The organism is Arenibacterium halophilum, from assembly GCF_005938225.1.
Classification (GTDB): Bacteria; Pseudomonadota; Alphaproteobacteria; order Rhodobacterales; family Rhodobacteraceae; genus Arenibacterium; species Arenibacterium halophilum.
On the sequence record NZ_VCPC01000006.1, the window covers coordinates 1 to 56,762 of the forward strand.

At 62.9% G+C, this 56,762-nt stretch carries 56 protein-coding genes; 39 read left to right on the forward strand and 17 right to left on the reverse strand.

Going from position 1 to position 56,762, the window contains the following annotated elements; translation table 11 throughout:
* The 6 genes from FGK64_RS20055 to FGK64_RS20080 all read right to left on the reverse strand — a co-directional run.
* Positions 1-379, reverse strand: a 379-nt coding sequence (locus tag FGK64_RS20055; protein ID WP_210236597.1) for a GntR family transcriptional regulator, incomplete at its 3' end; no start/stop codon positions are given.
* Between the two features lie 64 nt (positions 380-443).
* Positions 444-1,406 carry a flavin reductase family protein gene (locus FGK64_RS20060; RefSeq protein WP_171054166.1) on the reverse strand — a complete coding sequence of 321 codons (963 nt, stop codon included), beginning with the start codon at positions 1,404-1,406 and terminating at the stop codon, positions 444-446.
* Positions 1,407-1,455: 49 nt separating this feature from the next.
* On the reverse strand, positions 1,456-2,457 hold the full coding sequence (locus tag FGK64_RS20065) for an amidohydrolase family protein (RefSeq protein WP_138865657.1): 1,002 nt from the start codon (positions 2,455-2,457) through the stop codon (positions 1,456-1,458).
* A gap of 11 nt (positions 2,458-2,468) precedes the next feature.
* Complete coding sequence (locus tag FGK64_RS20070; RefSeq protein ID WP_138865658.1) at positions 2,469-4,082, reverse strand: GMC family oxidoreductase; 1,614 nt, start codon at positions 4,080-4,082, stop codon at positions 2,469-2,471.
* Between the two features lie 6 nt (positions 4,083-4,088).
* Positions 4,089-5,402 (reverse strand): NtaA/DmoA family FMN-dependent monooxygenase, encoded by a 1,314-nt coding sequence (locus tag FGK64_RS20075; RefSeq protein WP_138865659.1) that lies wholly within the window; start codon positions 5,400-5,402, stop codon positions 4,089-4,091.
* Between the two features lie 144 nt (positions 5,403-5,546).
* Positions 5,547-6,026, reverse strand: coding sequence for an Lrp/AsnC family transcriptional regulator (locus FGK64_RS20080; protein WP_138865660.1), 480 nt, complete (start codon positions 6,024-6,026; stop codon positions 5,547-5,549).
* Positions 6,027-6,147: 121 nt separating this feature from the next.
* On the opposite strand from FGK64_RS20080, the gene FGK64_RS20085 reads away from it, so the two are divergent.
* From FGK64_RS20085 to FGK64_RS20135, 11 genes are all read left to right on the forward strand, one after another.
* On the forward strand, positions 6,148-6,369 hold the full coding sequence (locus FGK64_RS20085; protein WP_138865661.1) for a hypothetical protein: 222 nt from the start codon (positions 6,148-6,150) through the stop codon (positions 6,367-6,369).
* A complete protein-coding gene (locus FGK64_RS20090) occupies positions 6,362-7,594 on the forward strand; it encodes a thiamine pyrophosphate-dependent enzyme (protein WP_138865662.1) in 1,233 nt (410 codons plus the stop codon). The genes FGK64_RS20085 and FGK64_RS20090 overlap by 8 nt, the downstream gene beginning before the upstream one ends.
* 1 nt (position 7,595) lies before the next feature.
* Positions 7,596-8,609 (forward strand): alpha-ketoacid dehydrogenase subunit beta, encoded by a 1,014-nt coding sequence (locus tag FGK64_RS20095; RefSeq protein WP_138865663.1) that lies wholly within the window; start codon positions 7,596-7,598, stop codon positions 8,607-8,609.
* Positions 8,610-8,613: 4 nt separating this feature from the next.
* Complete coding sequence (locus tag FGK64_RS20100) at positions 8,614-9,912, forward strand: dihydrolipoamide acetyltransferase family protein (protein ID WP_138865664.1); 1,299 nt, start codon at positions 8,614-8,616, stop codon at positions 9,910-9,912.
* Positions 9,905-11,293, forward strand: a complete 1,389-nt coding sequence (gene lpdA / locus FGK64_RS20105; protein ID WP_138865665.1) for a dihydrolipoyl dehydrogenase — start codon at positions 9,905-9,907, stop codon at positions 11,291-11,293. Before FGK64_RS20100 ends, lpdA begins: the two co-directional genes overlap by 8 nt.
* 121 nt (positions 11,294-11,414) lie before the next feature.
* A complete protein-coding gene (dctP, locus tag FGK64_RS20110) occupies positions 11,415-12,410 on the forward strand; it encodes a TRAP transporter substrate-binding protein DctP (protein ID WP_138865666.1) in 996 nt (331 codons plus the stop codon).
* A 24-nt stretch (positions 12,411-12,434) separates the two neighbouring features.
* A complete protein-coding gene (locus FGK64_RS20115) occupies positions 12,435-12,944 on the forward strand; it encodes a TRAP transporter small permease (RefSeq protein ID WP_138865667.1) in 510 nt (169 codons plus the stop codon).
* Positions 12,941-14,227: a TRAP transporter large permease gene (locus tag FGK64_RS20120; protein ID WP_138865668.1), complete on the forward strand. Its 1,287-nt coding sequence runs from the start codon at positions 12,941-12,943 to the stop codon at positions 14,225-14,227. The genes FGK64_RS20115 and FGK64_RS20120 overlap by 4 nt, the downstream gene beginning before the upstream one ends.
* A 187-nt stretch (positions 14,228-14,414) precedes the next feature.
* Positions 14,415-14,915 (forward strand): TRAP transporter small permease, encoded by a 501-nt coding sequence (locus FGK64_RS20125; protein WP_138865669.1) that lies wholly within the window; start codon positions 14,415-14,417, stop codon positions 14,913-14,915.
* A 12-nt stretch (positions 14,916-14,927) separates the two neighbouring features.
* Positions 14,928-15,938 (forward strand): TRAP transporter substrate-binding protein, encoded by a 1,011-nt coding sequence (locus tag FGK64_RS20130; RefSeq protein ID WP_246057841.1) that lies wholly within the window; start codon positions 14,928-14,930, stop codon positions 15,936-15,938.
* Positions 15,939-16,003: 65 nt separating this feature from the next.
* Positions 16,004-17,284 (forward strand): TRAP transporter large permease, encoded by a 1,281-nt coding sequence (locus FGK64_RS20135; protein ID WP_138865670.1) that lies wholly within the window; start codon positions 16,004-16,006, stop codon positions 17,282-17,284.
* A gap of 20 nt (positions 17,285-17,304) precedes the next feature.
* Here the strand turns inward: FGK64_RS20135 and FGK64_RS20140 are convergent, their stop codons facing one another.
* The 4 genes from FGK64_RS20140 to FGK64_RS20155 form a co-directional block, all read right to left on the reverse strand.
* Positions 17,305-18,288, reverse strand: a complete 984-nt coding sequence (locus tag FGK64_RS20140; RefSeq protein ID WP_138865671.1) for a ketopantoate reductase family protein — start codon at positions 18,286-18,288, stop codon at positions 17,305-17,307.
* A 203-nt stretch (positions 18,289-18,491) separates the two neighbouring features.
* Positions 18,492-18,875, reverse strand: a complete 384-nt coding sequence (locus FGK64_RS20145) for a type II toxin-antitoxin system death-on-curing family toxin (RefSeq protein ID WP_138865672.1) — start codon at positions 18,873-18,875, stop codon at positions 18,492-18,494.
* Positions 18,872-19,096, reverse strand: a complete 225-nt coding sequence (locus FGK64_RS20150; RefSeq protein ID WP_138865673.1) for an AbrB/MazE/SpoVT family DNA-binding domain-containing protein — start codon at positions 19,094-19,096, stop codon at positions 18,872-18,874. Before FGK64_RS20150 ends, FGK64_RS20145 begins: the two co-directional genes overlap by 4 nt.
* Positions 19,097-19,541: 445 nt before the next feature.
* Positions 19,542-20,702 carry a replication initiation protein gene (locus FGK64_RS20155; RefSeq protein ID WP_138865674.1) on the reverse strand — a complete coding sequence of 387 codons (1,161 nt, stop codon included), beginning with the start codon at positions 20,700-20,702 and terminating at the stop codon, positions 19,542-19,544.
* A gap of 517 nt (positions 20,703-21,219) precedes the next feature.
* Here FGK64_RS20155 and FGK64_RS20160 point away from each other — a divergent pair.
* Both FGK64_RS20160 and FGK64_RS20165 read left to right on the forward strand, forming a co-directional pair.
* Positions 21,220-22,611: an AAA family ATPase gene (locus FGK64_RS20160; RefSeq protein ID WP_138865675.1), complete on the forward strand. Its 1,392-nt coding sequence runs from the start codon at positions 21,220-21,222 to the stop codon at positions 22,609-22,611.
* On the forward strand, positions 22,604-23,701 hold the full coding sequence (locus FGK64_RS20165; RefSeq protein ID WP_138865676.1) for a ParB/RepB/Spo0J family partition protein: 1,098 nt from the start codon (positions 22,604-22,606) through the stop codon (positions 23,699-23,701). Before FGK64_RS20160 ends, FGK64_RS20165 begins: the two co-directional genes overlap by 8 nt.
* A 19-nt stretch (positions 23,702-23,720) precedes the next feature.
* Here the strand turns inward: FGK64_RS20165 and FGK64_RS20170 are convergent, their stop codons facing one another.
* On the reverse strand, positions 23,721-24,602 hold the full coding sequence (locus FGK64_RS20170) for a LysR family transcriptional regulator (protein ID WP_138865677.1): 882 nt from the start codon (positions 24,600-24,602) through the stop codon (positions 23,721-23,723).
* Between the two features lie 122 nt (positions 24,603-24,724).
* Here FGK64_RS20170 and FGK64_RS22765 point away from each other — a divergent pair, with 122 nt between their 5' ends.
* From FGK64_RS22765 to FGK64_RS20265, 19 genes are all read left to right on the forward strand, one after another.
* Positions 24,725-25,042: an SH3-like domain-containing protein gene (locus FGK64_RS22765; RefSeq protein WP_171054167.1), complete on the forward strand. Its 318-nt coding sequence runs from the start codon at positions 24,725-24,727 to the stop codon at positions 25,040-25,042.
* A complete protein-coding gene (locus tag FGK64_RS22770) occupies positions 25,035-25,340 on the forward strand; it encodes an SH3-like domain-containing protein (RefSeq protein WP_138865679.1) in 306 nt (101 codons plus the stop codon). Before FGK64_RS22765 ends, FGK64_RS22770 begins: the two co-directional genes overlap by 8 nt.
* The gene (locus FGK64_RS20185; RefSeq protein ID WP_138865680.1) at positions 25,337-25,978 is read left to right on the forward strand and encodes a nitrile hydratase subunit alpha; all 642 of its coding nucleotides are present in this window, start codon (positions 25,337-25,339) and stop codon (positions 25,976-25,978) included. The genes FGK64_RS22770 and FGK64_RS20185 overlap by 4 nt, the downstream gene beginning before the upstream one ends.
* A 12-nt stretch (positions 25,979-25,990) precedes the next feature.
* On the forward strand, positions 25,991-26,326 hold the full coding sequence (locus FGK64_RS20190; protein ID WP_138865681.1) for a cupin domain-containing protein: 336 nt from the start codon (positions 25,991-25,993) through the stop codon (positions 26,324-26,326).
* A 63-nt stretch (positions 26,327-26,389) separates the two neighbouring features.
* The gene (locus tag FGK64_RS20195) at positions 26,390-27,367 is read left to right on the forward strand and encodes a Bug family tripartite tricarboxylate transporter substrate binding protein (protein ID WP_138865682.1); all 978 of its coding nucleotides are present in this window, start codon (positions 26,390-26,392) and stop codon (positions 27,365-27,367) included.
* 93 nt (positions 27,368-27,460) lie between these two features.
* Positions 27,461-27,640, forward strand: coding sequence for a DUF4089 domain-containing protein (locus tag FGK64_RS20200; RefSeq protein WP_138865683.1), 180 nt, complete (start codon positions 27,461-27,463; stop codon positions 27,638-27,640).
* Complete coding sequence (locus FGK64_RS20205; protein WP_246057842.1) at positions 27,624-29,057, forward strand: AtzE family amidohydrolase; 1,434 nt, start codon at positions 27,624-27,626, stop codon at positions 29,055-29,057. Before FGK64_RS20200 ends, FGK64_RS20205 begins: the two co-directional genes overlap by 17 nt.
* On the forward strand, positions 29,057-29,437 hold the full coding sequence (gene hpxZ / locus FGK64_RS20210; RefSeq protein WP_138865684.1) for an oxalurate catabolism protein HpxZ: 381 nt from the start codon (positions 29,057-29,059) through the stop codon (positions 29,435-29,437). The genes FGK64_RS20205 and hpxZ overlap by 1 nt, the downstream gene beginning before the upstream one ends.
* Before the next feature lie 69 nt (positions 29,438-29,506).
* The gene (locus FGK64_RS20215) at positions 29,507-29,992 is read left to right on the forward strand and encodes a tripartite tricarboxylate transporter TctB family protein (protein ID WP_138865685.1); all 486 of its coding nucleotides are present in this window, start codon (positions 29,507-29,509) and stop codon (positions 29,990-29,992) included.
* Positions 29,993-30,004: 12 nt separating this feature from the next.
* A complete protein-coding gene (locus FGK64_RS20220; RefSeq protein WP_138865686.1) occupies positions 30,005-31,570 on the forward strand; it encodes a tripartite tricarboxylate transporter permease in 1,566 nt (521 codons plus the stop codon).
* A gap of 244 nt (positions 31,571-31,814) precedes the next feature.
* Positions 31,815-32,864, forward strand: a complete 1,050-nt coding sequence (locus tag FGK64_RS20225; RefSeq protein ID WP_138865687.1) for a DUF475 domain-containing protein — start codon at positions 31,815-31,817, stop codon at positions 32,862-32,864.
* A gap of 170 nt (positions 32,865-33,034) precedes the next feature.
* A complete protein-coding gene (locus FGK64_RS20230) occupies positions 33,035-33,841 on the forward strand; it encodes an IclR family transcriptional regulator (RefSeq protein WP_138865688.1) in 807 nt (268 codons plus the stop codon).
* A 3-nt stretch (positions 33,842-33,844) separates the two neighbouring features.
* Entirely contained in the window at positions 33,845-34,855 is a 1,011-nt protein-coding gene (locus tag FGK64_RS20235; protein ID WP_210236598.1) for a thiamine pyrophosphate-dependent dehydrogenase E1 component subunit alpha, read from the forward strand.
* A complete protein-coding gene (locus tag FGK64_RS20240) occupies positions 34,855-35,841 on the forward strand; it encodes an alpha-ketoacid dehydrogenase subunit beta (RefSeq protein WP_138865689.1) in 987 nt (328 codons plus the stop codon). The genes FGK64_RS20235 and FGK64_RS20240 overlap by 1 nt, the downstream gene beginning before the upstream one ends.
* A 54-nt stretch (positions 35,842-35,895) precedes the next feature.
* Positions 35,896-36,921, forward strand: a complete 1,026-nt coding sequence (locus FGK64_RS20245) for a DctP family TRAP transporter solute-binding subunit (protein ID WP_138865690.1) — start codon at positions 35,896-35,898, stop codon at positions 36,919-36,921.
* Positions 36,922-36,991: 70 nt separating this feature from the next.
* Positions 36,992-37,528 carry a TRAP transporter small permease gene (locus FGK64_RS20250; RefSeq protein WP_138865691.1) on the forward strand — a complete coding sequence of 179 codons (537 nt, stop codon included), beginning with the start codon at positions 36,992-36,994 and terminating at the stop codon, positions 37,526-37,528.
* Positions 37,525-38,826 carry a TRAP transporter large permease gene (locus FGK64_RS20255; protein WP_210236599.1) on the forward strand — a complete coding sequence of 434 codons (1,302 nt, stop codon included), beginning with the start codon at positions 37,525-37,527 and terminating at the stop codon, positions 38,824-38,826. Before FGK64_RS20250 ends, FGK64_RS20255 begins: the two co-directional genes overlap by 4 nt.
* A 13-nt stretch (positions 38,827-38,839) precedes the next feature.
* Positions 38,840-40,567, forward strand: coding sequence for a thiamine pyrophosphate-binding protein (locus FGK64_RS20260; protein ID WP_138865692.1), 1,728 nt, complete (start codon positions 38,840-38,842; stop codon positions 40,565-40,567).
* Between the two features lie 19 nt (positions 40,568-40,586).
* Complete coding sequence (locus FGK64_RS20265; RefSeq protein WP_210236600.1) at positions 40,587-41,330, forward strand: hypothetical protein; 744 nt, start codon at positions 40,587-40,589, stop codon at positions 41,328-41,330.
* 10 nt (positions 41,331-41,340) lie between these two features.
* Here the strand turns inward: FGK64_RS20265 and FGK64_RS20270 are convergent, their stop codons facing one another.
* The 3 genes from FGK64_RS20270 to FGK64_RS20280 all read right to left on the reverse strand — a co-directional run bounded on the left by FGK64_RS20270 (position 41,341) and on the right by FGK64_RS20280 (position 44,300).
* Positions 41,341-42,324, reverse strand: coding sequence for an NAD(P)-dependent oxidoreductase (locus FGK64_RS20270; RefSeq protein ID WP_171054168.1), 984 nt, complete (start codon positions 42,322-42,324; stop codon positions 41,341-41,343).
* An 80-nt stretch (positions 42,325-42,404) separates the two neighbouring features.
* Positions 42,405-43,373, reverse strand: coding sequence for a Bug family tripartite tricarboxylate transporter substrate binding protein (locus tag FGK64_RS20275; protein ID WP_171054169.1), 969 nt, complete (start codon positions 43,371-43,373; stop codon positions 42,405-42,407).
* Between the two features lie 144 nt (positions 43,374-43,517).
* Positions 43,518-44,300: a FadR/GntR family transcriptional regulator gene (locus tag FGK64_RS20280; protein ID WP_171054170.1), complete on the reverse strand. Its 783-nt coding sequence runs from the start codon at positions 44,298-44,300 to the stop codon at positions 43,518-43,520.
* Positions 44,301-44,708: 408 nt separating this feature from the next.
* Here FGK64_RS20280 and FGK64_RS20285 point away from each other — a divergent pair, with 408 nt between their 5' ends.
* The 7 genes from FGK64_RS20285 (at position 44,709) to FGK64_RS20315 (ending at position 52,402) form a co-directional block, all read left to right on the forward strand.
* Positions 44,709-45,848, forward strand: coding sequence for a mandelate racemase/muconate lactonizing enzyme family protein (locus FGK64_RS20285; protein WP_138865697.1), 1,140 nt, complete (start codon positions 44,709-44,711; stop codon positions 45,846-45,848).
* 38 nt (positions 45,849-45,886) lie between these two features.
* Positions 45,887-46,336 carry a tripartite tricarboxylate transporter TctB family protein gene (locus FGK64_RS20290; RefSeq protein WP_138865698.1) on the forward strand — a complete coding sequence of 150 codons (450 nt, stop codon included), beginning with the start codon at positions 45,887-45,889 and terminating at the stop codon, positions 46,334-46,336.
* Positions 46,336-47,838 (forward strand): tripartite tricarboxylate transporter permease, encoded by a 1,503-nt coding sequence (locus FGK64_RS20295; protein WP_138865699.1) that lies wholly within the window; start codon positions 46,336-46,338, stop codon positions 47,836-47,838. The genes FGK64_RS20290 and FGK64_RS20295 overlap by 1 nt, the downstream gene beginning before the upstream one ends.
* Positions 47,839-47,978: 140 nt before the next feature.
* Entirely contained in the window at positions 47,979-49,052 is a 1,074-nt protein-coding gene (locus tag FGK64_RS20300) for a tartrate dehydrogenase (RefSeq protein ID WP_138865700.1), read from the forward strand.
* A 38-nt stretch (positions 49,053-49,090) separates the two neighbouring features.
* Positions 49,091-50,053, forward strand: coding sequence for a 2-hydroxyacid dehydrogenase (locus FGK64_RS20305; protein WP_138865701.1), 963 nt, complete (start codon positions 49,091-49,093; stop codon positions 50,051-50,053).
* A 9-nt stretch (positions 50,054-50,062) separates the two neighbouring features.
* On the forward strand, positions 50,063-51,520 hold the full coding sequence (locus tag FGK64_RS20310) for an NAD-dependent succinate-semialdehyde dehydrogenase (protein WP_138865702.1): 1,458 nt from the start codon (positions 50,063-50,065) through the stop codon (positions 51,518-51,520).
* 9 nt (positions 51,521-51,529) lie between these two features.
* Positions 51,530-52,402 (forward strand): NAD(P)-dependent oxidoreductase, encoded by an 873-nt coding sequence (locus tag FGK64_RS20315; protein WP_138865703.1) that lies wholly within the window; start codon positions 51,530-51,532, stop codon positions 52,400-52,402.
* Positions 52,403-52,794: 392 nt separating this feature from the next.
* Here the strand turns inward: FGK64_RS20315 and FGK64_RS20320 are convergent, their stop codons facing one another.
* From FGK64_RS20320 to FGK64_RS20330, 3 genes are read right to left on the reverse strand one after another with little or no spacing between them, the layout of a single operon-like run.
* Positions 52,795-54,288, reverse strand: coding sequence for a M81 family metallopeptidase (locus tag FGK64_RS20320; RefSeq protein ID WP_138865704.1), 1,494 nt, complete (start codon positions 54,286-54,288; stop codon positions 52,795-52,797).
* 3 nt (positions 54,289-54,291) lie between these two features.
* A complete protein-coding gene (locus FGK64_RS20325) occupies positions 54,292-55,956 on the reverse strand; it encodes a class I adenylate-forming enzyme family protein (protein WP_138865705.1) in 1,665 nt (554 codons plus the stop codon).
* Between the two features lie 13 nt (positions 55,957-55,969).
* The gene (locus tag FGK64_RS20330) at positions 55,970-56,758 is read right to left on the reverse strand and encodes an enoyl-CoA hydratase/isomerase family protein (protein WP_138865706.1); all 789 of its coding nucleotides are present in this window, start codon (positions 56,756-56,758) and stop codon (positions 55,970-55,972) included.
* Between the last annotated feature and the right edge of the window lie 4 nt (positions 56,759-56,762).

Here is a 56,762-nt window from a genome sequence, read left to right on the forward strand (position 1 = left end):
GCATACCCGGAACAAGGGCCTGCATTGCCGTCCTCTGCTGGGGCGAGGCGCGCTCGGCCGCCCGCAGGATCAACCGCAGCTCGATCCCCCTGCGCATTTCCAGAAGCTGTATCTGGCTTTGCAGATCCACCTTCGTCACCACGATGCCACGGCGCGGCATGATGGACACAAGATATTCGCGTTCCAGCCGTTTCAGCGCCTCGCGCACAGGTGTCCGGCTAAGCCCAAGCTCGGCGCCAAGCGAATTCTCGGAAATCATGCTGCCCGGCGGGATTTCAAGCAGGACGATCCGATCGCGCAGCACGGTATAGGCCTGTGCGGCCAGCGGGTCCATCTCGGTTGCCACGGCGGGCTGATCGCTATCTTGGGTCAAGGTCATGAAAACTCGGGAAATGAGGCTTGGTGTACCATTGGTAGACAGCCTGACGCTCAGGGTCCATAGGCTACGCCATCGTTCTGCCCGAGGCGATGATAGACGTCAGGACCCTCTGAACCGTTTCAATGTCTTTCGCCGGGACATCCTTGAACAGCAGCCGTTCGCTTTCCAGCGTATGATCCACAAGATTATGAAGCCGCGCCATCCCGGCCGAGGTCAGCCGGATACGCCCTACGCCGTCTACACTGGCCAGATCGGCGGCCTCGAGCGCAGACAGGTTGACCAGCGCACTGTCGACATCGCCCAGAACTTCCGGCAGCAGATCCTCTAGCGTACGGTCGGGGAACATCTGGATCGCCTTCAGCAGCCGCGCCTGCATCAGCGACAGGCCAAGCCCGGCCGTCCGTCGCCCCTCTTCCAGCCGTTGCGCAACAACAGAGTAGGCCCGCACCAGCATGAGCGACAGCAACTGCTCGTTCAGCAGGGTCGGTCCGGGGGTGTCAGGCGTTGCAAACACCTTCGTGTCGGGATGATCGACCGGCACCGCATAACGCCCCTTCGAGAACATAAGCGGCTGCCGGTGCGCACGATCGCAAGCCAGCACTTCGCCGATCAGGATAAGGTGGTCGCCCCCGTCATACGCGGTGTGGCTCCGGCATTGAAAGCTGGCAACGACGCCGTCGATCAAGGGCGCCCCGCCGATCCCTTCGGCCCAGTCGACACCCTCGAACTTTCCGGGGCCAGACTTGGCAAACCGCTGCGACAGGTCAACCTGCGCCTCGGAGAGGATGTTGACCGCGAAGTGTTCGCACGTCTCGAAGGCTGCGAAACTGGTGCTTTCACGCCGGATCGACCAAAGAACCAGTGGCGGGTCCAGCGACACAGAGGCAAAGGAATTCGAGGTCATGCCATAAAGCTCACCCTCCACGCTGGTGGTGATAACGGTGACCCCGGTCCCGTATTCCCCAAGGCAGCGCCGGAACATGTCGGGAGAGAATTCGGCCTGCACGGTTTGATCCTGAGTGTTCATTCTGTGTCCTTTCGAAGCCACGCGCACCGGAGGCAACGGGCAGCCGGTTTCATGTGTCTTCCGGGTGCGGCATGTCGATGCCGTAGACCCGCGACGCGGTATCCCAATACAGTGCGCGCTTCTCTGCCGGCGTGAAGTCTGCCGTGATGGATTTGAGCGCATTCCAAAGCGGGACGTAGCCGCAGGAATGACCGTCTGCCGGAAAATTGCTCTCCATCATGCAGCGATCTACGCCAAATATCTCTATCCCGGTCTCAGCCCAGGGTTTCCACGCCGCGGCCAGATCGGCAGAGGTTGCCGGACCCTCGGCTTCGTTAAAGCCGAAGCCCCAGAAGGGCATGCCGAACCCGCCGACCTTGGCGATGATGTTGGGGCGCCTCGCCAGTTCGGCCAACGAGGTTTTCCAGGCGGCGAATGTCGCATCGCCGTAGCGCATCCCATAGGCAAACCCGAGGTGATCCAGAACGAACGTCGTGTCGGGGTTCTGATCGGCAATCCCGCCCAGTTCCTCCATCTGAGTGTGCAGGATCGCCGCGTCGAAACTCAGCCCCCGGTCGGCCAGGGCCCGTAACCCTCGGCCAAAATCGGGTGACTGCATCAGCCCGCCCGGCGGCGGCGCAAACATGAAGGCGCGATAGTCCGGCGTGTCGTCATACATAGTCACCTGCCGGATGCCGCGCAGACGGCCCTTCCCTGCCGCAATATGCGCGTCCAGCGTGTCACCGATACGGGGGTCCGTCATGTCGGCGTAAGAGATGATCGCGGCGTTGACCCGAACATGCTCTTCCTGCGCGGCACAGGCCTCGGCGATCTCGGCGGCGAAACGGGTCTCTCCGACAGGTTTCAGATGATCTGGCCCGGTCTCGTCGAAACCGAAATGACTTTCGATATAGACGGTCGCGCGGATATCGTGACCAAGGCGGATATCCTCGAGTATGTCATCCAGCAGATAGCGCGCGGCAGGCCGGTCGAACATATGGTGATGGCCGTCGATGATTGGCAGATCGGGCCCGATCACCGGTTCGTCCCTCAGGTCAAATCGCTTTTTCACGTCTCATATCCTCATGCATCTTCCAGGATCAGCGCCGCGGCTTTCTCGCCGATCATCATTGTTGGCGCGTGCAGCGCCGCATTGGGCAGCACCGGCATCACCGACGTGTCGGCAACCCGCAGGCCCGCCACACCGTTGACCCGAAGCCGCAGGTCAAGCGGCGCGGTTTCGCCGGGTCCGAAGGCGCAGGTTCCGCATTGGTGATAGGATGTCCCGGCCCCGGCCCGGATCGCCTCGATCAGACTGCCCCGGCTATCAACCGAAGGCCCCGGCGCGATTTCACGATCCACGTATTTGGCGATCTCGGGCCGACGCACGATTTCGCGGATCCGCTCGACCCCGGCCGCGAGGATCGGCAGATCGCGCGGGTCCGAGAAATATCCCGTCTCCACGACCGGCGGCGCCATCGGGTCCGCCGAGCCAAGCGACACGCGGCCCCGGCTGTAGGGTGTCCCCTGATAAATCGTGAATCCGAAGCCATGCCTTTGTGGAAGCAAGTCCCGGATCCGCGCACCACCCCCGGCGGGCAGGGCCGAAAGCATGACGACCTGCATGTCGGCCAGGTCAAGCGACGGATCACTCTTGAAGAACCCACCGGCCGAGGCAAAGCTTTCCGCCAAAGGTCCGGTCCTGCTCAGCAGATACCGCACCCCAGCTTTCGCCGCGCCAAGCGCCGTGACGTGCCGCCGCGCCGTCACCGGTTCAGAGCAGAGCCATTGCGGACGGTAGCAGGGGTGGTTCTGGAAATTCGCTCCCACAGAAGGGCTGTCCGCGACAACCGCGATCCCGTGCTGCCGCAGGCTGTCGGCAGGCCCGACACCCGACAGCATCAGCACTTTGGGGCTCATGACGGCGCCAGCACATAGAATGACTTCGCAGGTCGCGTGAAAGGTTACCCGCTGACCTTGGCTGACCGCTTCGACCCCCGTCGCCCGGCCGCCCTCGATCACCACACGGGTCACCTGTGTATTGGTCAGCAGGCTCAGGTTGTCCCGATCAAGCGCAGGATAAAGATAGGCGCGCGGTGCGCTCAGCCTCAGCCCGCGGTCAATGTTGACATCGTACCAGCCCAGACCTTCGGCGTGATCGGCATTCAGATCCTCGACGATCTCGATCCCATGCGCCCCGGCGGCCTCCAGAAAGGCATCGCAGATCGGCAGTCGCGGATCGGCACGGCGCAGCCTGACCGGGCCCTCAGTCCCGTGCATCTGGCTTGGCGCACGCCAGTTCGCCTCGGACTTGCGAAAATAGGGGTGCAGGTCGTCAAATCCCCATCCTTCGCATCCCATCTCGGCCCATCTGTCGTATTCGGCGCGGTGGCCACGGGTGTAGACCATGCCGTTCATGCTGCTCGATCCGCCCAGCACCCGCCCCTGAAGGATGGTCATCGACCTGCCGCCAAGGACCTCGATCCCCTGCGTCGCGAAGTTCCAGTTGTATCTCGGAACGGCGCCCGCCGCGAATCCCAGACCGGGCACCCGGAACAAGGGATTGCGATCACTGCCCCCGGCCTCCAGCACCAGAACCCGGTTTCCGGGGTCCTCCGACAGGCGCGCCGCAACGACGCTGCCTGCGGCCCCCGAGCCGACGACGATGTAATCCCAGCTTTCCATGTCGGCGCGCATGTCCGGTCAGGCGGTGATATTGTCGCGCAGTGTCGTGCCTTCGTAATCCGTCCGGACGATGCCCCGCTTCTGCAGGATCGGCACGACATGATCGACGAACTCGGTGATCATGCCGGGTTTGGTCGGTGCGCTCAGGTTGAAGCCCAGACCGCCGCTTTCGCGCCAGTAAGTTTCGATCTGATCGGCCACCTGTTCGGGCGAGCCAACGACTTGCGGCAGCCCGACGGACAGCCCCATCTGTATCGCCGCGTCGCGCACCGTGATCTTGCGCCCGTCTCCGGCCATCTGGCTCAGCGCCTCGGCCATGCCGCGCGAAGCCTGCGTCGGCACATCTTCCAGCGGCTGGTCGGGATCAAGCGTGCTGCAGTCCACGCCAAGCGGCGCGGAAAGACGGCTCAGACCGGCGTCCAGCGGGATACGCTCCTTCAGATCAGACAGACGCTGGTTTGCCTCTGCCTCTGTGCTCCCCAGCACGTACTGAAGACCGAAAAGGATACCGATCGGATCGCGGCCCGCCTCCACAGCAACCTTGTCGAACTTCTCGCGGAACCGCTTCATCGCCGCCAGATGCGGCTGTATGGCAAAGATCGCCTCGGCATGTTTGACCGCGAACTCCATGCCGCGCCCGGAACTGCCGGCCTGAAAGATCACCGGCCGCCCCTGTGGCGATGGCAATGTCGCCGGGACGGCCTCGCACTGGAAGTATTTCCCGTGATGGACAAGCCGCTTCACCCGGTCCGGCACCGCCATCACACCCGAAACCTTGTCCATCGGCAGCGCGCCCTCGCCATAGGCGTCCCAGAGGGCATAGCAGATTTCCATGAACTCGTCGGCCATGTCATAGCGCTCGTCATGCGGCACCAGCCCCTGCCCGATCGCCTTGTGTTCGGCCTGCATATGGCCGGTCACGATATTCCAGCCGATGCGCCCGCCGGACAGGTAATCCAACGTGCTCAGCCTCCGGTGCGCCAGGTAGGGCGGATTGCCGGTCACCGACAGGGTAACCCCTATGCCCAGGTGCTGCGTTGCCGCCGTCATGACCGCGGCCAGCGGGAACGGGTCATGGGTCGGCCAGACAACACCATGCTTCAGCGGCGTGTCCGAACTGCCCCTGTACTGGTCGGAAGCGGCCGGGGTGTCGGCGAAGAACGCCGCATCGAAACGGCCGCGCTCCAGCGTCCGGGCGATGTCCTGCCAGTAGGCAAAGCTCGCCATCCCGGCAAGATGACCATCATCCTCGTTCGCCCAGCTCAGCGCGGTATGCGTGATCGGCGAATGGAAAAACATATGCACCATGTGCATCTGGCTGGACCTGGTCATTTTTCTCTCCCCTCCGGCAGCGACCGGACGTCTTGTGGCGCACCGACGGACGGGCGCAGATTCACCACAAGACTGGTGCACTACTGGTATACCTTCAAGAGAAAAATGAAGCCAAGGGCATTCTCCGGTCGTATTGGGCGGTGTTCAACGGTCGGGAATGAACGCCTGAACGTCCTTCAACGTCCGCAGAACAAAGCTGGATCGCGTGTGGCGAAGCCCTTTCACGCGATAAAGTTTGTCGCGCAGAAACGCCTCATATCCCTTGGTCCCCTGCACGGCGACCTTGATGAGGTAATCGTATTCACCAGTGGTCAGGTGCACCTCCAGCACCTCGGGCATCCGCTGCATCGTGCGGCCGAATCCTTCGAGCACGTCGTCGTCATGTCGTTCAAGGATCACCTCGATCATCACGATCTCCGACGCACCAAGGCGCTCCTGATCCAGAATTGCGGCGTAGCCCTGAATATATCCCTGCTCTTCCAGACGCCGCACCCTTTGCCAGCACGGGCTGGCAGACAGTCCAACGCGGTCGCCAAGGGCCGCATTGGACAGACGCCCCTCTTCGGATAGGGCGAGAAGAATCTTTCTGTCGATATGATCAAGGTCCGCATCAGGCTTTGGCAAAACGATCTCCTTCGAATCCTCTGATTTACAAAAGATTTATCCAAAAATACCAGCGGAATACAACTTTTTGAAACATCTTTCTCTGCGCTGCCCCTTAGTCTTGGGGACAGGAGGATCAGAGATGCGCTTTTACTGCCAAGACCCGTTCTCGGCGGTCAGCCGGGTGATCGACACGGCCCGCCGACTCGACCTGCCGTTCGCGAACCTGACCTACGACCGGCTCGAAGACGGCCGCTTTATCCTCAGCGTGGCTCTGATCGACAACGGCGACCAACGGGCCCAACTGTTCAAAGCCCGTCTTGCCCTAATCTGCGATCTGGAACCCGAGGTCTGTCATGACTGAAGAACGCGCCCCGAGCCTTCACGTCCCTGCCCCGTCGATCCGGCCCGGCGACGATCCCGATTTCAGCCACGTCTCCATTCCCCGCGCCGGAGAGGTCGACCGACCCGACCCGGCCACCCCGCCGGAAGAGATGCGCGACCTCGCCTTCTCGATCATCCGCGTTTTGAACCGCAAGGGCGAGGCCGTCGGCCCATGGGCATCGGGCCTTGACTCCGAAACCCTGCTTCAGGGCCTGCGCGACATGATGAAACTGCGCATCTACGACGCGCGCATGATGACGGCGCAGCGGCAGGGCAAGACCAGCTTCTACATGCAGCATCTGGGCGAAGAGGCGATTTCCTGCGCCTTCCAGCGGGCCCTGCGCAAGGGCGACATGAATTTCCCGACCTATCGTCAGGCCGGGCTTTTGATCGCCTCGGGCTATCCGCTCGTGAAGATGATGAACCAGGTCTATTCCAACGATGGCGACCCGGTGCGCGGTCGTCAGCTCCCGGTTTTCTATTCGTCGAAAGAGCATGGCTTCTTCTCGATCTCCGGCAACCTCGCCACCCAGTATCCGCAGGCCGTGGGCTGGGCGATGGCGGCGGCGATCAAGGGCGACAAGCGCCTTGCAGCTGCGTGGATCGGGGACGGATCGACCGCCGAGTCGGACTTTCACGGCGCGCTGGTCTTTGCCTCGACATACAAACCCCCCGTGATCCTGAACATCGTGAACAACCAGTGGGCCATTTCAACCTTCCAGGGCATTGCACGGGGCGGCGCGGGCACCTTTGCCGCGCGTGGCCACGGCTTTGGCCTGCCCGCCCTGCGGGTCGACGGCAACGATTACTTGGCCGTGCACGCCGCCGCCACATGGGCCACCGAACGGGCCCGCGCCGACCTAGGCCCCACCATCATCGAATTCGTCACCTACCGCGCCGGGGGCCATTCGACCTCGGACGATCCCTCGGCCTACCGTCCGAAAGAGGAAGGTACGGCCTGGCCCCTGGGCGATCCGATCCTGCGACTCAAGACGCATCTGATTGCCCTTGGTGTCTGGAGCGAGGAGCGTCACACCCAGGCCGAAGCCGAGATCAAGGCCGAAGTCGTCGCCGCCCAGAAGGAAGCCGAGGCCATCGGCACCCTGCACAGCGGCCGCCGCCCCACCCCAAGGGATATGTTCGAGGATGTGTTTGCCGAGATGCCGCCGCACCTGATCCGCCAGCGACACGAAGTGGGGTACTGACATGCCGCGCATGACCATGATCGAAGCCATCCGCGATGCCCATGTCGTCGCGATGGAGGCCGACCCAGACGTGATCGTGATGGGCGAGGACGTGGGGTATTTCGGCGGCGTTTTCCGTTGCACCGCCGGGCTTCAGAAGCAATTCGGCGTCGCGCGATGCTTCGACACCCCGATCAGCGAACTGGGCATCGTCGGCACCGGCGTCGGCATGGCCGCCTACGGGCTGAAGCCAGTCATCGAAATCCAGTTCGCCGATTACATGTACCCCGGCTACGATCAGCTCGTCTCCGAAGCGGCCCGTCTGCGCTATCGTTCCGCAGGCGAGTTCACCTGTCCGATGGTTGTCCGAATGCCGACGGGCGGCGGCATCTTCGGTGCCCAGACCCACAGCCAGTCGCCCGAGGCGCTGTTCACCCATGTGGCCGGGCTGAAAACCGTCGTCCCCTCCACCCCGGCCGATGCAAAAGGCCTGCTGCTGGCCGCCATCGCCGATCCCGATCCGGTGATCTTCCTGGAACCCAAGCGGCTCTATAACGGACCCTACGACGGGCATCACGACCGCCCCTCGGTCCCGTGGTCCAAGCACCCGGATGGCGAGGTCGAAGCCGGTCACTATACCATCCCCCTGGGCAAGGCACGGATCGTCCGAGAGGGCACGGATGCGACTCTCGTGACCTATGGCACCATGGTCCATGTCGCCCTGGCGGCAGTTGAAGAGGCCGGAATCGATGTCGAGGTGATCGACCTGCGCACCCTGCTGCCCCTCGATCTTGAAACCATCACCGCTTCGGTCTGCAAGACGGGCCGCTGCGTAGTGCTGCACGAGGCGACGCTGACCTCGGGCTATGGCGCCGAACTGGCCGCGCTGATCCAGCAGGACTGCTTTTACAGCCTCGAAGCGCCGATCCTGCGCGTCGCGGGATGGGATACGCCTTACCCCCATGCGCAGGAGTGGGATTACTTCCCCGGCCCCGCCCGCGTGCGGCGGGCGCTTGAAACCGTGATGAAGGACTGACGCCATGGCCGAACAGACCTACCGATTGCCCGACATCGGCGAAGGCATCGCCGAGGCCGAACTGGCCGACTGGCTGGTCAAGGTCGGCGATGTCGTTCAGGAAGACGACCCGATCTGCGAGGTGACGACCGACAAGGCGACAGTGGAAATCCCGGCCTCGGCCACAGGTCGCGTGACGTGGCTGGGCGGCGCGCCCGGCGACACGATCGCCATCGGCGCCGACCTCATCCGGATTGAAACCGATGCCGACGCGCCCGTGCCAGAGGCAACTCCGGCCCCCGAGCCGGAACCAGACGCGAAGACGGCGCCGGCGCCCGAACCTTCCCCCACCGCCAGACCCGACCAAAAGGCAGACGGAAAGGCCGACCGCAAAACCAACGCCCGCCGCGCGCCGCCGGCCAAGGCGATGGCAACCGCAGCCGGTGGCAAGCCGCTTGCCGCGCCCTCGGTGCGGGGACGCGCCCGCGACGAAGGCATCGACCTGCGCCGGGTGCGCGGCACCGGGCCCGCCGGTCGGATCCTTCACGAAGATCTTGACGATTTCCTCGCCCATGGCCCCGCCAGCCTGCCGAGCACCGGCCTGATCGCCCGTACCGGTACACAGGACATCCCCGTGACCGGCGTGCGCCGCGCGATTTCCGAAAAGATGGCCGAGGCCAAGCGGCACATCCCGCACTTTTCGATCATCGAAGAGGTCGAGGTCGAAGCGCTGGAGAACCTGCGCAGCCAGCTCAACGCCCAGTTCGGAGACGAGCGCGGCAAGCTGACCCTTCTGCCGTTCCTGCTCCGCGCGCTGAGCGAGGTCATCCGCGACCACCCCGAGATCAACGCGCATTACGACGACACCAACGGCGTGATCACCCGGCACGATGCCTTGCATGCGGGGATCGCAACGCAGACCGATCAGGGCCTCATGGTCCCGGTTCTGCGCCATGCCGAGGCGATGACCCTCTGGGACAGCGCCGCCGAGATCCGGCGCCTCTCCGAGGCCGCGCGCAGCCGTCGCGCCGGACCGAAGGATTTGACCGGCTCCACCCTCACCATCACCTCGCTCGGCCCGCTCGGCGCGGTCGCGACAACCCCGATCATCAACCGTCCCGAAGTCGCCATCGTGGGCGTCAACAAGATGATGATCCGCCCGGTCTGGAACGGCACCGAATTCGTGCCGCGCCGGATGATGAACCTGTCCTGCAGCTTCGACCATCGGGTCGTCGACGGCTGGACCGCGGCCGAATTCGTGGCCGATCTGAAACGCCTGCTGGAAATCCCGGCCATGCTGTTCATGGAGTGGCGAAATGACTGATCTCCGAACCACTTTGCTTGTCATCGGGGGCGGCCCCGGCGGCTATGTCTGCGCATCCCGCGCGGCACGGCTGGGCGTTGACACGATGCTTGTCGAACGTGACCGCCTTGGCGGCACCTGCCTGAACGTGGGCTGCATCCCGTCGAAGGCATTGATCCATGCCGCAGATCTGTTTTCCAAGGCGCTCCGTCAGAGTACCGACGGAACCTGCGGCGTGCATGTGGCACAGCCCCGTCTGGACTTTGGCGAAACACGCAACTGGATGGACGGAGTCACCGCCAAGCTGCGCGCCGGGGTTGCGGGGCTGCTTGAAAAAAGCGGCGTCAAATCGGTCAGCGGCCACGCCCGGTTCCTTGATGGCAAGACCGTCGAGGTCACGGGCGACACAGGACGCATGACCATCCATGCCGAATATATCGTGATCGCCAGCGGCTCGCGCCCGGTGAACCTGCCCGGCCTGCCGACCGGCGGGCGCGTTCTCGATTCCACCGCTGCCCTTGCCCTGACAGAGCCACCTTCCACGCTTGGCGTGATCGGTGCGGGCTATATCGGGCTGGAACTGGGCACCGCCTTTGCCAAGCTCGGCACGAAGGTCACTCTGGTCGAAGCCGCCGAGGATATCCTTCCGCAATACGATTCCCGGCTGACCCGACCGGTCCGCCGCCGCCTGTCCGATCTCGGGATCACCCTGAAAACAGGCACGCGGGTCGAGGGTTGGGATGACGCGACCGGGACACTGACCATGTCGACCAGCGACGGGCAGGACACCGCGGACTTCGACAAGGTCCTCGTGACCATCGGGCGCACCGCCAACACCGACGGGCTTGGCCTGGAAGAACTGTCGCTCAGAATGGACGGCGGCCTGATCCATGTCGACGACCGTTGCACCACGTCGATGCGGGGCGTCCATGCGATTGGCGATGTCACGCCCGGCCCGATGCTGGCGCATCGCGCCATCGCCCAGGCCGAAGTCGTCGCCGATGTGGTCGCAGGACACACCGCACAGTGGGACCGCCGCTGCGTGCCAGAGGTCTGCTTCACCGACCCCGAAATCGTCAGCGTCGGCCTTTCGCCCGAGATGGCAGAGGCCGAAACCGCAATCGAGGTGTCCGAATTCCCGTTCCGCGCCAGTGGTCGCGCCATGACATTGGACGATACAGATGGCTTCGTGCGGCTGGTCTGCCGCGCGTCGGATCACGTGATCCTGGGCGTGCAGGCAACGGGACCCGGCATTTCGGAACTGGCGGGCAGCTTCGCCCAGTCGATCGAAGCCGGGCTTCGCGCAGAGGACATCTCGGCCACGATCCATCCCCACCCCACGCTCAGCGAAGCCTATCAAGAGGCAGCGCTTGGCCTGAGTTCGATAGCCAACCACGGATAAAGCGCACAAAAAGACCACCTCCCGCCTGAAATACTATTGAAATACCAGTTCAGGAAATGGTTAGATCGACTCGGAGTGAAAGGTCCGGGCTCCGGGTCCGGATCGACCAAGGGAGGATAAGATGAAACTCAAGTCTCTGATGCTGTCGGGTGCGGCCGCACTGACGATGCTGGCGTCGGCACCCGCTCAGGCCGACGCCGTCAAATTGCGTATGGGCTCTGCCACGGCAGACGCCGAAACCGACGTTTACAAGATCGCCTACCGCGAACTGTCCAAGGCTCTCGAGGACATGGCGCCCGGGCAGTTCGAAGTCTCCTTCTTCCCCAATCGCCAACTTGGCGACGAAAAGGAAATGGTGCAGGGCCTGCAGCTTGGCGTTCTCGACCTTGCAGCGATCACCAACTCGGTCGTGGCGAACACCGCCCCGCAATTCGTGGTGAACGATCTGCCCTTCCTCTATGCCAATCAGCAGATCGCGGCCAAGATCCTTGATGGCGACCTGGGCGACGAACTCCTCGCGTCTCTGGACGAAAAGGGCATCGTCGGGCTGGCCTTCTGCGAGGCAGGCTATCGGCACATGCTGAACAACATCCAGCCGGTGAATTCGCCCGAAGACGTGATCGACGCCAAGTATCGCGTAATGCAAAGCCCGATCTTCATCGGCATGTTCGAAAGCCTCAAGGGCAACCCGGTGCCGATGGCCTGGGGCGATACGATAACCGCCTTTCAGCAGGGCGCCATCGACGGGCTGGAAGTGCCGGCCTGGGTCGTCGCGGGCGCGAACCTCGACGAGGTGGCCAAATACATGAGCCTCACCCGCCATGTCTATTCCGCCGCCCCGCTGATGATGTCGAAGGCCAGCTTCAACAAGCTCTCGACCGAGCAGCAGGACGTTCTGCGCAAGGCCGCCAAACAGGCCTGCGCAGTCCAACGCGAACGCGGCGCCGAGCAGGAGGCCGAGATCGTCGAAAACCTCCGCGCCGGTGGCAAGATCGAGATCAACGAGGTCGCCGACGCGGGTCCGTTCCGCGACGCGATGCAGCCAGTCTACGAACAATACCGCGACAAGATCGGCTCCGACCGCCTTGACGCATGGCTGAACGCGGTCAAAGACTGACCTGGCCCGGAAGACAAGGCGACCATGATCCGATTTCTAAACCTGATCGACGGGGCAAGCCTCTGGCTTGCCCGTCTCTCTGCCGTGGCCGTGGTTCTCATGGCGGCGGGGTTCATCGTCGCGCTTCTGGCACAGGTCGTCTTCCGCTACGTCCTCAACATTCCGCTCTCGTGGTCCGAAGAACTGGCAACCTTTCTGTTCGTCTGGTCCACGCTGCTTGCCGCCAGTTATGGCGTGCGCCGCCAGGAACACCTTCGGCTCACCTTTCTTCAGGACGTGCTGCCCCCCACGGCGGGTCGTGCCCTGAATGGCCTGTGTCAGGCGCTGATCGCGGTCTTCGGGCTGTTCCTCATCAAGGAAGGATGGCGCCTGGCAGAGCTCGTCTGGACAAACACCTCCGCGGCGATTGGCTATCCGGTCGGCTATCTCTACATTTCCGTTCCCATCGCCGGCGGCATGATCGCGCTTCACGCGCTTGGGTGCATCGCCCGGCTGATTGCGGACAACGACACCACGCTCGGACCGACCCCATGACAACCGTCGACCTGATCCTTCTGGGCGGCACCGCGCTGCTGCTTGTTCTTGGCCTGCCCTATGCCTTCTCGATCGGCCTGGTCAGCATCGCCGCGCTCTTTGCCATCGGGGTCGATCCGATCGTCACCGTCCAGCAGATGGTCGCGGGCCTCAACGTCTATGCCTTGCTCGCCCTGCCCTGCTTCATCATCGCGGGCGACCTGATGCACACCGGGGGCCTGTCCACGCGCCTGGTCAACGTCGCAATGATCCTTGCCGGACGGTTCCGGGGTGGCATCGGCATGGTCGCGGTTCTCTCGGCCACCATGTTCGGGGCGATCTCGGGCTCGGCTCCGGCCACGACAGCGGCCATAGGCAAGCTGATGATCCCGCAGATGGTCGAGCGCGGATATTCCCGCAACTTCGCCGCGGCTCTTGCCGCCGCTTACGGTCCGATCGGCATTCTTATCCCGCCGTCGATCCCGATGGTCATCTGGGGCATCATCTCGAACACCTCCGTCCCGCGCATGTTCTTCGCCGGGATCCTGCCGGGCCTCGTGATGACCGTGGCGCTGATGGTTTATTGCAACATCCACGCCCGCACGACCAGCCTTGTCGTGGTGGAAAAACGCTCCGGCCTGCGCGATCTTTGCGTCGCGATCTGGGACGCCAAATGGGCGCTTCTTGCCCCGTTCATCATCCTTGGCGGTATCTATGGCGGCATCTTCACCCCGACCGAGGCGGGCGTCGTCGGCATCGCCTACGGCCTGATCGTCGGCATGTTCCTGTACGGAGAGCTCAAGCCCTCCATGCTCAAGCACATCATCCTGCGGTCAACCATGACATCGGCCAACATAGCCTTTGTCATCGCGCTGGCCACCGTCTTTGGTTGGATCGTTGCCTACGAACAGCTGGCGCAACGGGTGGCCGACACCATTCTCGGCTTCACCGACAACCGCTTCGTGGTGCTGCTGCTTCTCAACATCTTCCTGCTGGCCATCGGTATGCTGATGGACACCATCGCCATCATGATCGTCTTCGCCGGATTCCTGATCCAGCTTGGCGAGCAGCTTGGCGTCGACCCGGTGCATCTTGGCATCATGCTGATCGTGAACCTTGGCGTCGGGCTGGCAACGCCCCCTTTCGGATACACGCTCTTTACCGCTGCTGCGATCAGCCAGGTGCCGTTCGGCGGGATCGTTCGCAATCTGTGGGGCCTGCTCGCCATCGAACTGGCGGTGGTCGGGCTTGTAACGTACCTGCCCGAATTGTCGCTGACCATGCCCCGCCTCTTCATGGACTGACCTCTGGCACAGGCCCACGTTGCCCCGGCCCCAGCCTCAAAACATGCGCGCAACATGCACATTCGGTTGACCGGTATTATTTAGTATACTACTGGTACACTATAGGTATGGATGACAGTCCGGTTCACCGATCGACGCTTTGAGGAGGGCGCGGCGGACCCGAAAATCCAATCTTGGGGAGGAGACGATGAGGCCTGTGGAAACGGTGCTCCGCCGTGTCGAAGACGTGCTGCATATCCTGGGATGCGCGGCGCTGGTCGTGATCGCGGTTTTGATCAACCTCGATATCCTGCTTCGCGTCCTGCTCGGCCGGGCGCTCGAGATGCAGTTCGAACTTACCGAATTTTACCTGATGCCCGCACTGGCGACCCTGTCGCTGGCTTGGGTCTACAGGCAGGGCGGTCACCTCGCGCTCGAGGTTGACCTCAGCCGTATCTTCGGTTCGGCGCGCGACATCGTTCGTCGGCTGGTGCAGGCGCTTGCCGCCGCCTTCTTCCTCATCGTCTGCTACGTCTCGGGCAAGTACTGCCTGAACGCCTTCCTGAACGATGACGTCAACTTTGGCGTCTACGACTGGCCGCTCGGCTGGTCCTACCTGCCGGTGCCTCTCGGGACCGGCGTGCTGGCCCTGCGCCTGATGCACGACATGACAAGACGAGGCGCGGAAAAGCGCCCCGAACCGACATAGGAGGAGACCCCAATGAAGATGTTCAAGACCCTGTTGCCGCTCGCGGCGCTGACCACTGCACTGTCCTTCACCGCGGCCCAGGCCACCGATCTGCGCCTCGGCGACTTCCAGTCCACCACGCATATCATCTCGGTCAACGGAACCCAGAAGTGGATGCAAGAGGTCGAGGACGCCACAGGCGGAGAGGTGACATTTACCCACTTTCCATCGGAACAGGGCGCAAAGGCAAAAGCGTTGCTGGACGCCGTGGCGAATGGCATTCTCGACGCCGCCCTGATTCAGCCGATCTATACCAGCGACAAACTTCCGCTCTGGTCCATCGTCGGCTTGCCGGGCTTTTATACCACGGCAGGTCAGGGCACGACCGCCCTGCAGGACATGACCCGCAGCGGTCCGACCCGCGACGAGCTTCTCGCCGCTGGCGTCGTGCCGATCTTCGCCGTCGCCCTGCCCCCATATCAGGTCCTGTCGAAAGACGGTCGCATGTCCGATCCCTCCGCGTGGACCAACAAGCAGATCCGCACCAGCGGCGCCGCGCAGGCTCTGGTCGCGCAAAGCCTCGGCGGTGTCGGGGTCAGCATCCCCGGCCCCGAAGTCTATACCGGCGTCGAGCGCGGACGCCTCGACGCGGTGCTGTTCCCGCTGCCGTCCGTGCCGGGCTACAACCTTCAGGAAGTCTCGAAACACATCTCGACCAACGGCGCGTTCGGCGGATCGCTCCTGATGCTGGTCATGAACAAGGACGTCTTCGAAGGCCTGCCCGCAGACCAGCAGGAAAAGCTGCTGTCGGTCGGTGACAGCGTAGCAAAGCACGTTGGCGCCTATCAGGACGAAATCGGCGGAAAGCTGGCCAGGGAATGGGCGGACTCCGGCATTGATGTCTACACGCTGGAAGACAAAGAGCTGGCCGCGCTCAACGATGTGATGAAGGCCGTTCAACAGGACTGGCTGGACCGCATCGGCAGCCGCAATGCGGATGCCGCCCCGACGCTCGAGCGCTATCGCGGCCTGACGGCCAACTGATCCCGCACGCCCCCTTGGACCGGCCCGTTGCGGCCGGTCCCGACTTGTCCGGATAGGAGCGTCCGATGTCTCTTGCCATGCTGGTTCTCATTGTCGCCATCCTCATGATGCTCAGGATGCCGGTGGCCTTCGCCATGGGTATCGCCGGGGCGGCGGGCCTTGCGATCCAGCTTGGGCCGCGCCCCGCGCTGGCGGTTCTGGAACGGGTATTCCTCGACACGACGGCCTCGTTCATCCTCGTCGCGATTCCACTCTTTATCCTGATGGCAGAGCTTCTCACCGCCGGACAGGTGACCAAACGCGCCATCAACGCCTGTCAGGCATGGCTTGGCCATGTCCGGGGCGGCCTTGCCGTCGCCGCGGTTGGCGCCTCGGTGCTTCTGGCCGCGCTGATCGGCAGCAGCACCGCGTCGACCGCCGCCATGACCGCCTCGGCCTACCCCGAGATGCGGCGCCATCGCTACAGCGAACGGCTCGCGACGGCCGTCGTTTCGGTCGGCGGCACGCTTGCGGTCGTGGTGCCGCCCAGCATCGTTCTGGTGGTCTACGGTGTGCTGACCGAAACCTCGATCGGAAAGCTGTTCATCGCGGGCATCCTGCCCGGCCTGATGACCGCCACGGGCATGGCGATCGTGATCAAGGTCATCGCCCAGACCACCGATGCCGCCCCCGCCGGAGAGCCGTTCCGGCTCGGACACGCGGTACGAACCTCGCGCCACGTCCTGCCGATGGTGGTGCTGATCATTGCGGTCATCGGTGTGATCTACGGCGGCATCGCGTCCCCGTCCGAAGCCGCGGCTTTCGGAGTCATGGGGGCCGTCCTGATCGGCCTGTCGCAGCGATCGCTGGCCTTCCGCTCGCTCGGCCCCGCCGTCAGCATGGCCGTCCGATCCACGGTAATGATCGTGACGATCATCGCCTGTTCGCACATCTTCGCCAATTACCTGTCGTTCACCCGCGTGACGCAGAACCTGCTGGCGCTGATCGACAGCAGCGGGCTGTCGCACGGCACGATCATGGCGCTGATTATCGTCACCCTGCTCGTCATGGGCATGTTCATGGACCAGCTCGCCATCCTGTCGCTGGCGATGCCGCTGGCCTTTCCGGCGGCCATGGCCATGGGCTATGATCCGGTCTGGTTCGGCATCGTCGTCACCAAGACGGTCGAAATCGGCCTCATCACCCCGCCGCTCGGGCTGAATGCCTATGTCGCCGCCGGGCACTCCGGGGTCAGGCTGGGCGAGGTCTTTCGCGGCCTGATCCCCTTTATCATCATGGAACTGGTGGTCCTGACGATCCTGATCCTCTTCCCGACGATCACCCTCTGGCTGCCGAACCTGATGTAAACGGGCGCGGCGCCAGCGGGTCAGTCAAACATCACCCCGCAGGCGCGCATCTCGGCCTCGATCCGGTCCGCGCTCATGTCGCCCGGTTTGGCGCGCTCTCTTAGAAGACGGGCGGACAGATCGGTCAGATAAGCGTTCGCCGGGGCCGAAAGACCGTTCAACCGGGCCAGCAGCGCGATCTCGCCATTGATGTAATCCGTCTCGACCGAACCGCTGCCGCGCACGAAGCTCTGCGTGGTCGACCCGCCATCGTAATCGACGCCGTCGATTTCGTGAAAGACCATGTGCACCTTGCGGCGGGGGTCGTTCGCAACGTCGCGGAACGCGATCCCGCAGGAAGTCAGAATCTCCTGCCCTTCCTTCAATACGGGCGCGAAAAGGCGCCCGGCGTCCGCGTCCCGGCTCAGCGCGGCCTCAAGGATGTTGTGAAGGTTGAACAAAAGCTTGCCGTACTTCCACGTCATGATGTCATCCGAGGCAAAGGCGGCGATATTGGCCCGCGTCAGCGCCTCGACCATCCGTTCGTCATGCGCATTGATGCCGCCGCCATAGCACCCGATATCAAGCAGCCCGTGCTGCGGCATGGAAAAGGCGACAACATCATCGGGCTCTACCACGAACGTGGGCATTCGCAGCGCGACGCCATGCACCTCGGGAAACCGGCGAAGCGCGAAGCGTTCGTTCGACACGCCGTTCTGTCCGCAGAAAATCGGATGATCTGTCACCCCGGCCGCCCGCAGCCGTTCCAGTGCCGGAAGGGTATCCTGTGTTTTCATCGTCAGCAGGATTACGTCGTCCGACCGCAGCTCGATCTCGGTCGGATCGGCAACACAGGGGAAATGGGTGCGCCGCGCGCCTTCGGGCGTGCGGAACAGCAACCCCCTCTCGGCTATCGCGGCCTGACGCGCACCGCGCGCGATCCCGACAACCTCTTGGCCGGACAACGACAGTGCTGCCGCAATAGCTCCACCGATCGCGCCGGTGCCATAGATTATTGTACGCATGACAAGATTTCCTTTGACTGGGATACTAGCAGTATTCCTGCCAACGCCAAAGACATTCTGTGGTGGTGAGCGCAGCAATGCCCCACCTGTTTCAGCCGTGACACCCAAACGCCCGGGGCGATTCAAGGGGGATGACCGGGGTGCAATTGCACGCTTTGCAATTCGGCGCGTTCAAACCGGGATATGGCAGATGTGCCGCGAACTCACGCGGCCGTCAAAGCGCGCAGCCATGCCGCAAAATCATCCTCGGTGATCTGGCTGGAGGCCAGATCCTCCATCATGCGCACACCGATACCGGGATCAGGCCGGACAACGATGCCGTTGAGACGCAGAAAGGTGAACGCGGCAACAAAGGCAGTTCGCTTGTTTCCATCCACGAAGGCGTGCGCTTTTGCGATCCCAAAGGCATAAGCGGCAGCAAGCGCAAAGACATCGCGATCACCATAGGCCGCCTGGTTCACAGGCCTGGCACAGGCCGCCTCCAGCAAAGCAGGATCGCGCGTTCCCGGAGCACCGCCATGCCGCGAGATTTGCCGGTCATGAATCACGTGAAGGGCGGCCAGTGGCACCCAAACCCACGGCGTCATGCCAGGGCTTGCAGCAGATCGCGGTTCTCATCCATGACGGCTTCCGCCGCAGCCAATGCAGCCTGAAGTTCGGGATTTTCTGTCATCAGCTTCAGGCCACCATCATCGGTGCGGACAGCGTAAAGCGTGTCTCCCTCTTTCGCGTCAAGAAGCGCCAACATCTCCGTGCTGAGTGTCATCACGGACGAGTTGCCGACTTTGCGAATTTTGACTTCAATCATCATAGGATCCCAAGCGGCTATACATCCGTATATACACATGGGGCAGAATGGTCAAGTTTCACGTGCCATATTGCCAAATTGGGTGTTCCCAAAGCGCCCCTCGCCTGCACCTCCCGGCAAAAACGCAACATCTCGACGGGTTTCAAAAGAGGCAGAGGTGACCTGGGCCTACATAAGATGCATCCTGTCTCGCAAGCGTCCGGACAGTTTCCGGCATCTGGCGGGTCCGAAGCCCATATTGCCGCGGCGCTTTCCAGCATTGAAAATCGGACAAACCGCCGCCCTTGGCGCGCACCATTCATGTCCGATAAATTCGGTCTCGGTCGCGTCGAAACATGGCGCCAAAGGGACGCCCTGCCCTGCCACCGCGTTTAATTCGGTGACGGCGTCCATTCGGCCAGACGGTTTTCCCCGAATGAATGGCCCAAGGTTTCGTGACGAAACCTCAGCCCTCCATCCCCATATCTTCCCAGAAGGCGGCGATGCGTTCGGCGTTCAGGGGCGACGTCCAGCCGTGGCGCTCGAAATCCGCCCGCGCCACGGGGTCGTCGATCATGCCAAGAAACAACCTCTTGTCGGCATCACGCTGCGTAGGCGTGCGCGCCTTGGCAGCCGCCAGTATGCGCCCCAGCCGCGCCCCGCGTTCCGATGGCGGCGCGGTGGCGCTCTGCGCCTCGGCGCTGAAATCGCCCTCCAGCGCGGCGCTGAGATACCCCACCTTGCTGCGCACGCCTTCGCGAGTTTCCACATAATCCAGCTTGGCCGCCACCTGCCCTTCGCCGTGGGTCGACAACCACTGACGCGCCAGCCGGTCGCTGACCCCCGCATCGCGGAGACGGGCGTAAACCGGGCCATGCCGCGCGCCTTCACCGTCGTCAATATCAAGAATCGCCAGCTGCGGGTTCTCCTTGATCCGGAACCGGATTTCCGTAACCACCCTGCCCTTCTTGCGCGTTTCCGGCGTGACAAGAATGTTCGAGGTCTTGTTCACCTCGGCCACGGCCGGCTTGATGACCTTGGCGTTCAGATGCTTGAAGCTTTCGTAATAGGCCGAGCCATCGACCCCCATCAGCCGCCGGAACAGGTCCAGCGGCCACCATCCCGTCGATCCGGTGCGGATGAAGCGATAACAGTTTTCATACAGCGCCAGCGCATGGCCGCTGGTAAACCGGCGCTGAATGTTCAGGTTGATCAGCGCAAAGACTTTCGGATCGTGCAGTTTCTCCGCCAGCGCCGGAGAATAGGCATATTCGCAGATGCCGCCTTTCAGTTTGGCATAGCTCAGCAGGCTCGACACGCCCCATTCCTGCTGGCCCTTCTCGTCGAGCATGTCCCATTCGGCCAGCGTTTCGGCAAGACCGCGCAGAGACTGTTTCAGGCTGTCCATGTCGTTCGAGTTGTAACCGATCATCAGGCATAGCGTGCGGGCGTCGATCTCGTGCTTCACTTGGCTGGTCAGCGTATCATAGGCGTTCAGCAGCAGCACGTTCGACAGCTTGCGCTGAAGCAACGTCAGCTTGCCCGAAACGTGGATCGCCGCCACGTTCTTCTTTACCGCGCCCCTGCGCAGCGCTCCGGTCAACCGGTCGCGGGGAATCTCGTCCATAAGTCTGCCCGTTTCTTGTTGGGGCCAGTATGCCGCAAACAAGTACCTTCCGGCAACCGTCTCGCGGGTGCCTTATCGCCGATCAGGCCGATCCCGGATACGGGTACCTTTGGCGCAGCCCCCGATTTCAGGGACCCGGATACAGGATGAGGTCCGGCACCCATGACGGCGTGATTCCCGCAAATACACCCTTTTCAGGCTCTAACCGCATTTGGACACCCGTCTTACCGCGAATCGGGGCCTGTCCCCCTGCAACCGGGTTCCGCTCATCCCGGAAACGGGTGCCTTACGTCCTGTATATGGGCGCCAAAAGGCAAATTACTCATTGAATCAATTGATAATTTCAGAGCCAAAGACTCTAAAGAACCTCAAAGATCTTACAACCTTTGTTCTGTGCTGCCTCTAATTTTTCTTCAATAACAGAGCCTGATTGCAGCTTAGGATTCACATGCTCCCCGCGATGTGCGATAGTCTGCCGAAAAGTCGCATAACTACAGAACATCTTAGAGGATGCAGCATGTCCGCAGGCAAGGACGATCTTCCCCCCTATTTCAACATCGATCCGGCCAAGGCTGCAGCGAAGTTGTCGGACCCTATCGACACGGCGCGATTCGCAAAAGCGGCCAGTTTTGCGGCACGCGGGCGCGAGGATTTGGCAAAGCGTGGGTATGCTCCCGACGGGCGCAAGCGGCTGCGGATGTTCTCGACATGGGAGGTCTGCCGCTATCTGATCCCCGTGGCGCCCGGGCATTTCCGTCGCGTTTTGAAAAAGAACGAAGACCTGCCCCAAGGCGTGGGCGACGGCAATTCCAAGTGGTTCAGCCTTGAGGACGTGTTGCGCCTGCGTGACCACTTTGCGCAGGAAGGCGCCTCGGGGCGCGAATATCGCCCGTGGCGGCCCGAAGGCCTGCCCGCGAAAACCATCGCCGTGGCGAATTTCAAAGGCGGCGTCGGCAAGACCAGCACGGCGGCGCATCTGGCGATGTCGGCCGCGCTGGACGGCTACAAAGTGCTGGTGATCGACCTTGATAGCCAGGGCTCGATGACCTCGATCATGGGCGGCACGGTTCCCGACGAATGGTCGACCGCCTTCCCGCTGCTGGCGAAGGATTACGCGCTGGCGTTGCAAGAGGAAAACACCGTCCGCGAGGCTGCTGGCCGCCCTCCCCTGCCGCTCGACGAAACCCTGACTGAGGCGCTGGAGGTTTCGTCACGAAACCTCATCCAGAAAACGCACTGGCCCAATATCGACCTGCTGGGCGCGCAGCTGAACCTGTATTGGGCCGAATTCCAGGTGCCTGTCTGGCGGATGAACCTGCGCAGCTGGCCGCTGTGGGATGCGCTGACCAATGCGCTGACGAACGAGCGGGTGATTGATGATTACGACATCATCATCCTCGATACTCCGCCCGCGCTTGGCTACCTGACCATCAATGCGCTGTCGGCGGCGGATATCCTGCTGGTGCCGCTAGGGGCATCGTTTTTGGAATTCGATTCCACGGGGCGGTTTTTCGATATGCTTTATTCCACCTTCGCCAGCGTGGAAGAGGGCGAAAACGCGGCGCGGCGGCGCAACGGGCAGCCCGAGATCAAGTTTGAATGGGATGCTGTCCGCGCCATCGTCACCCGGTTCGACGCGGGGCAGCAGACCGATCTGGCCAACGTGATTCAGGCCTATTTCGGTGATTTCATGACCACCTATCGCCAAGAGGTCACGGCGATGGTCGGGCAGGCGGGCGAGCAGGTGAATGGCATCTACGAGGCTGATTACCGCGAATTCAACCGCGATACCTATGTGCGCGGGCGCGAGACGTTCGACAGGACATGGGCCGAGGTCAAGGAACTGGTGCTGGGCACATGGTGGCGTGATCAGCAGATGGCGCAGGCAGAGGAGAAAGCGGATGGCTAAACGCAGAAAGCTGGAGGCGCCAAGCGCCGAGGATCTGAGCCGGATCGAGGCAGAGTTTCGTGACGAAACCTCGGCGCCCAAGGGCAGGGGCGTGGCGCCGATTGCCTCGGTCATGGCGGAAACCGCGGGCGACACCCAGCTGGAAACCGCCGCCGAACGTGCCGCGCGCGCCAAGGCCGAAACCGAGGCGGGGCTGTACCGTGACGCGCAGGGCAAGGGGCTTCTGATCGTCGAAATCCCGACCGAGCAGATCGACGCCAACGCCATGGTCCGCGACCGCACCGTGATGGACGAAGACGACCAGGCCGAACTGCGCGCCTCGATCGGGGCAGGGGGGCTGCGCCTGCCCGTCGAGGTGTTTGAACTGGGGCAGGAGGGCGACCACCGCTATGGCCTGCTGTCGGGGTTCCGGCGGTTGAAGGCGGTGCGCGAACTGGCCCAGATGACACAAGGCGCGTCGTCCTTCGATACGATCAAGGCGATCATCCGACCCCGCACCGAGGCCGATCAGGCATTCGTGCAGATGGTCGAGGAAAACGAGGTGCGCGCCGACCTCAGCAATTACGAACGCGGGCGGATCGCAGTGATCTCGGCCAAGCAGGGCGCCTTTGCCGACACGCAGGATGCGGTGAACCGGCTGTTTGCCAGCGGCTCCAAGGCGAAGCGGTCAAAGATCCGGTCCTATGCGCTGATCTTCGAGGAATTGGGCGACATGCTGACCTTTCCCGAGGCCCTGACCGAAACCCGTGGCTTGCAGCTTTCTACGGCTCTGCGCGGCGGATTAGAGCCTGATCTAAGGCAGGCGCTGTCGGCCCACGCCCCGCAGGACGCCGAAGAGGAATGGGAGATGCTGGCGGCGGTTCTGGCGGCCTCGAAGCCCGCCCCGAAAGACAAGGCGCGCGGCGGTCGGCCCAAGACGAAACCCGTGGCAGGGTGGATCGACGATGTGACGATCCAGACCAGCACCGGCTATACCATCCGGCGCGGCGAGGATTCGCATGGCACGATCCTGAGGTTCGAAGGGCGGCGGCTGGACAGGGCGATGATGGAATCGCTGATGCTGGAAATTCAGCGACTGCTGGAGGCCTAGGTTTCGTCACGAAACCTGCCTAGGCGCATCCGGCCAGAAAGTTGCGCACCAGCGGGCCGCTGTCTCCGCGGCGATGGGCGACGGCCAGCCGGGCAAGGGGGGCGTGACCGGTGATGCCAAGGTAGGCCACCCCCGGCACCTGCAGAAACCGCATCGAGGCGGGTACGACCGACACGCCCATGCCGTTGGCGACAAGGTTGATGGCCGAGGTGATCTGCGACACCCTCTGCCCGATGCGGGGGGTAAACCCGGCGCTTCGACACGCCTGAAAGATCTCATCCAGCAGGATCGGCCCGGCGGCGTGGGACAGCAGGATGAACGGTTCGTCGCGCAGATCGGCCAGATCAACCGACCCCTGTATCCCGGCCGGGTGATCAGCGGGCAGCACGGCCAGCATCTGTTCTTCGGACAATACCCGTTCGCGCAGCGCCTCTCCGCCCGCCATACCGGGGCGCAGGAATACCAGGTCGTAGGTGCCCGCGTGAATGCCTTGCATCAGCTGCGGGGTATTCGCCTCGATCAGGGTCAGATCGACATCGGGGTACTGGCTGCGAAAGCTGCGGATCGCCTGCGCCACCACGGGGTTGAACCCGGCCGAGGTGGTATAGCCCAGCCGCAGAACGCCGACCTCGCCTCGCGCCGCGCGGCGTGCCTCGGTAATGGCATGGGCGACCTGATCGGGCACATGTCGCACCGCCTCTCGGAAGGCGGCACCGGCCTCGGTCAGCTCGGCGCCCTTGCGGGTGCGGCGGAACAGGGCGGCGCCGATCGACTCTTCCATATCGCGGATCTGACGCGACAGGGGTGGCTGCTGAATACCGACTCGTTCCGCCGCGCGGGTAAAGTTCTGTTCCTCTGCCACGGCGAGGAAATAGGCAATGTGGCGCAGATCGACTGTCATATGCAAAAGGTATGAAATTCGTGTTGTTCATATATTGGACATATGCTTGGTCGGCTGTCAACTTACCCGAAACGCATGGCGGTGCAGTCTGGCCCGCCGCGCAGAACGGACCGGAGACAGCGATGAGCACACGGCTGGTAAGCGACATTGGCGGAAAGCCAGCGGGCGACATCCCGCGCGAGGAACGGCGGCAGCTGTTCTGGGAAAAGCAGTTGATCGCCGTGGTCAACTTGCTGTCGTCCAAGCTGGACATCACGCTGGATGAATTCCGCCGCGCGGTCGAGGAGATGAGCGAAGAGGAATATGGCCGGTCGTACCTGTACGGGCGGCGGCTGGATGGCTGGCTGCGGCTGCTGTTCGAAAACGGCACCATTGACGCCGACGCCCACGCCGCCCGCACCGCGCAGATATTGGCGAGCGGCTCGCGCGACCATGTCTGAGGTGGCCTTTGCCGATGGCGCGCGGGTGCGCATCGTCGATCTGGGCAAGCCGGGGCATGTGCGCACGCCGCAGTATGTGCGCGGCAAGGTGGGCGTGATCGAACGCTTTGGCGGGACATATGAAAACCCCGAAGACCGCGCCTATGGCCGGGGCCGGGGCACGGCGGTGCAGCTGTTCCGCGTGCGGCTGCGGCAGCGGGACATCTGGCCGGATTATCCGGGCTGCGAGGCCGACACGCTGGAGATCGAGATTTACGAACACTGGCTGCGGCCGGAACCGACAGGAGAGGCGCAATGACGGCCGACCACTCGCATTCGCACGACCACACGCACCCGCACCCCGTCAACGAAGATGACGATATGGATTTGACCGAGCATGAGGCCAAATTCCTGGCGCTCAAGGCGATGCTGATCGAGCAGGGCATTCTGGATGCCGCCGAGATTCAGGCACGGGTCGAGGTGAACGAGCTGAAGACGCCGCATCAGGCCGCCCGCATGGTGGCCCGCGCCTGGGTCGACCCGGCCTACAAGGCGCGGATGATGGCCGATGCCAAACAGGCCGCGCTGGAGCTGGACATTCCGGTGACCGAGGCGGCGTTGGTGGCGCTGGAAAACACGCCTGATCTGCACAACGTGATCGTCTGCACGCTGTGTTCGTGCTACCCCCGCTCGCTTTTGGGCGAACCCCCGGCGTTCTACGTCAGCAAGGCCTATCGCTCGCGCACCGTGCGAGAGCCGCGCCGCGTGCTGCGCGAATTCGGCCTCACCCTCCCCGAAGAGACCGAGATTCGCGTGCACGACAGCAATGCCGACCTGCGATATGTCGTGCTCCCCCAACGCCCCGACGGCACCGAGGGCCTGAGCGAATCCGATCTGGCCGCGCTGGTGCCGCGCGATGCGCTGATCGGCTGCGCCTTTGCCAAGACCCCCAGCTGAAAGGACACTGTCATGGACAAGACCCACCTGGTGCCCCCGTCCGAGCGGACCTATGGGCTGGAGCATATCGCCATCGGAAGCGATGTGCGGGTATCGCTGCAATCCTTTGCCGAGGATCAGCATGTGCCCTGGCATTATCACAGCGAAATCACCGACACCTTCATCTGCATCGAGGGCAAGTTGCTGGTTCAGCAGGCCGATGAAGCGGACGTTGTGCTGGCCCCGGGCGAACGGTTCGACATTGCGCCGGGTGTGCACCACCGCGTCGCCTCGGCCGATGGAAACCCCTGCCGATCCATTCTGATACAGGGAGTCGGCCGGGCCGATTTCCTGCGCGTCGATCCCTGACGCATTGCCGACGGCACGCACCCCTCCCCGGTGCGGCCCAATAGACCCAACAGGAGAGAAGACATGAAACTGCGACATGGGCTGTTCGCGGCCATGGCCACCGCCATTACCGTGACCGCCACCCCTATCCTTGCCGAGACCTATCCCGATCATCCGGTCCGCTGGATCGTGCCCTTTGGCCCCGGTGGCTCCAGCAGCATTTTCGCGCGGCTGGTGGCCGACAAGCTGAGCGAGAACCTGGGCCAGCAATTCGTGATCGAGAATCGCGGCGGGGCAGGGGGCAACATCGGCGTGGCCGCCGCCGCCAATGCCGAGCCTGATGGCTATACGCTGGTGCTGGGCGTCACCAGCACCCACGGCATCAACGCGCATATCTATCCCGACATGCCGTTCGATCCGCTGGCCGATTTCGAACCGGTCGCCTTCCTGGCATGGACGCCGAACATCATGGTGGTGAACCCCGACAAGGTGAAGGCGACCACCGTGGCCGAGTTCATCGAAGAGGCCAAGGCCGCCGAGCGGCCGATGAACATGGCCTCGTCCGGGGTTGGCACCTCGATCCACCTGGCGGGCGAGATGTTCATGCTGGAAACCGGCGTGAAGATGACCCACATCCCATACAAGGGGTCGGCCCCGGCCATCACCGATCTGGTGGCCGGGCAGGTCGATATCGACTTTGACAACCTGCCGTCGTCCATCGAACAGGTGCGCGCGGGCAATCTGCGGGCGCTGGCGGTCACCTCGGCCACGCGGTCCTTTGCGCTGCCGGATGTGCCGACCTTGCAGGAAGCGGGGCTCGACGGGTTCGACGCCACCGGCTGGTGGACGCTGTCGGCGCCCAAGGGCACCCCGCCCGAGATCATCGCCAAGCTGAATGCCGAGGTGAACAAAATCCTGCAAACGCAAGAGATTCAGGACAGGTTCGCCACCTTCGGGGCCGAGACGCGGATCATGACTCCGGACGAAACCCGCGCCTTCATCACGAAGGAATACGAAAAGTGGGGCGCCGTGGTCAAAGCGGCCAACGTCACGCTTCAGTAACCCCAAAATCCGACTTCGAACCCCGGCACAGGGCTGCGGCGACACACCCGTCGCAACGGTGGCCCTGTGCCCAGCCCAAAGGAGGCCCGCCCCATGGACCAGACCCTGGACAGCTATATCGACGCGATGGCCGCGCTGTTCGGTCTGCCGATCGCGCCCGAGTGGAAGCCCGCGATCCGCACCAATCTTGACGTGACCCTGCGCATGGCGCGGCTGGTCGACGAATTTCCCCTTCCAGACGAGATCGAACAGGCCAATGTCTATGTCGCATGACCGGCTGACCTTTGATGACGGCGCATGGGCGCCGGCCCACCAGCTTGCCGAGGCGGTCGCCAATCGCCGCGTCAGCGCGCTGGCCGTGACCGAGGCGGCGCTGGCCCGGATCGCCGCGCGCAACGGCACGGTCAACGCCTTTACCGATGTGCTGGAGACCCGGGCGCGCGAGACGGCGCGCGGCGTGGATGCGGCGCTGTCGCGGGGCGAGGCAGTCGGCCCGCTGGCCGGTGTGCCCTTTGCGGTGAAGAACCTGTTTGACGTGCGCGGACTGGCCACGCGGGCGGGATCGAAGATCAACCGCGACCGCGCCCCGGCGGATCGCGATGCCGCGCTGATCGTGCGGATGGAGGCCCAGGGCGCGGTGCTGACCGGCGCGCTGAACATGGGCGAATACGCCTATGATTTCACGGGCGAGAACATCCACGACGGCCACAGCCGCAACCCCCACGATCTGACGCGCATGGCGGGCGGATCTTCGGGCGGGTCGGCGGCTGCGGTGGCGGGCGGGCTGGTGCCGCTGGCGCTTGGGTCCGACACCAACGGCTCGATCCGGTTGCCGGCGTCGTTCTGCGGGTTGTTCGGGCTGAAGCCGACCTATGGGCGGCTGTCACGGGCGCGGACCTATCCCTTTGTCGGCAGCCTTGACCACCTTGGCCCGCTGGCGCGCACCGTGGAAGATCTGGCGCTGTCCTATGACGCGATGCAGGGCGCGGATGCGGATGACCCGGTGTGCACCGGGCGTGTCGATCCGGCTTTTGCCGCTCTGGGGCAGGGGGTCGAGGGGCTGCGCCTTGCGGTGGCGGGCGGTTATTTCCAGGAGCACCTGATGCCCGAGGCCCGCGCCGCGCTGGATGCGGTTACCGGCGCGCTTGGGATCACCGAAACCGTCGATCTGCCCGAGGCGCGCCGCGCCCGTGCGGCGGCCTTCCTGATCTCGACCGCCGAAGGCGCCTCGCTGCACCTTGACCGGATGCGCGCCCGCCCCGGCGATTTCGACCCGGCCGTACGCGACAGGCTGTTTGCCGGAGCCATGGTGCCCGCCGCGCTGATGGACCGGGCGCAGAAATTCCGCCGCTGGTATCGCGCTCGCGTGCTGGAGGTGTTTGAAACCACGGATGTGATCATCGCCCCCGCCACGCCCTGCGTCGCGCCGGAGCTGGGCAAGACCACCTTCATGCTGGGCGGGGCCGAGCTGAACGTGCGGGCGCATATCGGCATCTTCACCCAGCCGATTTCCTTCATCGGCCTGCCGGTTGTGGCCGTGCCGGTGCCGGTGGGGCCGCTGCCCATCGGGGTGCAGGTCATCGCCGCGCCGTGGCGCGAGGATCTGGCGCTGCGCGTGGCCCATCACCTGCAACAGGCCGGAACGGTGCAGGCCGTGCAGCCGCCCTACCCCCTGAAAGGAGCCGCCTGATGGACATTGATCTGCCCGAGGTGGTGGCCGAGGTCGAAGCCGCCTTTGCCCGCTATGAACAGGCGCTTGTCACCAACGATACCGAAACTTTGGGCGCGCTGTTCCATGTCGATCCGCGCACCATACGCTACGGCATTGGCGAAAACCTGTATGGCCACGCCGAGATACAGGCCTATCGCAAGGCGCGGCCCGCGGTTGACCTGATGCGCCGTCTGGAGGGCACGGTCATCACCGCCTACGGACGCGACATGGCTGTCGCCTCGACCCTGTTCTACCGCGCCAGCGCAGCCGGAAAGGTGGGGCGGCAGATGCAGACATGGGTGCGCTTTGACCACGGCTGGCGGATCGTCGCGGCCTCGGTCAGCGTGATCGACGCCTGAGCCAACCGTAACCAGAACCAGATCGCCCGCCCTGCGGGGCCGGGCGACATACCACAGGGAATTTCAGCAATGACAGACACGGGAAACAGCCCGCCGGGGCGCCGGATCAGGGGCACGCAGGATTTCGTGGGCGGGATTGCCCTGATGGGCGTGGCAGCCTTTGCGCTCTGGGCCTCGGGTGACCTGGGCGGGATGCGCGGCTTTTCCTTCGGGGCGGGCACGGCGCCCTGGATCTTTGCCGGGCTGCTGTTCTGCCTTGGCCTTGCCATCGCGGTGACGGGGCTGTTGCACGATGGCCCGGCCCTGCGTCGGCTGCACTGGCGCGGGCCGATCTTCGTGGGGCTGGCGCTGTGTTCCTTTGCGCTGTGCATCCAGCCGCTGGGGATGCTGTTTTCGGCCATGACCAGTTTCCTGATTTCGGCGCTTGGCTCGCGCGAGACGCGCTGGGGCGAGGCGGTGATCGCCGGGGCCTGCCTGACCGGGGCCTGCGCGCTGCTGTTTCACTACGGGCTGGGGCTGCCGATGCCGATGCTGCCCGCCTTCCTGACCCGATAAGCCGAGGCCGACATGGGTGATATCCTTCAGAATCTGAGCCTTGGCTTTTCCATCGTCTTTCAGGTCCAGTGGTGGGCGCCCGACCTTCTGGGCGGGTTGGCCATTCCGCTGCCGGTCAACATCATGCTGTGCTTCGTCGGTGCGATCGTTGGTACGCTGGTCGGCGTCCTGCCGGGGATCGGGACGATCGCGACGGTGGCGATGCTGCTACCGATCACCTTCGGGCTGCCGCCGGTGGGGGCGCTGATCATGCTGGCGGGCATCTACTATGGCGCGCAATACGGCGGTTCGACCACCTCGATCCTTGTGAACATCCCCGGCGAGGCCGGATCGGTGGTGACGGCGCTGGACGGGTTCCAGATGGCGAAACAGGGCCGCGCGGGGCCTGCGCTGGCGACGGCGGCGCTGGGGTCGTTCTTTGCCGGTTGCGTGGCGACGGTGCTGATTGCGCTGATGGGTGTGCCGCTGTCGCGGCTGGCGCTGGCCTTTGGCCCGACCGAGTATTTCGCGCTGATGACGCTGGGATTGGTCTTTGCTGTGGTGCTGGCCAAGGGATCCGTGCTGAAGGCGATTGCCATGATCGTGTTCGGGCTGCTGCTGTCGATGGTCGGCACCGACCTTGTGACCGGGGCCACGCGGATGACCTTTGGCCTGCCCGAGCTGATGGACGGGATCGACTTTGCCATCGTCGCGATGGGGCTGTTCGGCTTTGCCGAGATCATCCGCAACCTTGATGCGGGCACCGAGGAAGAACGCGAGCTGGTGCAATCGAAGGTGACCGGGCTGATGCCCACGCGCGCCGACCTGAAGGCCGCCGCCGCGCCGGTGCTGCGCGGCACCTTCCTGGGCTCGCTGCTGGGTATCCTGCCGGGCGGCGGGGCGATCATTTCGTCCTTTGCGGCTTACAGCCTTGAAAAGAAACTGTCGAAAACGCCGGGCCGCTTCGGTCATGGTGCCATCGAAGGCGTGGCCGCCCCCGAAAGCGCCAATAACGCCGCCGCGCAGACCTCGTTCATTCCGCTGCTGACGCTGGGCATTCCGCCTAATCCGGTGATGGCGCTGATGATCGGCGCGATGGTCATTCACGGCATCAATCCCGGCCCGCAGGTCATTCAGACCCAGCCCGACCTGGTCTGGGGGATGATCGCCTCGATGTGGGTGGGCAACCTGATGCTGGTCATCATCAACCTGCCGCTGGTCGGGGTCTGGGTGCGGCTGCTGCGGGTGCCCTATCGGCTGATGTTTCCGTCGATCGTGGTGTTCTGCTGCATCGGCATCTACTCGGTCAACAACTCGGCGCTGGATGTGGTGTTCGCGGGGGCCTTCGGCTGGCTGGGCTATTGGCTGACCAAGCATGATTTCGAACCGGCGCCGATGCTGCTCGGGCTGGTTCTTGGCCCGTTGATGGAGGAAAACCTGCGCCGCGCGCTGCTGATTTCGCAAGGCGACGCGACGGTGTTCGTGACGCATCCGATTTCCGCCGTGATGCTGGCGATCTCGGGCGGGCTGCTGCTGCTGACGGTGCTTCCGGCGCTGCAAAAAAGGCGCGACGAGGTCTTTGTGGAATCCGAGTCGTAACCCATATTTCGCAACAGGGTGCGCCGGGTGGTTCGCGCCGCCCGCCCCCGGATAGGAGGCACAGCAACCCAAGGCCATTCGCAACCGGCACAGCCGGATGTAACCCATGGTGACCGGGCCCCTCTGGCAAGTGTCTGCGGTACGCTTGTGATGTCGGCGCTGACCAATTTTGAACCGCAGGGGCCGGAGGACGGGCGCTGCCCATCGGCGAAAGTGCCGATCCGGTTCCGAAAGGAACGCAGACATGACAACAGTTGCTACACCGGGCCGCGCGGCGCCCCGGTATTTCACTTGGGCCTTCATCGTGACCGGCGCGGGCCTGCTGCTGGGCGGGCTGGTCGGCTGGGCCTATACCGGCACATGGGCCGGGGTGCTTTCGTATTTCTTCATCTGCGCCGTGCTGGCGGTGCTTGAAATCTCGCTGAGCTTCGACAACGCCATCGTCAACGCCAACAAACTGAAAACCATGCGGCCCGAATGGCAGCGGCGGTTCCTGTCATGGGGCATCCTGATCGCCGTGTTCGGGATGCGGATCGTGTTTCCGCTGCTGATCGTGGTGGTTGCGGCGGGTATCGGCCCGGTCGAGGCACTGCGGCTGGCGGCCAGCGAGCCGGCCACCTACAGCCGGATCATGCAGGACGCGCATCTGCCGATCACGGCCTTTGGCGGCACCTTCCTGATGATGGTCGCGCTGAGCTATTTCTTTGACCCCGACAAGGACATCCACTGGATCGGCTGGATCGAGGCGCCGATGGCGCGCTATGCCGCCATCCGCGGGATCGAAATTGCCGTTGCGCTGGCCATCGCGGTGCTGTTTTCCATGCTGCTGCCCGAGGCAGAGGGGCAGGCGTTCATGAATGCCGCGATCATGGGGCTGCTGACCTTTCTTGCGGTCGAGGTGCTGGGCGGGCTGATCGATTCCCGCAGCGCCACCGCCACCGCGGCCAGTGGCGGGGTCGGGGCGTTTTTGTACCTTGAAGTGCTCGATGCGTCGTTCTCCTTTGACGGGGTGATCGGGGCCTTCGCGCTAAGCCAGAACATCTTTGTCATCGCCATCGGCTTGGGGATCGGCGCGATGTATGTGCGCTCGATGACGATCATGCTGGTCGAGAAGGGCACGCTGTCTGAGTACCGATACCTGGAACACGGGGCGTTCTACGCCATCCTTGCGCTGTCGGTGATCATGTATGCGCAGTCGCTGGTGCATATTCCCGAAGTGCTGACCGGCCTGTTGGGCGCAGGGCTGATCGGGGTGGCCTATGTGTCTTCGCTGCGCTGCCGCGCGGCGGAGTAGGGTGCATGGTGCGGCCCTTGCGTTCTCACGGATTGGCATGGGCCGCGATCCGAGGTGGGGGCCAAGCCCCTTTCTGAATTTGGTTAACAGATTTTGTTTCACTTTGCGGTCGAATCAGTGTCACCTAGCGGCACAACCGGGTTGGAGGACCCGTTGGTGGGAGGAGACCTGTGCCGGACACTGGCGTTGCATCCGTGCAAACCATCGGGCGTGCCTCGATGGTGCTGAAGGCCCTGTCGGAGAGCGATTCCGAGGGGATGCGCCTGTCTGACGTGGCGCTGGCCGTTGGCCTTGGCAAATCGACCATTTCCCGTCTGCTGCGCGCGCTGATTGATGTCGGCTATGTCGAGACTGACGAACTGGGCAAGCGCTATCGCCTTGGCTATTGCCTGTTCAACCTGGGCAACGCCGCGCGACGGTTTCACATCATCGACCTGGCCCGCCCCGCGCTGGCGCGGCTGGCGGCCGCAACCGATGACACGGTTTTCCTGTCGCTGCGCGATGGCGATCAGGCCCATTGCGTCGATCGCCAGACCGGCGCCTATCCGATCCGCACGCTGACCCTGTCGGTGGGCGACCGCCGCCCGCTGGGGGTGGGGGCCGGGTCGCTTGCGCTGCTGGCCTATGAACCGGAAGACGAAGCCGCGCGCATCATCGCCACCACGGGCGAGGCACGAGGGGCATTTACAGCCTACGACGATGCCGCGCTGCACCAGATGGTTACGGAAACGCGCGCGCGGGGCTTTGCCTTCAACGACGGGCATATTGTCAGCGCGATGAATGCGGTGGGCGTTCCGGTGCTGGATCAGGACGGTCGCGTTGTGGCCGCCCTGTCGCTCGCCGCGATCCGAGAACGGGTCGCCCCGCCCCGGCTGGACGATCTTGTCGCGCTACTGCGGGCCGAGGCGGAGCAGCTTGGCGGCATGATCGGGCGCCGCCGTGACGCTCGGGAATTGATACTGAATGAAAAGGAATAGAGCATGACGGAAGGCCCCGGCCCGCGCCGTGACAATTTCGACCGGGAACGTTTTCTTGACCTTCTGGCGCTGATGCACCGTATCCGCGCCTTCGAGGAAGAGGCCATTTCAGGCCAGAAGGAGGGGCTTGTGCTGGGCGCAATCCACCCCTCGATCGGGCAGGAGGCGGTGGCGGCAGGCGTGTGCGGCAATCTTGAAACCGCCGATCTGATGCTGTCGACCCATCGGGGCCACGGGCATACGCTGGCCAAGGGCGCCGATCCGCTGGCAATGATGCGCGAGTTGTACGGGCGTCAGGGCGGCACCTGCGGCGGCAAGGGCGGATCGATGCATATCGCCGATTTCGGCGTGGGGATGCTGGGCGCGAATGGCGTGGTCGGGGCGAATATCCCGATTGCCACGGGCGCGGCCCACGCGTTGAAGCTGCAAGGCTCGCGCCAGATCGTGACCTGCATCTTCGGCGACGGAGCGGTGAATCGCGGCCCCTTCATGGAGGGGCTGAACTGGGCGCGGGTGTTCGATCTGCCGGTGCTTTTCGTCTGCGAAGACAACAATTTTTCGGCCACCACCCGCACCCGCGACATGACCGGCGGGGCCGGGGCAGGGGCGCGGGCCGAAAGCCTTGGGATCGAGGCGACAGAGGTGGACGGCAACGATCTTGTAGCTGTCGATGCAGCGGCGCGCGCGGCCATCGACGCGGTGCGCGCGGGCAAGGGGCCACGGTTCCTGACCTGTCACACCTACCGCATGACCGGCCACACCTCGGTCGATCCGGCGGCCTATCGCCCGGCCACGGAAGTCGAGGAATGGCGCGGCAACGATCCGATTGCGCGGATCGAAGTGGCCCTGCGCATGGCAGGCGTGGAGGATGCGCAACTGGCCAGCCTGCACCGGGACGAGGCCGACGCGATGGCGCAGATCGCGCGCAGCGCACGCGAAACCGATTGGCCGGAGGCGGCGGGCGCCTTCACCGATGTGCAGGATATGGGTGACCCACGCGAGAGGGCGTTCTGATGGCGAAATCGACCTATCTGGAAGCGGGCCGCCGGGCCGTGATGGAAGAGATGCAGCGCGATGACGCTGTCTGGGCGCTTGGCGAGGATCTTGGGCGCGGCGGCGTGTTCGGCCAGTACAAGGGCCTGCAAGAGATGTTCGGCGCGGGCCGCATCGCCGATACCCCGATCTCCGAGGCCTGCATCATGGGCGCCGCCGTTGGCGCGGCGATGACGGGCACGCGCCCCATCGTGGAAATGCGGTTTTCCGATTTCGCGCTGTGCGCGGTGGACGAGCTGGTGAACCAGGCCGCCAAGGCGCGGTTCATGTTCGGCGGGCAGATGCGCGTGCCGCTGGTGGTGCGCGAACCCGTTGGCATGTGGCGGTCGTCCGCTGCGCAGCATTCGCAATCGCTGGAAAGCTGGTACACCCATATTCCCGGTCTGGTGGTGGTCGCGCCCGCGACGGCGGCCGACAACCTTGGGTTGCTGAAAGCCTCGATCCGCTGCGACGATCCGGTGGTTTACATGGAGCACAAGAACCTCTGGTCGATGGAGGGCGAGGTGCCCGAGGGCGAGCATGTCGTGCCGTTGGGCAAGGCCGCCATCGCGCGCGAGGGGCGCGATGTGACCATCGTGACATGGTCGGGGATGCGCCACGGCTGCATCACAGCCGCCGAGACGCTGGAGGGCGAAGGCATCGAGGCCGAGGTGATCGACCTGCGCACGCTCTGGCCCTGGGATCGCGAGACTGTCTTTGCCTCGGTGGAAAAGACCGGGCGGCTTCTGGTGGTGCACGAAGCCGTCGCCGTTTCGGGCTTTGGTGCCGAAATCGCGGCCAGTGTGGCCGAGGCGCTGCATTTCCGGCTGAAGGCGCCGGTGGCCCGGCTGGGTGCGCCGCGCATCCCCATCGCCTATGCCCCGACAATGGAAGACGAGGCCCGCGTGACCCCCGACAAGATCGTGGCGGCGCTGCGCAGGACGATGCAGCCCGAACCCGTTTCGTAAAAGCCCGGGGTGTCGGGAGGACGCCCCTTTTTGAAAATCATGGGAGGAGAAATCATGATGAATTTGAAGACGCTGATCGCCGCCGGTGCGGCGCTGACCACGCTGGGGTTTACCCCGGCTCTGGCACAGGACAATTACAAGGACGAATACCGCGTCTCGACCGTGGTGCCCGCGCCCTTTCCCTGGGGGCTGGCCGCTGAACGCTGGGCCGAACTGACGGCCGAGCGGACCGACGGGCGGATCAAGATGAAGGTCTACCCCGGCGTGCAGCTGGTGCAGGGCGACCAGACCCGCGAATTCACCGCGCTGCGTCAGGGCGTGATCGACATGGCCGTCGGCTCGACCATCAACTGGTCGCCGCAGATCAACGAATTGAACCTGTTTTCGCTGCCCTTCCTGATGCCCGACTACGCGGCGCTGGATGCGCTGACCCAGGGGTCGGTGGGCGAGAAGCTGTTCGATATCGTCGAATCCAAAGGCGCCATTCCGCTGGCCTGGGCCGAAAACGGGTTCCGCGAGGTGACCAACTCGAAGCGTCCGATCCGCACGCCTGCCGATATGCAGGGCCTGAAGCTGCGCGTGGTCGGCTCGCCCATCTATAACGACATGTTCACCGCAATGGGCGCCAACCCGACGCAGATGAGCTGGGCCGATGCGCAGCCCGCGCTGACCACCGGCGCCGTTGACGGGCAGGAAAACCCGCTGACCATCTATACCGTGCTCAAGATGCATGAGCTGGGCCAGACGAACGTGACCCAGTGGGGCTATGTCGCCGATCCGCTGATCTTTGCGGTGAACCCCGAAGTGTTCAACAGCTTCACACCCGAGGATCAGGAGATCCTGCGTCAGGCCGCGATTGATGCCGGCGCTTACGGGGTCGAGGTTGCGCGCAAGGGCCTGACTGAAGGTGACACATCGCTGATCGACGAGGTGAAGGGCTATGGCGTCGATGTGGTGACGCTGACCGACGAAGAGCGTCAGCAGTTCGTCGATGCGACCCGAGGCGTCTATGACGAATGGAAGGAAAAGATCGGTGCCGATCTGGTGACCGAGGCAGAACAGGCGATCGAAAACCGCTGAGACGCCACAGGGGTTCGCGCCGGCCGCGCGGACCCCATTCTTTTGATCTTCAAAGAACAAGGAGCGCACGATGGCGACCACGCCAGAAGGCGAATCCGCCGAATTGACCTCTGCCGACGGGGATACCGCCCACACCATCGTTTCGGTGCGCATTGAAGAGGCGCTGGGGGCGGCGGCGATGGCGGCGATCTGCCTGATCTCATTCGGCAATGTGATTGCGCGCTATGCCACCAATGTGTCCTTCGCCTTTACCGAGGAATATTCGGTGTTCCTGCTGGTCTTCATGACCTTCGTCGGGGCCTCGGCCGCCTTTGCCAGCAACCAGCACATCCGCATCACCTTCCTGCTGGACCGGCTGCCCGCCAGCCTGCGCTGGATCTGCGAGCTGATCACGCTGGCCGCGACGACGCTGATGTTTTCGCTGGTGCTGTATTATGGCGCGCGCGTCACCTATTCGGAATGGTACTGGGAGGAAACCACCCCCGGTCTGGGCAATCCGGCCTGGATCTACACGATCTGGATGCCGATCCTCTGCATTGCAATCCTGCTGCGCGTGCTGGGCCGTGGCTGGGCGGTTCTGATCCGGCGGCGGGGGGCGGCGCGATGATTACCGCCAACCTTCTGCTGCTTCTGGTGTTCATCGGGTTGATGGCCATCGGTACGCCCATCGCTGTCGCGCTTGGCATTGGCGGCGCGGTCGGGGTGTACCTTGGCCTTGACGCCACCGCGATGGGGATGATCGGGCCGAACACCTATGCCGCGATCGCCAAATACCCGCTGATCGCCATTCCGCTGTTCATCCTGACCGGCGCGGTCTTCGAACGCTCGGGCGTGGCGGCGCGGCTGGTCGAATTTGCGCAATCCCTTGTCGGGCCGCGTCGTGGCGGGCTGGCGCTTGTCGCGATCCTTGTCTGCATGATCATGGGCGGCATGTCGGGTTCCGGCCCGGCCGACGCGGCAGCGGTGGCCACCGTGATGCTGCCGTCGATGGTGAAGGCGGGCTATCCCAAACCCTTTACAGCCAGCGTCATCGCGGCTTCGGCCTCGACCGCGATCCTGATTCCGCCGTCGATCGCGATGATCGTCTATTCGGTCATCATCCCCGGCATGGATCTGCGCGCCCTTTTTGCCGCCGGGCTGATCCCCGGCATCCTTCTGGGCGCGGCCATCGCGGTGCCGACGCTGATCCTGAGCCGCAAGCACGATTTCGGCGCGCTGGAATCGCCCGACCGTCCGCCGTTCTGGACCAGTCTGCGCCGGGCCCTGCCGGGCCTGATGGCGCCCGTCATCATCCTGGGCGGATTGCGCTCGGGCCTGTTCACCCCGACCGAAACGGCGGTGGTGGCCGTGTTCTACGGGCTGTTCGTCGGCACCGTACTGTATCGCACGATGGGCTGGCGTGACGTGTACAACGTGCTGGCCGAAAGCGCCAAGATCTCGGGCGTGCTGATGCTGATCCTGTCGTTGGCAGGGCTGTTTGCCTGGGCCGGATCGACCATGGGGGCGTTCGATGCCACCACCCGCGCGCTGCTGTCGGTCAGCGACAACCAATGGGTCATCCTTGTGCTGCTGATGGTGCTGATGATCCTGGCGGGCATGGTGCTGGACGGGGTGTCGATCTACCTGATCGCGCTGCCGCTGCTGGTGCCCATCGTGCAAACCTTTGGCTGGTCCTACGTCTGGTTCGGCGTGGTGATGGCGATCAACATCGCGATGGGGCAGTTCACCCCGCCCGTCGCCGTCAACCTGATGGTCACCGCCAAGATCGCCAATGTGCCGCTGGAATCCACCTTCCGCTGGGTCGGCTGGCTGCTGCTGGCGATGGCCACGGCGCTGGGTCTGATCCTGGCGTTCCCCGAAATCGCGCTCTGGCTGCCCCGGCTGCTGGGCTATCGCATCACTTGAATGGACATGACACATGACTGACTCGAACGAAATGACCGGCGGCGAAGCACTGGTGCGGGCCCTGCTTGCGCATAAGGTTGGCCCGGTCTTCGGCATGGGTGGCTTTCAGCTGCTGCCGTTTTACGATGCCGCACGACGGCTGGGGCTGAACCACCACCTGATCAACGACGAACGCTGCGGCACCTTCGCCGCGGATGCCTACGCCAAGGTTTCGGGCCGGGTCGGGCTGGTCGATGCCACGCTGGGGCCGGGGGCGACGAACCTTGTGACCGGGCTGGTCGAGGCGCTGAACGCCGGGTCGCCCATTGTCGCCATCGTCGGTGACACGCACCGCGATCATTCGTGGAAGAACATGACGCAAGAGACCCATCAGGCCGAGATCCTGCGCCCCGCCTGCAAGGAGGTGATCCGGGTCGAATCGGTCCACCGTATCCCGGAACTGCTGCGCCGCGCCTTCATCGTGGCGACGACAGGGCGGCCCGGCCCGGTGGTGCTGATCGTGCCCGAGGATGTTGCCCACGGCACATACGGGTTCGAGGAAGAGGATTTTCTGTGCGATTCCCGGTACGAGGCCGCCCCCGCGCTGCGCTGCCGCCCCGAAACAGAGGCGCTGGCCGAGGCGGCGGCGCTGCTGGCGGCTGCCGAACGCCCGCTGATCCTGGCCGGGGGCGGTGTGCATATTTCGCAGGCGGCGGCAGATTTGCAGGCCTTTGCCGAGGCGGCGCAGATCCCCGTGGCCCACACGATGAGCGGCAAGGGCGCCATTGCCTGCACCAGCCCGCTTTCGGCGGGGCTGTTCGGGCGCTATGACCGGATCGCGAACGGGCTGATCGAGGACAGCGACTGCCTTCTGGTGGTTGGCTGCAAGCTGGGTGAGATCGCGACCAAACGCTATACCGTGCCGACGCCGGGCAAGCGGGTGATCCACCTTGACAGCGTGGCCGAGGAAATCGGCCGCACCTATGCGCCGGAACTGCCGCTATGGGGCGATGCGCGCGAAGGCATCCGCGACCTGCACGCGGCCCTGAAGGACAAACCGATGCCGGATGGGCGCGCCGCGTGGTGCGACAGCGTGGTCGCCAAGATGGACGACTGGCGCAAGATGGCCAGCGAACGTCTGACCAGCGAAGAGGTGCCGGTGTCGATGGGCCGGATGATCGGCGAGTTGAACAACAACCTGCCCGACGATGCGATCCTGATTGCCGATGGCGGATTTGCCGCGCATTGGGGCGGGCTGCTGTACGACAGCAAACAGGCGGGCAGGGGGTTCGTTCCCGACCGTGGCTTTGCCTCGATCGGCTATGGCTTGCCGGGGGCGATTGGCGCCTGCCTTGCCGCGCCCGAGCGGGCGGTGTTTGCGATCACCGGCGACGGCGGGTTCAACATGGTGCTGGGCGAGATCGAAACCGCGCGGCGGATGAAACTGGCCCCTGTCATCATGGTCGTGAACAATGCGGCCTCGGGCTATGTGAAGGCGTTGCAGCACCTGATGTACGGCGAAGGCAGCTATCAATCCAGCGACTTGGCCGAGACGAATTATGCGACCGTGGCCGAGGCGATGGGCTGCCTTGGGATTCGTGTGGAAACGCCGGATGCCCTGGGCGACGCGATCCGGCGGGGGTTGGCCGAAACCGACCGCCCCACCGTGCTGGACGTGGTGGTGACGCGCGATCCGGGCAAGATGCTGCCCGCCGCCGACAGCCGTGCCGTGAAGGTCAAGAAGGGCGACCGCGTTGCATAAGCCTTTGCTGGCGGACAGCGTGACAAAGTTGGACGGCGCGCAGGGGCGCGTCGTTGTCACCGGGTCGCACGGCGGCGTTTATGCTGCCTGCCTTGCCTTCCGGTCTGGGTGCCGCGCGGCGGTGTTTCACGATGCCGGGGTCGGATTGGACGATGCGGGCATCGGCGGCCTGGGCTGGCTCGACGCACCGGGCATGGCGGCGGTTGCCGTGGATCACCGCAGCGCGCCCATCGGTGATGCGGCCGAGATGCTGGCGCGGGGGATAGTCTCGCATATCAACGCGGCGGCACGGGCTGCGGGGGCGCAACCGGGCATGAGTTGCGCCGAAGCGGTCCGGCATCTGGAAGGTGCTGCAATGGCCACAGGCGATGCGCCCGAGATCCGCGAGGCCCGCGAGGACGTCGCCCAAGGCGCGCGGCGGCTGGTTCTGGTGGATTCCGCCAGCCTTGTGCGGGCCGAGGACGCCGGCCAGATCGTCGTCACCGGCTCGCACGGGGCGGTCTTTGGCGGCAATCCCGCGAATGCGTTGAAGGCGGATGCCTATCTGGCGCTGTTCAACGATGCCGGGGGCGCCGCGACATCACGCCTGTCCGCGCTACAGGACCGGGGCGTGGCCGCTGCGACGGTCGCGGCCATGTCGGCGCGGATCGGCGATGCACGATCAACCTGGGAAGACGGGGTGATTTCAGCCTGCAACGATCTGGCGTCCACACTTGGCGGCAGGCCGGGCATGACGGCGCGCGAGCTGGTGGCGCGCGCGTAGTCGCGTTTCTTCAGGTCGCGTAAGTCGCCCAGCGTTTTGCAATCTCGGGCCAGGCCTGTGCATTGCACAGGTGCCTGGGCTGCTCGGCGGACAGGATTCGCAGGGCATCATCGACAGCGACCTGACTCATCCGGCGCATGCTGTCGGCGGTGACACCGGCGACATGGGGCGAAAGCACGGTGTTTGGCGCGCTGCGGAGAGGAGACTCGGGCGGCAGCGGCTGGGTGGTGAAAACATCCAGACAGGCGCCGCCGATCACACCATCGCGCAGAGCGTCGGCCAGCGCCGCTTCATCCACAACGGGGCCGCGCGCGATATTTACCAGAATGCTGTCGGGCTGCATCTTGGCCAGCGCCTCGCGCGAGATCAGAGAGCGCGTTTCAGGTGTCAGCGGACAGGCGAGCACAAGAATATCCGCGGTCGACAGCACGTCGTCCAGCGGACATAACCGGACCCATTCGGGCCCATCCGACTGTGAGCGCTTGGTCGCAACCACGGTCATGCCAAACCCGAAATGGGCGATCCGCGCGACCGCGCGGCCGATGCTGCCAAATCCGATCAAACCGAGTGTTGCGCCGTGAAGGTCGCGGCGGTCAAGCGCCCGTGCCCGGCAGCCGTCCCAAGCTCCGGCGCGCACTTGGGTGTCGTTGCGAAGGATATCGCGGCGCAGGCCAAGCACCATGCCAAAGACCTGTTCGGCCACGCTCTGCTCGTTGGTTCCGGGTGTATTTGTCACCGCAATCCCGTTGGCGGAGGCGGTTTCGACAGGTATGAAATCCAGCCCGACACCGTGGCGGATCAGCGCGCGCAGCCGGTTTGCGCCCACGACATCCTCGGCCGGGATCTTGCGGCGCACGATCACGATGTCCGCCATCGACATTTCCTCGGCCAGCGGACCGACACCTTCGGCCCCGAGCAGCCGCACCTGTGCAACAGCTTCGAGGCGACGGGCCTCGGTTGGATCAATCGGATCGGTCAGCAGGATCACGGGCATTGGCAGGGTCCGTTGGTGAAGGGAATTAAGCATAAAGATGCCCCGCAAATCGCTTTGCGGGGCATCGTTCAGGCGGTCGATCAGTCGACGGCCATGTTCGCCGATTCAGCGACGGGGATCCATTTGTCCATCTGGCCGGACACGAAGGCCTCGGCATCCTCGGGCGAGCCACCAATTTCGGTGATGCCCTGATTGGCGAAAACCTCTTTCGTCTTGGGCTTGGTCAGGAAGTCGTTCAGCGCCTCGTTCAGCTTGGCGATGACATCATCGGGGGTGCCTTTGGGCGCCATCACTCCCCACCATGTTGTCACCTCGTAGCCTTCGACGGTGTCCGACACCGGCGGCACGCCGGGCATCAGCGGTGATTCCTCGGTCAGAGTCACGCCAAGAGCCTTGAGGTTGCCGGCCTCGATCAGTTCCTTCACGTTGGTATAGTTGTCGAACATCACGTCGACGCGGCCTGCAACCAGATCGGTCCGCGCCGGGGCGCTGCCGCCGTAGGGGATATGCACGAGGTCGAGCCCGGCGAGCGATTTGAACAGTTCGCCAGACAGGTGGTTGGACGACCCGTTCCCGGCAGAGGCATAGTTGATGTCGCCGGGGTTCGCCTTGGCGTATTCGACGAGTTCGGCAACCGTGTTGGATTCGAATTCGGGATGGGCAACCAGAACGTTGAAGGCATCCCCCAGCACGATGACATGGGCAAAATCTTCGCGCGAGTCATAGGGCAGTTCCGGGAACAGGCCGGGGTTCACGCCAAAGGCAAAGGGCGAGATGCCGATGGTATAGCCATCGGGATCGGCCTTGGCGACGATATCGGTGCCAACAACGGTGCCGCCGCCCGGACGGTTATCGACCACGGTCGTCTGATCCCAGCGTTCCGAGAAATCTTCGGCGATCATGCGCGCGACCTGATCGTTGAAGCCACCGGGCGGGTAAGCAACGGCGATGGTAATGGTTTTTTCGGGATAGGCTGTCTGAGCTGTGGCAGCAAAGCCGGTCGCGGTGACAGCGACCATGGCCAGAGCTGCCAATGAGATCGTTTTCATGAAATTCTCCTCCAGTTGTTGGCACGGGATGCTGCGGTGTCGCATCCATGACGCTCCTCAATCGTAATGCTGTAATAGTATGTAACAGCATTTTCAGTCAAAGACTATTTTGAGACGGCGCTGCTGAAGGGGGGTGGCCCTGGGTTAATCCGCAGTCTTGGATCGGCGGACAACTTCCTGCCCCCGGGCGGTGACCCTGAGACGTGACCTCTCGAGATGCTCGACCATTGCGGCGCGCGCTGCGGAGGGATCTTGCGCTTTGATCGCAAGGTAAATGCGTTCATGTTCGGCAAAAATCGCGGTGTGCCGTTCGGCCTGGCCCAGCTGCGACAGGTGCCGTGCGATGGTCACGCCAAGGTCGATGTCATAGCTGATCACATCAAGGGCGCGCACGTAGTGGTCGTTTCGGGCGCCCTGCGCGATGGCCCGGTGAAACGCAATATCCACCCGCGATCGGGCGCTGCCCACAGAAAGCTGCCGGAAATCTTCAAGGGCTGAGGCGATGGTGGCAAGGTTGTCATCGCTGCGCCGGATCGCCGCGTAATAGGCCGCTTCGGGTTCGACGCTCAGGCGGAATTCCAGGGCGCCAAGGATGCTGCTGAGCTGTTCTTCCGGGCCGGCAACGGCTGGCGTGTCGATGGCGCTTATCGACACGAAAGAGCCTGAACCCTTGCGGGACTGGATCAAACCCTTCTCTCGCAGCCGTTCCAATGCGCGCCGTACCACGGGCCGCGAGACTTCAAACCGGCTGCACAGATCGCCCTCCGACGGCAGGCGAACGCCCCGCTCCAACTCGCCCATCAGGATCAGCTTTTCCAACGCTTCATAGACCTCATCCCCAAGGCTGCGGTTGCGGACGGGTTGAAGACCCTCGCGAACGGCATTGGGGGTTTTGGTTGCGCGCCGTGACGGCCGGCTGTCGCTCACAGGGTCATCCTTTCCACAAACTGCTGCCCGAGCATACATGCGGAACGGGGCGTGCGGAATCCGAAACTCGGCGGGGCGAAGCTGTTCGTTGGTGCGCGGGCAGAGATGCGCGCGTGGTCGATTGTTGTTTGCGCCGGGCGCGCGCGCTTTGAATGGATTTGCGGCTTCTGCTGTGTAAACCTGCGCATTGCATCGCTCCGCCGCGTTTTGCCAAGAGCCGTTCGGTTCGATGGCAAGATGGTGAAGGTTGCGCCACAGCGGCCTGAGTGCGCCAACTTCCGGTGGGTGACGTATTCGGGCAAGAAGTGTCTGGCGCTGAATAGTTGTAATGTCATATTACAGATTATAGAGTGAAAAGATGATTCGGGTCCACGGCCTGATGTTGCCCGCGCCCAAGGAGAGCACTGCATGAAAATTCAAGACGTTGCCATTTTCCCCATCTCTTACCGTATGCCGGAAAACACGAGTTTCCGAATGGGTGTGGGCCGTATGGTCAAACGCGATGCCGTGCTGGTTCGGATCAGAACGGATGACGGCCTGACCGGGTGGGGCGAGGCGCATCACGGGCGCTCGCCCGGGGCGATTGCCAAGCTGATCGAAACCACGTTGGCGCCGATGATCATCGGGATGGATGCGTATGATACCACGGGTGTCTGGCAGCGGCTCTACAAGGGCCATTTGGCGACGCACGGGTTTGGGGCAGGCACCTGCATCGCGATGAGCGGCATCGACCTGGCGCTGTGGGACATTCGCGGCAAGGCGGCGAACCTGCCGCTGTTCAAGCTGCTGGGCGGCGGGTCGCGCCGGATCGAGGCCTATGCGGGCGGGCTGACCCTTGGCTATCAGGAACCGGAGGCGCTGATCGACGAGGCGCGCGGCTATATCGAGGCAGGCTTTGGCGCGCTGAAGCTGCGGTTGGGGGACACGCCCGCCCGCGATGGTGCGCGGGTCGAAGCGGTGCGGGACGCATTGGGCGACGACATCGAGATCATGACGGATGTGAACGCCGCCTATGGCATCAACGACATTCGTCGGCTGATGCCCACGCTTGATCGCTGCCGCGTGGCCTGGCTGGAAGAGCCGTTCCCGCCCTACGCCGATCAATCCTATGCCACCGCGGCGACGCTGGGCACGACACCGATCGCCACCGGCGAAAACCATTACACCCGGTTTGAATTCCAGCGTCTGCTGGAGCAGGGCGCGGTCACGGTCTTGCAGCCCGATCTGTCCAAAAGCGGCGGGATGACCGAACTGCTGCGCATTGCCGCGATGGCCTCGGCCCGGGGTCTGAGCATCCATCCGCACAGCTCGATGACGGCGCTCAACATGGTGGCCTCTCTGCATCTGCTGGCCGCGATCGACAATCCCGGATATTTCGAGGCCGATGCCACCAGCGTGAACCCCTTCCGCACCGAGCTGACTCAGGGCGCGCTGGACATTGGACAAGACGGCCGCATTGCACCGCCCGAACAGCCGGGACTGGGCGTGGAGGTAGACGAGGCATTTCTGTTGCGACATCCGCTTGTCGAAGGTCCATGCTACGTCTGAACTGACCGCCGCGCGCGCAATCCTGGGGAGGAGTTACGATGCTGAAAATGTTGACCGACAAAGAGATGCTGTCGGGCTTGCTGTTCGTGCTGATCGGCGGCGCCTTTGCCTTGGGGGCGGCGGATTACGATATGGGTACGACACGCCGAATGGGGCCCGGGTATTTTCCGATCGTTCTGGGCTGTGTTCTGTGCCTGATGGGATTGGCGCTGAGCGGCAAGGCCTTTCTGCGGCAACGTCCGCAGCCCATTTCGCGGATTTACCTCCGACCGCTGCTGTCCCTTAGCGCGTCCATTCTGGCGTTTGCCGCGCTGATCGATAACGTTGGCCTGATCGCGGCCTGCCTTGCCTGCGTGTTGATTTCCGGGCTGGCCAGCGCCGAAACGCGCTGGCGGGAAACGATCCTGATTGCCATTGCCATGACGGCGTTTTCGGCGCTGGTGTTCCAGCAGTTCCTTGGGCTGCCCTTCCGGCTTTGGGTGCAGTAATGGACCTGCTTGCCAATCTTTCGCTTGGCTTTGGCGAGGCGCTGACGCTTAGCAACATCATGTACTGCGTTATCGGCGTCGTGCTGGGCACCTTCGTGGGGGTACTGCCGGGTCTGGGCTCGGTCACGGCGATCTCGATGCTGTTGCCGTTCACCTTCGGGCTGGACCCGCTGGGCGCGCTGATCATGCTGTCGGGCATCTTTTACGGCGGGCTGTATGGCGGGTCGACCGCGTCGATCCTGTTGAACCTGCCCGGCACACCGGCCTCGGCTGTGGTTGCGCTTGACGGGTATCCGATGGCGGTGCAGGGCAGGGCGGGTGTGCCGTTGTTCATGACGGCTGTCGCATCGTTCTTTGGCGGCTGTTTCGGTTTGATGCTGGTGTTGCTGGCCGCGCCCGCCATCGTTCAGATCGCGCTGGAATTTGGCCCGGCCGAGTATTTCAGCATGATGCTGCTGGGCCTTCTTGCCGCCGCTGCGGCGGCGACGGATTCGCCTTTGCGCTCTTACGGGATGGTGATCGTCGGGCTGCTGCTGGGGCTGGTGGGCACCGACATCGTGTCCGGCATGATGCGATTTACCTTTGGTATTCCGATCATGGCCGAAGGTGTCAGCTTTATCGTTGTTGCCATGGCCCTGTTCGGGCTGTCCGAAATTATCCGCAACCTCGAATTCCACGCCAAGCCAAAGATCATCAAGCCGTTAGGCGGCTGGCGAGACATGCTGCCGACCCGGGACGAGTTTCACAGATCCATCGGTGCGGCGTTGCGCGGCACGGGACTTGGGTCATTTCTTGGGGCGCTTCCCGGTGCGGGGCCGACGATTGCGTCCTTCATGGCCTATACGGTGGAAACGCGGGTGTCCAAAACGCCCGAACGCTTTGGCCGAGGCGCGATGGAAGGTGTCGTTGCCCCCGAGGCGGCAAACAACGCCGCCGCGCAAACCGGCTATATCCCGACGCTGACGCTGGGCATTCCCGGCGATGCGGTTGGCGCACTTATTCTGGGCACGTTGATCATGCACGGCATTGCGCCGGGACCACGGGTGATTTCCACTCACCCCGAGCTGTTCTGGGGACTGATTGCCAGCATGTGGGTCGGGAACTTCCTGCTGCTGTGGGTCAATATTCCGTTCATCGGCCTGTGGGTGCGCATCCTGTCTATTCCCTATCGGCAGCTGTACCCCGCGATCATGGTGTTCCTGTGCATCGGTGTTTACAGCGTTGCCAATTCTCCCTTCCAACTGGTGCTTCTGGCCGGGCTCGGCGCGCTTGGCTACCTGTTCCTGAAGCTTGATTGTCCGGCCTCGCCGCTGCTGCTGGGCCTTATCCTTGGCCCCATGATGGAAGAGAACCTGCGGCGCGCCCTTCTGCTTGGCCGCGGCAACCCGCTGGTTTTCTTCGAGACCCCGATAAGTGCCTGCCTTCTCATCGTCTGCGCGTTGCTTGTCACGCTGTCGGTCGTCTCGTCGATCCGGCGCAAGAGGAAAGGCCGCCTGGCGTAGATTTCACTCTCACCCAACTCGCCGCCTAGCCAATGAAATGAACGGACCAGGTCCGGGCATGCTGCCCGGTCACGCAACACGTATGCCCAGAGAACAGACCAGATGATCGCCCATCCTTCAACCAGGAGACCTGCGCAACAATGACCAATCGCACCTACAAAATCGCATCCATTCCGGGCGACGGGATCGGAAAGGAAGTTCTTCCCGCTGGTCAGGAAATTGTGCAGGCCCTGCAGGACCGCTTTGGTTTCAAGGTCGAATGGACGGAATTCGACTGGAGCTGCGAGAAGTATCTTGAAACCGGGCAGATGATGCCGAGCGATGGCATCGCTCAGCTGAAAGACTTCGACTCGATCTATCTGGGCGCCGTTGGCTGGCCGACGGTTCCTGACCATGTGTCCCTGTGGGGGCTGCTTCTGCCGATCCGGCGGGAATTGCACCAATACGCCAATGTGCGCCGTATCCGTCTGCTGGATGGCATTCAGTCTCCGCTGGCCGGGCGCGGTCCGAAAGACATCGATTTTGTCGTCGTGCGCGAAAACGTCGAAGGCGAATATTCGGAAATTGGCGGCCGCCTCAACCGCGGCACCGAAGATGAGTTGGCTGTGCAAGAGGCTGTCTTTACCCGCAAGGGCACCGACCGGATCATGCGCTATGCCTTCGAGCTGGCCAAAACGCGCAAGCGCAACAAGGTGACTTCGGCGACCAAGTCCAATGGCATCATGCATTCGATGCCGTTCTGGGATGAACGGTTTGCCGAGATGGCTTCAAGATACCCCGAGGCGGAAACCGACCAGTTTCATATCGATATCCTGACGGCGCATTTTGTGCTGCACCCGGATTGGTTCGAGGTTGTCGTGGCCAGCAACCTGTTTGGCGACATCCTGTCCGACCTCGGGCCGGCAATCGCGGGATCCATCGGCATTGCGCCATCGGCCAATATCAATCCCGAAGGCGAATTCCCGTCGATGTTCGAGCCGGTCCACGGGTCTGCCCCCGATATTGCCGGAAAAGGGGTTGCCAACCCTGTCGCGGCCATTTGGACAGCTGCCGAAATGCTTGACCACCTGGGCGAATCCGAAGCCGCGCAATGCATCATTTCCGCAATTGAAAAATCGTTCCGGGACGATGCAACGAAAACGCGGGACCTGGGCGGCACCGGATCAACCCGGGATGTCACGCAGGCGATCAAGACATTCTGTGCAGACGCATGAACATACGCGACATCGATACCCTTCAAAAGGAGGCGGGCATGCCAAAGCTGACAGCGTTTCAGGCACGACGATTCACGCCAAAGGTCGAAGCGGCAATACAGGATCTCTACAGCGCGCGCATAAATATGGACGATCGCATTCTGACAGCCGAAGAATTGTCACAGGCTGCAAAAGGCGCTGAAGTCATTTTTGTATCTGCAACCGAAGTTGTGGATCGGCATGTGATAGAGACTCTTGCGCCTACGCTGCAGGTTATTGCGACCTTATCCGTTGGCTATGATCACATCGACATAGACGCCGCTAAATCGAACGGGATCTCCGTACTTCACACGCCAGACGTGTTGTCCGAAGCCTGCGCGGAAACCGCTCTCTTGTTGCTTCTGAATGCGTGTCGGCGCGGGTTTGAGGCGGATCACATGGTCCGCAGCGGGAACTGGCCCGGCTGGGGGCCGACGCAAATGCTGGGCCACGGATTGAACGGTCGGCGCCTTGGCATCTATGGAATGGGTCGCATTGGCCGCGAAGTTGCGAAACGCTGCAAAGGCTTCGATCTCGAGATACATTACCACAATCGGTCACGTTTGACGCCCGACCTTGAAGATGGTGCCGTGTATCACGACACGATAGACGGGCTGATGTCTTCGATTGATTTTCTGGTTATTTGTGTGCCCGGAGGGTCATCCGCCGACCGGTCGATCAATTCCGCGCGCATTGCAAAGCTTCCCAAGCATGGGGTTGTCGTCAATATTTCTCGCGGTTTGATTGTTGACGATGACGCGCTGATTGCAGCGCTCCAACGACGCGAGATATTCGCGGCCGGACTCGACGTTTTTGCAGGTGAACCTGAAATCGACCCGCGTTATCGAACGCTTAGCAACATCTTCATGTCTCCGCACATGGGCAGCGCCACACATGAAACCCGCGATCTGATGGGCATGATGCTGCTCGATGGTCTTGCCGCGATTCAAAATGGCACACGCCCCTCCAATCAACTTGTCTAAGGATATGTCATGCAATCTCTTTCTGATCCCACGCTGTTTCACCAAGCATGTCTGATAGGGGCCGATTGGGTCGAGGCGAAGAATAGCGCCGTAATCACGGTCACCACGCCTGAAACGGGAAATACGCTTGGCCATGTTCCAAAAATGGGAAGAGTTGAGGTGGCGCAGGCAATTGACGTCGCGGAAGATGCGTTTCGCGGCTGGTCGGCAACCGACCCAAAAACACGGTCAAAGCTTATTCGCCGATGGTATGATCTGGTCGAGGCAAATGCATCGGATCTTGGCCGCATCTTGTCTGCGGAACAGGGCAAGCCCTGGGCAGAAGGTATCGGAGAGATCCATTACGCGGCGACATTTCTGGATTGGTTCTCGGAGGAAGCCAAACGGTTTTACGGCGAAGTCATTCCTCATACGGCCAATAATCGCCGGTTCATGGTGCTGAAACAACCAGTTGGCGTTGCAGCCTTGATCACGCCGTGGAATTTCCCGGCTGCCATGATCACCCGGAAAGCCGGGGCCGCCTTGGCCGCAGGCTGTACGGTTGTGATAAAACCGGCGAGCGCCACGCCGTTCACGGCATTGGCTTTGGCCGATATTGCGCTGCGGGCGGGCATTCCCCCGGGCGTCGTCAACGTGGTCACCGGAGCTGCTGGCGAAGTCGGCGCCGAGCTGACTGAAAACACCAAGGTGCGAAAACTGTCTTTTACCGGCTCAACCGAAGTCGGGCGCATCCTGCTTGCGCAATGCGCGGCGACGGTCAAAAACGTGTCGATGGAACTGGGCGGCAATGCGCCCGTGATTGTTTTTGACGATGCCGACCTTGAGGCCGCCGTTCAGGGCACCATGGCATCGAAATTCAGAAACGCTGGTCAAACCTGTGTTTGCGCAAACCGTATCTATGTTCAGGATGGAATATATGATGCCTTTGCGGAACAACTGACCGCTCGTGTCAAAGCGTTGCGTGTTGGGCCGACGTTTGATGAAGGCGTTGAAATCGGTCCGTTGATTGATGACGCAGCCGTCGAAAAGGTCCAAGAACATATCGACGATGCGGTTTCGAAGGGCGGCACCATTCTGACGGGCGGTGGGTTGGATTCACGAGGCGGCACCTATTTCACACCGACGGTGATTTCAAACACGCCGCGTGACGCCAAGGTTCTGGTTGAAGAAACTTTTGGCCCACTGGCCGCACTTGTCCGGTTCAGTGAAGAAAACGAAGCGATCCAAATGGCCAATGATACGGAATTCGGATTGGCTTCCTATGTTTTCACAAATGATCTGAACCGAAGCTGGCGCGTTATCGAGGCTTTGGAATACGGGATCGTTGGTCTGAACGAAGGCGCGACGTCAACGGAAGTCGGCCCGTTTGGGGGCGTCAAGCAGTCGGGTATTGGGCGTGAGGGATCCCGCTATGGCATCGAAGACTATCTCGAAGAAAAATTCGTCAGTATCGGAAATGTGAAATAGGAAGCCGTCATGGGAAACAATAAAGTTGGAATTATCGGTGTCGGCCTTATGGGCCATGGGATCGCATATAATATCGCAAAATCTGGTTGGCCAATTTCTTACCTGGACCATCCGGGCAATCAGCCAACAGATGATCTGGACAAGCTGGGTGCACTGTCGTGCGCGACAGGCGCGGATATTGCCCGTGACTGCGATGTCGTTATTCTGTGCGTGACGGGCACTCCTCAGATCGAAGATGTTCTGACTCGATCTGACGGCGTTCTGGCAGGTATAACAGACGGTACAGTGGTCATCGATTGTTCAACGGCGATTCCGACCTCAACAATCGAGATTGCCTTGAAGGTAAAAGCCGCCGGTGGCGTTTTTCTGGACGCACCAATGACCCGGACTCCGAAAGAAGCGGCAGAAGGGCGATTGAATTTGATCGTCGGAGGTGAAGAGGACCTGTTCAAGGAGCACTTGCCCCTGCTTCAGGCTTTTGCCGAGAATATCACCTATGCCGGGGCTGTTGGATCGGGGCATACACTTAAGTTGATCCACAATTTTGTATCACTCGGATTTTCGGCAGTTTTGGCAGAGGCTGCAACGGCGGCCGAAAAATCGGGAATCGATCCTTCGATCTTGCTGGACGTTCTTGAAAACGGTGGCGGACGCGGCGTGATTCTGGACCGGTTCAGATCTTATCTTCTGGCGCGTGATCCGGAGGGTTTTGTCTTTTCGCTGTCAAATGCAGCAAAGGACACGGGATATTATCATTCGATGGTACGGGAATTGGCAGTGTCTGAGCAAGTCGCGAGCGCCGTCAAGGGCATATATGAAGGGCAGGTGAAAGCGGGCGAGGGAAATCGGTATATTCCGGAGTTGATTTCCCTGTTGCGGTAAGGTCAACAGGCGGCATCACTTCGCGGCTGGTCTGGTGACGGGGTTGCTGCCCCGGGTCCAAATGGCGCTTGGCCTGCTGCGGGTGCTGCCCGGTCCGGTCGGGCCAGGGTTGGGGACGTCGCCACAGGGTCATCCTGTTCCTCGGACCGTTCGTAGCTGCGAAGGGCACTGTCACACGTCCGGGGTAAAATCTGGTCGATAATCAACATTATGTTGAATCGTGGTTGACGTTCGCGCGCTCCAGAAGTGCATCATACGGTTGATGAATGCCGCGACACGTGCGTGGATGTTTGGTGTATGCATATTGGGGGTCGCGTGGCCTTTGCCCGTTGCGCATACTATTTTTGGCAGTGGTGCTGTCCATGAGGCGCAGATCCATCATGCGCTGATTTTCAACTCACCTGTGCCTCGGCACCCTGCCAGGCCGAGGGCACATCAACCAAAGGCCAGTAATCCCCATCCCGGTGGCGGAACGGGTTGTCCGGGCCGGTGTAAATGATTGCCGTGGGTGTCTCGCAATAGATGATGTGTGACGCCACCTGTGCGAAACCCGCGTAGAAATGCTGCGTTGATTTGACAACGATCACCGGCGCGGTCGTCAGATCAAGACCAAGACCCGTAAACGCGTCGGGATTGAAGGTCTGGACCCGCAGGTCGGTCAGCGCGATCCGAACCCCGCCCGTTGTTTCGACCACCGCGACATTACCGCATCGCATCTTTTGACCGGACACCGCTGTCTGCACGTGATCGGGTGTCAGTGACATAACCCTGACGTCCAGATCGACGGGCGGACCCGAGCGCGGCCAGAACTTGCCGCCGATCCGCAGGGTCAGCCCCGCCCCAGCCCCGGCATCGAAGCAAATCTCGCAGGCCATCGGATCGTACATCAGGCCGACAATCGCGCCCTTTGCCTGCGCGTCGATCAGCGCCGTCAGCAGGTATGTGCTGTCGGCCCCTGCCCCGATACCCGGGTTGTCGGCCGTATCGGCGATGACGACGGGACCGCCTTGGGTCGCCATCGCCTGAGCAACGGCTTCGGTCTGGTCAAGACGTGTGATGCGGGTCGCCTCGCGTATGGCCCAGACGCGCTGTGCCAGAGCCTGCGCGGCCAGCTCTGCGCTGGCCGGATCATCATTCGTGATAACCAGTGTCTTCGCGCCCATATCGGGCGTATCGCCAAAGTCGAATCCGTGGCAGAAGCTGGCGGACAGAACCGTGCCGTCGGATTCCATCCGATGCAGATCCTGAATGACATCGGACAGCGGCGGGGTCGTCGTGTGCCACGTCGATACCATGTGACAGTCGGCCATCGCCATTGTTGGGTTTATCTCTTGCCGATGGGTGGCCAGCGCAAGGCGCCAGAGGTCTTCGGCACGCGCAACGATGTCGGTGTGCGGGTATTCCTTGTAAGGCACGATCAGGTCAGCGTTTTGCATCATCCGGTCGGTAAGATGACAGTGCAGATCAAGCTCGCATCCGATGATGGCACCCGGGCAGATGTCGCGGATGGCCGCCAGCAGCGCGCCTTCGCAGTCGAACTCTCCGTCTGCGACCATCGCACCATGCAGGTTCAACAGGATCACATCCAGCCGTCCGGCTTGCACCACATCCTGAACCAGACGTGACAGCAATCTTTCCCAAACCGCTGCAAGGGTTGTTCCGCCCGGCTGGGCCGCCGCCAAAAGACCTTCGACCACGTCGAAACCGTCGCGCTCGGCCTGACTGCGCCACAGGTGCAAAGGGGCGGTGAAATGCTGAGGTTCAGACCGGGTCGCGTCGCCGTAGAACAGATTGCCCTTCTCAAAGTCGCGCAGCGTTGTGGGCACGGTGGAAAAGGTGTTTGTCTCGGTCGCGATACCACCGATGAAAAGGCGCGGTTTCGTCATGGCTCAGCCTGTCTGCGCATCTGCATCAGCCGCGGTCAGCCAGCGACCTTCTGTCCGGTCCCAGCTGTCGGCCCGCGGATGGGTGCCGTCGGGGGTGATGTCCCCCTTGCGGATCTTGTTGGACACCGTGCGGGGAAACTCATCGACATAGGCGATGAAGCGGGGCGTCTTGAACCTGGCCAGCCGAGAGCTGCAGTGTGCGATCACAGTCTCGGGCGATACATCCTGCTGGCTCACGCCCTCGGACAGGCGCAGGTAGACTTTGACTTCCTGCCCCCGGCGCGGATCCGGTACGCCGACGGCCGCGGCCTCGAGTACGCCGGGGATGGATGTCATCACGGCTTCGACCTCTTGCGCGGCGATGTTTTCCCCGCTGCGGCGGATCATGTCCTTGATCCGGCCCACGATCTGAAAGAACCCGTCTTCGTCCTGGCGAAACAGATCGCCGGTGCGGAACCAGCGCCCCGAAAACCCTTCGGCGTTGGCCTGCGGTCGCTTGTAATAGCCCCAAAGGATACCGCGCCCTGCGATCCAGAGTTCTCCGACCTCGCCCTGCGGCACGTCCTTGCCATCCGCGCCCACGATCCGCGCCTCGCGGAAGGCGGCGGGGATGCCACACGTTCGTTGATAGGCTTTTTCGCCGGCCTGCTCGGGGACCATCAGCCCGCCGCCGATTTCGGTCATGCCAAAGCTTTCGCGGGCAACACAGCCGAACCGTCTTTCGGCCGCCTTGCGGGACTCCGCGCTCCACCCGAAGATCGAGACGAATTTCAGGTGCAGCTTTTTGTCGGTTTCGCTTTCGGGCCAGACCTTGAGCGCGGGTTCGGGGAAGATGCAGTAATGGATTTCTTCATCTACCATGTAATCCCACGCCTTCGTCATCGACATGCGCGGCGCAATCTTGGCCGTGCCGCCCAGTTGCATCGCCATCAGGAACTGCCATTGCGGATCCATGTAGTAGAACGGGGCCCAGATCAGCACGTTCTTCACGTCGCCCGATGATCCCCGCCAATGCGCGGCCAGTGATCCGATCAGCACCCAGTAGTCATGGCTTAACATGCAGCCCTTGGGAAACCCCGTTGTGCCCGAGGTGTATTGCAGGTTCAGCAGGTCGTTTCGCGAGATTGGCGACGGTGCGGTGAACTCCGGGTCACCGCTGTCCAGCAGCGCCTCCCAGCTTTGACCGTCTGCACGGGTGCCGCCGTGGACGATGATGCGGGTATCGGACAGCAGGGGCGGTAGCGCTTCCATCGCCTCGAGCGCTGGTAACGCGCTTTCGTCGATCACCACGAACTGGGCGTCGGCGTCGGTCAGGACAAAGGTCAGTTCTTGCTGGGTGTAGCCCACGTTGACGGGGATCATGACGGCCCCGATGCGGCCAAGCGCGACCCATGTGATCGGGAAGGCCGCAACGTTCGGCAGCATCACCGCGACATGGGTTCCCTTGCGAATACCCCGTGCCACAAGGGAAGACGCAAGCTTCCGGGTCTTTTCGGCAAATTCGGCATAGCTCATCGTAACGCCGCTTTCGATCCACTTGGCAAGCGTTGCATCGCCGTGTGTATCGGCCGCACGGTCGACCAGATCGCCGATTGTGTCGGGATAGTCGGCGGCTTCGGCCACGGACCGCTGTTCCATCATCTGGGCGACGCCATAATCACCGGGCATTGGTTTGATCCTGTCAATCGTTGGCAAGAGGAAGCGAGGTGAACCCGCCTTGCGCTGTCAGCGCGGCGCGCTGAAGCCGATACAGATGCGACGTGAGATTCAGCGCCTCGGAGCGCGACATCTCGGCGGCGCGCTTGGTGACTTCCATCTCGACCCGGACCGAGATCGGTGGCAGGGCGGCAATCCGTTCGGCAAGTTCGTTTGCGCGGGTCATCAGCATCTCTGGCGCAACCACTTCGTTATACAGATCGTGCTTCAGCGCGTCTTTGGCTGGCATGTTTTCCCCAAGAAGAACCATCCACATGGCAACTGCGGGCGGCACCTGCCGCGCCAATTGGGTCGATCCGCCAGCGCCCGCCATGCCATAGGCAATTTCCGGCAGGCCAATGAAGGCATTCGGCGTTGCGATGCGAATGTCTGTCAGGTTGAGCATGTAGATCGCACCCATTCCCACGACGGGCCCATTGATGGCGCCGACAATCGGTTTGAACCGTTCCAGCGCCCGCAATTCACGTTCCCACCCCGGACGCAGATGCGCCTCTTCGTCGGTCGAGGGGAAGAAATGCGCCGACAAGGCATCGGCCTGGGACTGGTGCCCATGAGGGTTCTTGATGTCATCGCCCGCACAGAACGCCCGATCGCCTGCACCGGTCAGGATACCGACATGGACGGATCTGTCGGCGCAGAAGTCCTTGACCGCGTCATACAGTTCTTTGTGCATCTCGGGCGTAAAGGCGTTTACCTTGCCGTTGTCGATCGTGAAGGTCGCGACAGAGCCTTGCTTTTCGTACCTGATACCCATGATG

Coding starts and splice junctions, on each gene's coding strand:
- FGK64_RS20060 (WP_171054166.1), bottom strand. CDS start 1,406: ATGAACACTCAGGATCAAACCGTGCAGGCCGAATTCTCTCCCGACATG.
- FGK64_RS20070 (WP_138865658.1), bottom strand. CDS start 4,082: ATGCGCGCCGACATGGAAAGCTGGGATTACATCGTCGTCGGCTCGGGG.
- FGK64_RS20075 (WP_138865659.1), bottom strand. CDS start 5,402: ATGACCAGGTCCAGCCAGATGCACATGGTGCATATGTTTTTCCATTCG.
- FGK64_RS20085 (WP_138865661.1), top strand. CDS start 6,148: ATGCGCTTTTACTGCCAAGACCCGTTCTCGGCGGTCAGCCGGGTGATC.
- FGK64_RS20090 (WP_138865662.1), top strand. CDS start 6,362: ATGACTGAAGAACGCGCCCCGAGCCTTCACGTCCCTGCCCCGTCGATC.
- FGK64_RS20095 (WP_138865663.1), top strand. CDS start 7,596: ATGCCGCGCATGACCATGATCGAAGCCATCCGCGATGCCCATGTCGTC.
- FGK64_RS20100 (WP_138865664.1), top strand. CDS start 8,614: ATGGCCGAACAGACCTACCGATTGCCCGACATCGGCGAAGGCATCGCC.
- lpdA (WP_138865665.1), top strand. CDS start 9,905: ATGACTGATCTCCGAACCACTTTGCTTGTCATCGGGGGCGGCCCCGGC.
- dctP (WP_138865666.1), top strand. CDS start 11,415: ATGAAACTCAAGTCTCTGATGCTGTCGGGTGCGGCCGCACTGACGATG.
- FGK64_RS20115 (WP_138865667.1), top strand. CDS start 12,435: ATGATCCGATTTCTAAACCTGATCGACGGGGCAAGCCTCTGGCTTGCC.
- FGK64_RS20120 (WP_138865668.1), top strand. CDS start 12,941: ATGACAACCGTCGACCTGATCCTTCTGGGCGGCACCGCGCTGCTGCTT.
- FGK64_RS20125 (WP_138865669.1), top strand. CDS start 14,415: ATGAGGCCTGTGGAAACGGTGCTCCGCCGTGTCGAAGACGTGCTGCAT.
- FGK64_RS20130 (WP_246057841.1), top strand. CDS start 14,928: ATGAAGATGTTCAAGACCCTGTTGCCGCTCGCGGCGCTGACCACTGCA.
- FGK64_RS20135 (WP_138865670.1), top strand. CDS start 16,004: ATGTCTCTTGCCATGCTGGTTCTCATTGTCGCCATCCTCATGATGCTC.
- FGK64_RS20140 (WP_138865671.1), bottom strand. CDS start 18,288: ATGCGTACAATAATCTATGGCACCGGCGCGATCGGTGGAGCTATTGCG.
- FGK64_RS20145 (WP_138865672.1), bottom strand. CDS start 18,875: ATGACGCCGTGGGTTTGGGTGCCACTGGCCGCCCTTCACGTGATTCAT.
- FGK64_RS20150 (WP_138865673.1), bottom strand. CDS start 19,096: ATGATTGAAGTCAAAATTCGCAAAGTCGGCAACTCGTCCGTGATGACA.
- FGK64_RS20155 (WP_138865674.1), bottom strand. CDS start 20,702: ATGGACGAGATTCCCCGCGACCGGTTGACCGGAGCGCTGCGCAGGGGC.
- FGK64_RS20160 (WP_138865675.1), top strand. CDS start 21,220: ATGTCCGCAGGCAAGGACGATCTTCCCCCCTATTTCAACATCGATCCG.
- FGK64_RS20165 (WP_138865676.1), top strand. CDS start 22,604: ATGGCTAAACGCAGAAAGCTGGAGGCGCCAAGCGCCGAGGATCTGAGC.
- FGK64_RS20170 (WP_138865677.1), bottom strand. CDS start 24,602: ATGACAGTCGATCTGCGCCACATTGCCTATTTCCTCGCCGTGGCAGAG.
- FGK64_RS22765 (WP_171054167.1), top strand. CDS start 24,725: ATGAGCACACGGCTGGTAAGCGACATTGGCGGAAAGCCAGCGGGCGAC.
- FGK64_RS22770 (WP_138865679.1), top strand. CDS start 25,035: ATGTCTGAGGTGGCCTTTGCCGATGGCGCGCGGGTGCGCATCGTCGAT.
- FGK64_RS20185 (WP_138865680.1), top strand. CDS start 25,337: ATGACGGCCGACCACTCGCATTCGCACGACCACACGCACCCGCACCCC.
- FGK64_RS20190 (WP_138865681.1), top strand. CDS start 25,991: ATGGACAAGACCCACCTGGTGCCCCCGTCCGAGCGGACCTATGGGCTG.
- FGK64_RS20195 (WP_138865682.1), top strand. CDS start 26,390: ATGAAACTGCGACATGGGCTGTTCGCGGCCATGGCCACCGCCATTACC.
- FGK64_RS20200 (WP_138865683.1), top strand. CDS start 27,461: ATGGACCAGACCCTGGACAGCTATATCGACGCGATGGCCGCGCTGTTC.
- FGK64_RS20205 (WP_246057842.1), top strand. CDS start 27,624: ATGTCTATGTCGCATGACCGGCTGACCTTTGATGACGGCGCATGGGCG.
- hpxZ (WP_138865684.1), top strand. CDS start 29,057: ATGGACATTGATCTGCCCGAGGTGGTGGCCGAGGTCGAAGCCGCCTTT.
- FGK64_RS20215 (WP_138865685.1), top strand. CDS start 29,507: ATGACAGACACGGGAAACAGCCCGCCGGGGCGCCGGATCAGGGGCACG.
- FGK64_RS20220 (WP_138865686.1), top strand. CDS start 30,005: ATGGGTGATATCCTTCAGAATCTGAGCCTTGGCTTTTCCATCGTCTTT.
- FGK64_RS20225 (WP_138865687.1), top strand. CDS start 31,815: ATGACAACAGTTGCTACACCGGGCCGCGCGGCGCCCCGGTATTTCACT.
- FGK64_RS20235 (WP_210236598.1), top strand. CDS start 33,845: ATGACGGAAGGCCCCGGCCCGCGCCGTGACAATTTCGACCGGGAACGT.
- FGK64_RS20240 (WP_138865689.1), top strand. CDS start 34,855: ATGGCGAAATCGACCTATCTGGAAGCGGGCCGCCGGGCCGTGATGGAA.
- FGK64_RS20245 (WP_138865690.1), top strand. CDS start 35,896: ATGATGAATTTGAAGACGCTGATCGCCGCCGGTGCGGCGCTGACCACG.
- FGK64_RS20250 (WP_138865691.1), top strand. CDS start 36,992: ATGGCGACCACGCCAGAAGGCGAATCCGCCGAATTGACCTCTGCCGAC.
- FGK64_RS20255 (WP_210236599.1), top strand. CDS start 37,525: ATGATTACCGCCAACCTTCTGCTGCTTCTGGTGTTCATCGGGTTGATG.
- FGK64_RS20260 (WP_138865692.1), top strand. CDS start 38,840: ATGACTGACTCGAACGAAATGACCGGCGGCGAAGCACTGGTGCGGGCC.
- FGK64_RS20270 (WP_171054168.1), bottom strand. CDS start 42,324: ATGCCCGTGATCCTGCTGACCGATCCGATTGATCCAACCGAGGCCCGT.
- FGK64_RS20275 (WP_171054169.1), bottom strand. CDS start 43,373: ATGAAAACGATCTCATTGGCAGCTCTGGCCATGGTCGCTGTCACCGCG.
- FGK64_RS20285 (WP_138865697.1), top strand. CDS start 44,709: ATGAAAATTCAAGACGTTGCCATTTTCCCCATCTCTTACCGTATGCCG.
- FGK64_RS20290 (WP_138865698.1), top strand. CDS start 45,887: ATGCTGAAAATGTTGACCGACAAAGAGATGCTGTCGGGCTTGCTGTTC.
- FGK64_RS20295 (WP_138865699.1), top strand. CDS start 46,336: ATGGACCTGCTTGCCAATCTTTCGCTTGGCTTTGGCGAGGCGCTGACG.
- FGK64_RS20300 (WP_138865700.1), top strand. CDS start 47,979: ATGACCAATCGCACCTACAAAATCGCATCCATTCCGGGCGACGGGATC.
- FGK64_RS20305 (WP_138865701.1), top strand. CDS start 49,091: ATGCCAAAGCTGACAGCGTTTCAGGCACGACGATTCACGCCAAAGGTC.
- FGK64_RS20310 (WP_138865702.1), top strand. CDS start 50,063: ATGCAATCTCTTTCTGATCCCACGCTGTTTCACCAAGCATGTCTGATA.
- FGK64_RS20315 (WP_138865703.1), top strand. CDS start 51,530: ATGGGAAACAATAAAGTTGGAATTATCGGTGTCGGCCTTATGGGCCAT.
- FGK64_RS20320 (WP_138865704.1), bottom strand. CDS start 54,288: ATGACGAAACCGCGCCTTTTCATCGGTGGTATCGCGACCGAGACAAAC.
- FGK64_RS20325 (WP_138865705.1), bottom strand. CDS start 55,956: ATGCCCGGTGATTATGGCGTCGCCCAGATGATGGAACAGCGGTCCGTG.
- FGK64_RS20330 (WP_138865706.1), bottom strand. CDS start 56,758: ATGGGTATCAGGTACGAAAAGCAAGGCTCTGTCGCGACCTTCACGATC.